This is a genomic window from Bacillus mexicanus, from assembly GCF_050445615.1.
GTDB classification, from domain to species: domain Bacteria; phylum Bacillota; class Bacilli; order Bacillales; family Bacillaceae; genus Bacillus; species Bacillus mexicanus.
Genome location: NZ_JBCEYV010000001.1, coordinates 1438591 through 1493083, shown reverse-complemented (window position 1 = coordinate 1493083; position 54493 = coordinate 1438591). Strand labels below are relative to the sequence as shown.

71 protein-coding genes, 1 tRNA gene and 6 pseudogenes (1 of these 78 cut by a window edge) are annotated in these 54493 nt (G+C 40.1%); 60 read left to right on the top strand and 18 right to left on the bottom strand.

All coding sequences use genetic code 11. From position 1 onward, the window contains the following. Positions 1-1102: the 3' portion of a cystathionine gamma-synthase/O-acetylhomoserine thiolyase gene (metI, locus tag AAGG74_RS08050; RefSeq protein ID WP_162102173.1), read on the top strand. Its footprint begins 20 nt before the window's first position; 1102 of the gene's 1122 nt are visible here — the last part of the coding sequence; its start codon lies off the left edge, out of view; the stop codon is at positions 1100-1102. Next, complete coding sequence (gene metC / locus AAGG74_RS08045; RefSeq protein WP_162101906.1) at positions 1095-2270, top strand: cystathionine beta-lyase; 1176 nt, start codon at positions 1095-1097, stop codon at positions 2268-2270. The genes metI and metC overlap by 8 nt, the downstream gene beginning before the upstream one ends. A 32-nt stretch (positions 2271-2302) precedes the next feature. On the opposite strand, the gene AAGG74_RS08040 is transcribed toward metC, so the two are convergent. Both AAGG74_RS08040 and AAGG74_RS08035 read right to left on the bottom strand, forming a co-directional pair. Further along, a complete protein-coding gene (locus tag AAGG74_RS08040) occupies positions 2303-2848 on the bottom strand; it encodes a GNAT family N-acetyltransferase (RefSeq protein WP_429675045.1) in 546 nt (181 codons plus the stop codon). Positions 2849-2916: 68 nt separating this feature from the next. After that, complete coding sequence (locus AAGG74_RS08035; protein WP_429675044.1) at positions 2917-4107, bottom strand: DUF819 family protein; 1191 nt, start codon at positions 4105-4107, stop codon at positions 2917-2919. 171 nt (positions 4108-4278) lie between these two features. Here AAGG74_RS08035 and AAGG74_RS08030 point away from each other — a divergent pair. Continuing rightward, positions 4279-4351: transfer RNA gene (locus AAGG74_RS08030), tRNA-Val, on the top strand. A gap of 128 nt (positions 4352-4479) precedes the next feature. Here the strand turns inward: AAGG74_RS08030 and AAGG74_RS08025 are convergent. The 5 genes and pseudogenes from AAGG74_RS08025 to AAGG74_RS08005 form a co-directional block, all read right to left on the bottom strand. Further along, positions 4480-5709, bottom strand: coding sequence for a tyrosine-type recombinase/integrase (locus AAGG74_RS08025; protein WP_429675043.1), 1230 nt, complete (start codon positions 5707-5709; stop codon positions 4480-4482). A gap of 20 nt (positions 5710-5729) precedes the next feature. Further along, a complete protein-coding gene (locus tag AAGG74_RS08020) occupies positions 5730-6233 on the bottom strand; it encodes an ImmA/IrrE family metallo-endopeptidase (protein ID WP_429675042.1) in 504 nt (167 codons plus the stop codon). A 123-nt stretch (positions 6234-6356) separates the two neighbouring features. Next, a pseudogene (locus AAGG74_RS08015) lies at positions 6357-6458 on the bottom strand (excalibur calcium-binding domain-containing protein); the annotation flags it as partial. A gap of 174 nt (positions 6459-6632) precedes the next feature. Further along, a pseudogene (locus tag AAGG74_RS08010) lies at positions 6633-7079 on the bottom strand (thermonuclease family protein); the annotation flags it as partial. Between the two features lie 513 nt (positions 7080-7592). Next, a complete protein-coding gene (locus AAGG74_RS08005) occupies positions 7593-7964 on the bottom strand; it encodes a helix-turn-helix domain-containing protein (protein ID WP_429675250.1) in 372 nt (123 codons plus the stop codon). Between the two features lie 128 nt (positions 7965-8092). Here AAGG74_RS08005 and AAGG74_RS08000 point away from each other — a divergent pair, with 128 nt between their 5' ends. The 17 genes from AAGG74_RS08000 (at position 8093) to AAGG74_RS07920 (ending at position 15511) form a co-directional block, all read left to right on the top strand. Next, positions 8093-8329, top strand: coding sequence for a helix-turn-helix transcriptional regulator (locus AAGG74_RS08000; RefSeq protein ID WP_429675041.1), 237 nt, complete (start codon positions 8093-8095; stop codon positions 8327-8329). Between the two features lie 12 nt (positions 8330-8341). Continuing rightward, positions 8342-8533 (top strand): helix-turn-helix domain-containing protein, encoded by a 192-nt coding sequence (locus AAGG74_RS07995; protein ID WP_429675040.1) that lies wholly within the window; start codon positions 8342-8344, stop codon positions 8531-8533. A 152-nt stretch (positions 8534-8685) separates the two neighbouring features. Beyond that, a complete protein-coding gene (locus AAGG74_RS07990) occupies positions 8686-9258 on the top strand; it encodes a helix-turn-helix domain-containing protein (RefSeq protein ID WP_429675038.1) in 573 nt (190 codons plus the stop codon). Next, entirely contained in the window at positions 9255-9512 is a 258-nt protein-coding gene (locus tag AAGG74_RS07985; protein WP_033884313.1) for a YqaH family protein, read from the top strand. The genes AAGG74_RS07990 and AAGG74_RS07985 overlap by 4 nt, the downstream gene beginning before the upstream one ends. After that, complete coding sequence (locus tag AAGG74_RS07980; RefSeq protein ID WP_429675037.1) at positions 9509-9712, top strand: YqaI family protein; 204 nt, start codon at positions 9509-9511, stop codon at positions 9710-9712. Before AAGG74_RS07985 ends, AAGG74_RS07980 begins: the two co-directional genes overlap by 4 nt. A gap of 102 nt (positions 9713-9814) precedes the next feature. Then, positions 9815-10006 (top strand): hypothetical protein, encoded by a 192-nt coding sequence (locus AAGG74_RS07975; RefSeq protein WP_429675036.1) that lies wholly within the window; start codon positions 9815-9817, stop codon positions 10004-10006. Beyond that, positions 10003-10920, top strand: coding sequence for a hypothetical protein (locus tag AAGG74_RS07970; protein ID WP_429675035.1), 918 nt, complete (start codon positions 10003-10005; stop codon positions 10918-10920). Before AAGG74_RS07975 ends, AAGG74_RS07970 begins: the two co-directional genes overlap by 4 nt. After that, complete coding sequence (locus AAGG74_RS07965) at positions 10880-11677, top strand: PD-(D/E)XK nuclease-like domain-containing protein (RefSeq protein WP_429675034.1); 798 nt, start codon at positions 10880-10882, stop codon at positions 11675-11677. Before AAGG74_RS07970 ends, AAGG74_RS07965 begins: the two co-directional genes overlap by 41 nt. 197 nt (positions 11678-11874) lie before the next feature. Further along, the gene (locus tag AAGG74_RS07960) at positions 11875-12567 is read left to right on the top strand and encodes a DnaD domain-containing protein (RefSeq protein WP_429675033.1); all 693 of its coding nucleotides are present in this window, start codon (positions 11875-11877) and stop codon (positions 12565-12567) included. Beyond that, positions 12452-13303 carry an ATP-binding protein gene (locus tag AAGG74_RS07955; protein ID WP_429675032.1) on the top strand — a complete coding sequence of 284 codons (852 nt, stop codon included), beginning with the start codon at positions 12452-12454 and terminating at the stop codon, positions 13301-13303. The genes AAGG74_RS07960 and AAGG74_RS07955 overlap by 116 nt, the downstream gene beginning before the upstream one ends. Continuing rightward, positions 13296-13439 (top strand): hypothetical protein, encoded by a 144-nt coding sequence (locus tag AAGG74_RS07950; RefSeq protein WP_429675031.1) that lies wholly within the window; start codon positions 13296-13298, stop codon positions 13437-13439. Before AAGG74_RS07955 ends, AAGG74_RS07950 begins: the two co-directional genes overlap by 8 nt. A 94-nt stretch (positions 13440-13533) precedes the next feature. Continuing rightward, complete coding sequence (locus AAGG74_RS07945; protein WP_429675030.1) at positions 13534-13962, top strand: RusA family crossover junction endodeoxyribonuclease; 429 nt, start codon at positions 13534-13536, stop codon at positions 13960-13962. Between the two features lie 85 nt (positions 13963-14047). Beyond that, a complete protein-coding gene (locus AAGG74_RS07940) occupies positions 14048-14251 on the top strand; it encodes an XtrA/YqaO family protein (RefSeq protein ID WP_429675029.1) in 204 nt (67 codons plus the stop codon). A gap of 35 nt (positions 14252-14286) precedes the next feature. Then, entirely contained in the window at positions 14287-14613 is a 327-nt protein-coding gene (locus AAGG74_RS07935) for a VWA domain-containing protein (RefSeq protein ID WP_429675028.1), read from the top strand. Next, positions 14610-14840, top strand: a complete 231-nt coding sequence (locus tag AAGG74_RS07930) for a hypothetical protein (protein ID WP_429675027.1) — start codon at positions 14610-14612, stop codon at positions 14838-14840. The genes AAGG74_RS07935 and AAGG74_RS07930 overlap by 4 nt, the downstream gene beginning before the upstream one ends. Further along, entirely contained in the window at positions 14837-15094 is a 258-nt protein-coding gene (locus tag AAGG74_RS07925) for a YrzE family protein (protein WP_429675026.1), read from the top strand. Before AAGG74_RS07930 ends, AAGG74_RS07925 begins: the two co-directional genes overlap by 4 nt. Before the next feature lie 3 nt (positions 15095-15097). Next, positions 15098-15511, top strand: coding sequence for a hypothetical protein (locus AAGG74_RS07920; protein WP_429675024.1), 414 nt, complete (start codon positions 15098-15100; stop codon positions 15509-15511). A gap of 86 nt (positions 15512-15597) precedes the next feature. Here AAGG74_RS07920 and AAGG74_RS07915 read toward each other — a convergent pair whose 3' ends face one another. After that, positions 15598-15867, bottom strand: a complete 270-nt coding sequence (locus tag AAGG74_RS07915) for an LCI fold-containing protein (protein WP_429675023.1) — start codon at positions 15865-15867, stop codon at positions 15598-15600. A 112-nt stretch (positions 15868-15979) separates the two neighbouring features. Here AAGG74_RS07915 and AAGG74_RS07910 point away from each other — a divergent pair, with 112 nt between their 5' ends. From AAGG74_RS07910 to AAGG74_RS07880, 7 genes and pseudogenes are all read left to right on the top strand, one after another. Continuing rightward, complete coding sequence (locus tag AAGG74_RS07910; protein WP_429675022.1) at positions 15980-16150, top strand: hypothetical protein; 171 nt, start codon at positions 15980-15982, stop codon at positions 16148-16150. Between the two features lie 129 nt (positions 16151-16279). Further along, on the top strand, positions 16280-17425 hold the full coding sequence (locus AAGG74_RS07905) for an MrcB family domain-containing protein (protein ID WP_429675021.1): 1146 nt from the start codon (positions 16280-16282) through the stop codon (positions 17423-17425). Beyond that, the gene (locus AAGG74_RS07900; RefSeq protein WP_429675020.1) at positions 17415-18098 is read left to right on the top strand and encodes a hypothetical protein; all 684 of its coding nucleotides are present in this window, start codon (positions 17415-17417) and stop codon (positions 18096-18098) included. Before AAGG74_RS07905 ends, AAGG74_RS07900 begins: the two co-directional genes overlap by 11 nt. 131 nt (positions 18099-18229) lie before the next feature. Next, a pseudogene (locus tag AAGG74_RS07895) lies at positions 18230-18358 on the top strand (hypothetical protein). A gap of 13 nt (positions 18359-18371) precedes the next feature. Further along, positions 18372-18887, top strand: coding sequence for a sigma-70 family RNA polymerase sigma factor (locus tag AAGG74_RS07890; RefSeq protein WP_429675018.1), 516 nt, complete (start codon positions 18372-18374; stop codon positions 18885-18887). 101 nt (positions 18888-18988) lie between these two features. Then, on the top strand, positions 18989-19126 hold the full coding sequence (locus tag AAGG74_RS07885) for a hypothetical protein (RefSeq protein WP_429675017.1): 138 nt from the start codon (positions 18989-18991) through the stop codon (positions 19124-19126). A gap of 298 nt (positions 19127-19424) precedes the next feature. Further along, positions 19425-19637 (top strand): helix-turn-helix domain-containing protein, encoded by a 213-nt coding sequence (locus AAGG74_RS07880; RefSeq protein WP_429675016.1) that lies wholly within the window; start codon positions 19425-19427, stop codon positions 19635-19637. 54 nt (positions 19638-19691) lie between these two features. On the opposite strand, the gene AAGG74_RS07875 is transcribed toward AAGG74_RS07880, so the two are convergent. Continuing rightward, complete coding sequence (locus tag AAGG74_RS07875) at positions 19692-20072, bottom strand: hypothetical protein (RefSeq protein WP_429675015.1); 381 nt, start codon at positions 20070-20072, stop codon at positions 19692-19694. A gap of 359 nt (positions 20073-20431) precedes the next feature. Between AAGG74_RS07875 and AAGG74_RS07870 the strand changes: the two genes are divergently transcribed. From AAGG74_RS07870 to AAGG74_RS07745, 26 genes are all read left to right on the top strand, one after another. Next, positions 20432-20563 carry a hypothetical protein gene (locus tag AAGG74_RS07870; RefSeq protein ID WP_429675014.1) on the top strand — a complete coding sequence of 44 codons (132 nt, stop codon included), beginning with the start codon at positions 20432-20434 and terminating at the stop codon, positions 20561-20563. A 231-nt stretch (positions 20564-20794) separates the two neighbouring features. After that, entirely contained in the window at positions 20795-21196 is a 402-nt protein-coding gene (locus AAGG74_RS07865) for a hypothetical protein (protein WP_429675013.1), read from the top strand. A gap of 80 nt (positions 21197-21276) precedes the next feature. Continuing rightward, positions 21277-21996 carry a phage terminase small subunit gene (terS, locus tag AAGG74_RS07860; protein WP_429675012.1) on the top strand — a complete coding sequence of 240 codons (720 nt, stop codon included), beginning with the start codon at positions 21277-21279 and terminating at the stop codon, positions 21994-21996. Continuing rightward, complete coding sequence (locus tag AAGG74_RS07855) at positions 21983-23191, top strand: PBSX family phage terminase large subunit (RefSeq protein WP_429675011.1); 1209 nt, start codon at positions 21983-21985, stop codon at positions 23189-23191. The genes terS and AAGG74_RS07855 overlap by 14 nt, the downstream gene beginning before the upstream one ends. A 5-nt stretch (positions 23192-23196) precedes the next feature. Further along, entirely contained in the window at positions 23197-24600 is a 1404-nt protein-coding gene (locus AAGG74_RS07850; protein WP_429675010.1) for a phage portal protein, read from the top strand. Continuing rightward, on the top strand, positions 24587-25510 hold the full coding sequence (locus AAGG74_RS07845; protein WP_429675009.1) for a phage minor head protein: 924 nt from the start codon (positions 24587-24589) through the stop codon (positions 25508-25510). Before AAGG74_RS07850 ends, AAGG74_RS07845 begins: the two co-directional genes overlap by 14 nt. A 95-nt stretch (positions 25511-25605) precedes the next feature. After that, positions 25606-26187, top strand: a complete 582-nt coding sequence (locus AAGG74_RS07840) for a DUF4355 domain-containing protein (RefSeq protein WP_429675008.1) — start codon at positions 25606-25608, stop codon at positions 26185-26187. A 14-nt stretch (positions 26188-26201) separates the two neighbouring features. Beyond that, positions 26202-27119: a phage major capsid protein gene (locus AAGG74_RS07835; protein WP_429675007.1), complete on the top strand. Its 918-nt coding sequence runs from the start codon at positions 26202-26204 to the stop codon at positions 27117-27119. Positions 27120-27123: 4 nt separating this feature from the next. Next, complete coding sequence (locus AAGG74_RS07830) at positions 27124-27459, top strand: hypothetical protein (protein WP_429675006.1); 336 nt, start codon at positions 27124-27126, stop codon at positions 27457-27459. A gap of 1 nt (position 27460) precedes the next feature. Then, entirely contained in the window at positions 27461-27712 is a 252-nt protein-coding gene (locus AAGG74_RS07825) for a hypothetical protein (RefSeq protein WP_162103256.1), read from the top strand. Between the two features lie 8 nt (positions 27713-27720). After that, positions 27721-28020 carry a phage head-tail connector protein gene (locus AAGG74_RS07820; RefSeq protein ID WP_162103257.1) on the top strand — a complete coding sequence of 100 codons (300 nt, stop codon included), beginning with the start codon at positions 27721-27723 and terminating at the stop codon, positions 28018-28020. Then, positions 28017-28361: a phage head closure protein gene (locus AAGG74_RS07815; RefSeq protein WP_429675004.1), complete on the top strand. Its 345-nt coding sequence runs from the start codon at positions 28017-28019 to the stop codon at positions 28359-28361. The genes AAGG74_RS07820 and AAGG74_RS07815 overlap by 4 nt, the downstream gene beginning before the upstream one ends. Continuing rightward, positions 28348-28764: an HK97 gp10 family phage protein gene (locus AAGG74_RS07810; protein ID WP_429675003.1), complete on the top strand. Its 417-nt coding sequence runs from the start codon at positions 28348-28350 to the stop codon at positions 28762-28764. The genes AAGG74_RS07815 and AAGG74_RS07810 overlap by 14 nt, the downstream gene beginning before the upstream one ends. Positions 28765-28782: 18 nt before the next feature. Further along, positions 28783-29181: a DUF3168 domain-containing protein gene (locus AAGG74_RS07805; RefSeq protein WP_429675002.1), complete on the top strand. Its 399-nt coding sequence runs from the start codon at positions 28783-28785 to the stop codon at positions 29179-29181. 13 nt (positions 29182-29194) lie between these two features. Then, positions 29195-29707 carry a phage major tail protein, TP901-1 family gene (locus tag AAGG74_RS07800; RefSeq protein ID WP_429675001.1) on the top strand — a complete coding sequence of 171 codons (513 nt, stop codon included), beginning with the start codon at positions 29195-29197 and terminating at the stop codon, positions 29705-29707. Then, a complete protein-coding gene (locus AAGG74_RS07795; protein WP_429675000.1) occupies positions 29649-29963 on the top strand; it encodes a fibronectin type III domain-containing protein in 315 nt (104 codons plus the stop codon). The genes AAGG74_RS07800 and AAGG74_RS07795 overlap by 59 nt, the downstream gene beginning before the upstream one ends. Before the next feature lie 85 nt (positions 29964-30048). Further along, positions 30049-30561, top strand: coding sequence for a tail assembly chaperone (locus AAGG74_RS07790; protein ID WP_162103263.1), 513 nt, complete (start codon positions 30049-30051; stop codon positions 30559-30561). A 360-nt stretch (positions 30562-30921) separates the two neighbouring features. Then, positions 30922-34569 (top strand): phage tail protein, encoded by a 3648-nt coding sequence (locus AAGG74_RS07785; RefSeq protein WP_429674999.1) that lies wholly within the window; start codon positions 30922-30924, stop codon positions 34567-34569. Continuing rightward, entirely contained in the window at positions 34566-35330 is a 765-nt protein-coding gene (locus AAGG74_RS07780) for a distal tail protein Dit (protein WP_429674998.1), read from the top strand. Before AAGG74_RS07785 ends, AAGG74_RS07780 begins: the two co-directional genes overlap by 4 nt. Before the next feature lie 12 nt (positions 35331-35342). Continuing rightward, positions 35343-38762 carry a phage tail spike protein gene (locus AAGG74_RS07775; protein ID WP_429674996.1) on the top strand — a complete coding sequence of 1140 codons (3420 nt, stop codon included), beginning with the start codon at positions 35343-35345 and terminating at the stop codon, positions 38760-38762. Positions 38763-38774: 12 nt separating this feature from the next. Further along, on the top strand, positions 38775-39167 hold the full coding sequence (locus AAGG74_RS07770; RefSeq protein WP_429674995.1) for a hypothetical protein: 393 nt from the start codon (positions 38775-38777) through the stop codon (positions 39165-39167). Next, positions 39164-39286, top strand: a complete 123-nt coding sequence (locus AAGG74_RS07765) for a hypothetical protein (protein ID WP_429674994.1) — start codon at positions 39164-39166, stop codon at positions 39284-39286. Before AAGG74_RS07770 ends, AAGG74_RS07765 begins: the two co-directional genes overlap by 4 nt. A gap of 16 nt (positions 39287-39302) precedes the next feature. Next, positions 39303-39473, top strand: a complete 171-nt coding sequence (locus AAGG74_RS07760; RefSeq protein ID WP_121591683.1) for an XkdX family protein — start codon at positions 39303-39305, stop codon at positions 39471-39473. A 10-nt stretch (positions 39474-39483) separates the two neighbouring features. Continuing rightward, positions 39484-39741, top strand: a complete 258-nt coding sequence (locus tag AAGG74_RS07755) for a hypothetical protein (RefSeq protein ID WP_429674993.1) — start codon at positions 39484-39486, stop codon at positions 39739-39741. Between the two features lie 52 nt (positions 39742-39793). Then, a complete protein-coding gene (locus AAGG74_RS07750; RefSeq protein ID WP_429674991.1) occupies positions 39794-40216 on the top strand; it encodes a phage holin family protein in 423 nt (140 codons plus the stop codon). 44 nt (positions 40217-40260) lie between these two features. Further along, complete coding sequence (locus AAGG74_RS07745) at positions 40261-41238, top strand: N-acetylmuramoyl-L-alanine amidase (RefSeq protein ID WP_429674990.1); 978 nt, start codon at positions 40261-40263, stop codon at positions 41236-41238. A 116-nt stretch (positions 41239-41354) separates the two neighbouring features. On the opposite strand, the gene AAGG74_RS07740 is transcribed toward AAGG74_RS07745, so the two are convergent. Both AAGG74_RS07740 and AAGG74_RS07735 read right to left on the bottom strand, forming a co-directional pair. After that, the gene (locus AAGG74_RS07740; RefSeq protein WP_326139137.1) at positions 41355-41738 is read right to left on the bottom strand and encodes an immunity 22 family protein; all 384 of its coding nucleotides are present in this window, start codon (positions 41736-41738) and stop codon (positions 41355-41357) included. Between the two features lie 6 nt (positions 41739-41744). Then, complete coding sequence (locus AAGG74_RS07735; protein WP_429674988.1) at positions 41745-43628, bottom strand: ribonuclease YeeF family protein; 1884 nt, start codon at positions 43626-43628, stop codon at positions 41745-41747. Between the two features lie 701 nt (positions 43629-44329). Between AAGG74_RS07735 and AAGG74_RS07730 the strand changes: the two genes are divergently transcribed. The 4 genes and pseudogenes from AAGG74_RS07730 to AAGG74_RS07715 form a co-directional block, all read left to right on the top strand. Continuing rightward, on the top strand, positions 44330-44575 hold the full coding sequence (locus AAGG74_RS07730) for a helix-turn-helix domain-containing protein (RefSeq protein ID WP_429674987.1): 246 nt from the start codon (positions 44330-44332) through the stop codon (positions 44573-44575). 76 nt (positions 44576-44651) lie between these two features. Next, positions 44652-45623, top strand: coding sequence for a macro domain-containing protein (locus AAGG74_RS07725; RefSeq protein WP_429674986.1), 972 nt, complete (start codon positions 44652-44654; stop codon positions 45621-45623). Further along, complete coding sequence (locus AAGG74_RS07720) at positions 45589-46611, top strand: DarT ssDNA thymidine ADP-ribosyltransferase family protein (RefSeq protein WP_429674985.1); 1023 nt, start codon at positions 45589-45591, stop codon at positions 46609-46611. Before AAGG74_RS07725 ends, AAGG74_RS07720 begins: the two co-directional genes overlap by 35 nt. A 334-nt stretch (positions 46612-46945) precedes the next feature. Beyond that, positions 46946-47128, top strand: a pseudogene (locus tag AAGG74_RS07715) (peptidoglycan-binding domain-containing protein); the annotation flags it as partial. Positions 47129-47171: 43 nt separating this feature from the next. Here AAGG74_RS07715 and AAGG74_RS07710 read toward each other — a convergent pair. From AAGG74_RS07710 to AAGG74_RS07700, 3 genes and pseudogenes are all read right to left on the bottom strand, one after another. Then, positions 47172-47327, bottom strand: a pseudogene (locus AAGG74_RS07710) (contact-dependent growth inhibition system immunity protein); the annotation flags it as partial. After that, a complete protein-coding gene (locus AAGG74_RS07705) occupies positions 47324-47791 on the bottom strand; it encodes a DUF6985 domain-containing protein (protein WP_162101902.1) in 468 nt (155 codons plus the stop codon). The pseudogene AAGG74_RS07710 and the gene AAGG74_RS07705, both read right to left, overlap by 4 nt. Positions 47792-47806: 15 nt before the next feature. Further along, a complete protein-coding gene (locus AAGG74_RS07700; protein ID WP_429674983.1) occupies positions 47807-49855 on the bottom strand; it encodes a T7SS effector LXG polymorphic toxin in 2049 nt (682 codons plus the stop codon). Between the two features lie 139 nt (positions 49856-49994). Between AAGG74_RS07700 and AAGG74_RS07695 the strand changes: the two are divergent. After that, positions 49995-50120 (top strand): annotated as a pseudogene (locus AAGG74_RS07695) (peptidoglycan-binding protein); the annotation flags it as partial. Here AAGG74_RS07695 and AAGG74_RS07690 read toward each other — a convergent pair. Beyond that, positions 50107-50523, bottom strand: coding sequence for a DUF5412 family protein (locus AAGG74_RS07690; protein WP_429674982.1), 417 nt, complete (start codon positions 50521-50523; stop codon positions 50107-50109). The pseudogene AAGG74_RS07695 and the gene AAGG74_RS07690 sit on opposite strands and share 14 nt — an antisense overlap. 389 nt (positions 50524-50912) lie before the next feature. Here AAGG74_RS07690 and AAGG74_RS07685 point away from each other — a divergent pair, with 389 nt between their 5' ends. Next, positions 50913-51116 (top strand): polymorphic toxin type 44 domain-containing protein, encoded by a 204-nt coding sequence (locus tag AAGG74_RS07685; protein ID WP_429675249.1) that lies wholly within the window; start codon positions 50913-50915, stop codon positions 51114-51116. Between the two features lie 278 nt (positions 51117-51394). Then, positions 51395-51631, top strand: a complete 237-nt coding sequence (locus AAGG74_RS07680) for a hypothetical protein (RefSeq protein ID WP_162101223.1) — start codon at positions 51395-51397, stop codon at positions 51629-51631. A gap of 493 nt (positions 51632-52124) precedes the next feature. Here AAGG74_RS07680 and AAGG74_RS07675 read toward each other — a convergent pair whose 3' ends face one another. The 3 genes from AAGG74_RS07675 to AAGG74_RS07665 all read right to left on the bottom strand — a co-directional run bounded on the left by AAGG74_RS07675 (position 52125) and on the right by AAGG74_RS07665 (position 53996). Then, complete coding sequence (locus AAGG74_RS07675; protein ID WP_202923583.1) at positions 52125-52277, bottom strand: hypothetical protein; 153 nt, start codon at positions 52275-52277, stop codon at positions 52125-52127. Then, complete coding sequence (locus AAGG74_RS07670; protein ID WP_429674981.1) at positions 52274-53389, bottom strand: response regulator aspartate phosphatase; 1116 nt, start codon at positions 53387-53389, stop codon at positions 52274-52276. Before AAGG74_RS07670 ends, AAGG74_RS07675 begins: the two co-directional genes overlap by 4 nt. Positions 53390-53633: 244 nt before the next feature. Further along, a complete protein-coding gene (locus tag AAGG74_RS07665) occupies positions 53634-53996 on the bottom strand; it encodes a DUF1433 domain-containing protein (RefSeq protein ID WP_429674980.1) in 363 nt (120 codons plus the stop codon). Between the last annotated feature and the right edge of the window lie 497 nt (positions 53997-54493).

Sequence of the window (54493 nt, the reverse complement as noted above, 5' to 3'; positions counted from 1 at the left end):
GAAATTAGCCCAAATCGGGAACCGAAGCGACGAAGTAACGGGAACAGTGAGTCCTCCTATTTATTTATCAACAGCATACCGCCACAGGGGGATCGGGGAATCGACTGGATTTGATTATGTCCGGACGAAAAACCCGACACGCCAGCTTGTCGAGGACGCAATCGCCAGTTTAGAAAACGGAGCGAGAGGGCTTGCCTTCAGTTCGGGAATGGCAGCCATCCAAACGATTATGGCACTGTTTAAAAGCGGAGATGAACTGATCGTTTCATCGGACTTATATGGCGGCACGTACCGTTTGTTTGAAAATGAATGGAAAAAATACGGATTGACCTTTCATTATGATGATTTTAGCGATGAGGACTGTTTACGCTCAAAGGTAACGCCGAATACCAAAGCGGTGTTTGTGGAAACACCGACAAATCCGCTCATGCAAGAGGCGGACATTGAAAAAATTGCTCGGATCACTCAAGAGCACGGTCTTCTGCTGATCGTAGATAATACATTTTATACACCGGTTTTGCAGCGTCCGCTTGAACTGGGGGCAGACATTGTGATTCACAGCGCAACCAAGTATTTAGGCGGGCATAACGACTTGCTTGCGGGACTTGTCGTTGTAAAGGATGAGAAGCTTGGAGAGGAAATGTTTCAGCATCAAAATGCAATCGGCGCCGTCCTGCCTCCGTTTGATTCGTGGCTTTTGATGAGAGGAATGAAGACGCTCAGTCTCAGAATGCGCCAGCATCAGGCAAACGCACAGGAGCTTGCGGCGTTTTTAGAAGATCGGGAAGAAATTGCGGATGTGCTGTATCCGGGTAAAGGCGGCATGTTGTCCTTCCGATTGCAAAACGAAGAGTGGATCAATCCATTTTTAAAAGCGCTGAAAACAATTTGTTTTGCAGAAAGCCTCGGCGGGGTGGAGAGCTTCATTACATATCCTGCCACACAGACACACATGGATATTCCTGAAGATATCCGTATCGCAAACGGGGTCTGCAATCGCCTGCTGCGTTTTTCGGTCGGAATAGAACATGCAGACGATTTAAAAGAGGATCTAAAACAAGCGCTATGTCAGGTTAAAGAGGGAGCTGTTTCATTTGAGTAATCATAATAATTGGACGCTGGAAACCCAGCTCGTGCACAATCCATTTAAAACAGACGGATCAACAGGGGCAGTCAGTGTACCGATCCAGCACGCATCGACTTTTCATCAATCTTCATTTGAAGAGTTTGGCTCATACGATTACAGCCGCTCAGGCACGCCGACAAGAACAGCTCTCGAAGAAACAATTGCCGCACTGGAAGGCGGAACGAGAGGATTTGCTTTTAGTTCAGGCATGGCTGCAATCTCAACAGCATTTTTACTTTTGTCACAGGGCGATCATGTTCTTGTGACGGAAGATGTATACGGCGGAACCTTCCGTATGGTGACAGAGGTGCTGACCCGGTTTGGCATTGAGCATACATTTGTCGACATGACGGATACGAATGAAGTAGCGCGGAAGATCAAGCCGAACACAAAGGTTATTTATATGGAGACACCGTCAAATCCGACACTGGGGATCACTGATATTAAAGCAGTTGTTCAGCTTGCAAAAGAAAACGGCTGTCTGACCTTTCTGGACAACACATTCATGACACCGGCACTGCAGCGTCCGCTTGATCTTGGCGTGGATATTGTGCTTCATAGTGCAACGAAATTCTTGAGCGGACACAGCGATGTGCTGTCAGGACTGGCTGCTGTCAAGGATGAAGAGCTTGGGAAGCAGCTGTATAAGCTGCAAAACGCGTTTGGCGCCGTCCTTGGCGTGCAAGATTGCTGGCTCGTGCTACGCGGCTTAAAAACATTACAGGTCCGTTTAGAAAAAGCGAGCCAAACAGCGCAGCGGCTTGCGGAGTTTTTCCAGAAGCATTCGGCGGTGAAACGCGTGTATTATCCAGGGCTGTCTGATCATCCGGGCGCTGAAACGCATAAAAGCCAGTCGGTGGGAGCGGGCGCCGTGCTATCCTTTGAGCTTGAAAGCAAAGAGGCTGTTAAGGCATTAGTAGAAAACGTATCACTTCCTGTCTTTGCTGTCAGCCTTGGTGCAGTAGAATCCATTTTGTCTTATCCGGCAACAATGTCTCACGCGGCAATGCCTAAGGAAGAGCGTGAAAAACGCGGTATTACAGACGGTCTGCTCCGTCTTAGTGTGGGTGTCGAACACGCAGACGATTTAGAACGTGATTTCGAACAAGCGCTGAAGCAAATTGCTCCCGTGCCAGTTCGTTAAAAAAGAAGCCGGGGATAACTCGGCTTCTTCTATTATATATTATCATTAGGATTCAAAATTGCGAGGATTTGATGATCCTCCCAGACGCCGTTAATTTTCACATTTTTTCTGGCAATGCCTTCTTTATGAAATCCCGCTTTTTCCAATACACGCATAGACCCGATGTTGCGGGGCATCACACCGGCTTCAATCCGATGCAATTTCAATTCGTGAAATGCAAAATCAACAATCAATCTGACTGCCTCTGTCATAAAACCCTTTCCATTATGGGCTTTGTCTAAAAAATATCCGATGAACGCAGTTTGCAGCGCCCCGCGGATGAGTTGGAAAAGCGAAACTGTCCCGATTAAGGAATCGTTTGATGCTATAAAAATGCCAAAATGATATTCTTCATCATCCTCCTGTCTTTGCCAATACTCGGTAATTTGTTTTCTTTGCCCATCAACCGTATAGTAATCGTCTGCACGAATCATGGAAAACTGTTCAAAAAAATCCCGGTTTTCGCTTTGCAGCCGCAGGTTTTCTTCTGCATCCTTTACATCTAAATGCTTTATATAAATGGTATTTCCTTTTAACATACATTGATCTCTCCGTCCTCTTGTCAGCATTACTCTTACATATTCTGAGGAAAGTGTAAAAACCCTTTTTATAAGAAAGAAGAAAACCAATTTCCCATAAAGGTGCCAACATAATTTCCAATGAAGTAACCGAGCGTACCGACAAGCATGATCGGCCCCACAAGATCATGCCAGCCCTTGGCGATTGCCATCGCAGCAGCGGTCGTTGGCCCCCCGACAGCAGCATTGACAGCGAGCAAAATTTCTTCAAGGTGCACGCGGACCAATTTCCCGATAGCTAAGGAAATCACTAAATTACTGATGGCAACAAGGAAGACAAATAACAGAATAAGAGGCGCATTGGTGACAATGAAGCGCAGATCTGCCGGAATGCCAATCACCACAAAAAATAAATAAATTAAAAAGGTTCCAAGCTCCTGTGATCCATTGAGCTTCTCGAAAAAATGCGGGAAGAGAAAGACGACCAGAATAGTTAAGGATGTAAGGATCAGATACTGATCGCCAAACGTTCCAGTCACCAGAGGATGAGAAAACATGCTTTTCACATAACCGGAAACCTTCACACTAACCGCCACAAGCGCAAAAGCAGCACCGGCATGAAAAGCGATATCCTTTAAAGAAATATCCTTTCGTTTCCAATAGCTTTCTGCACTCTTTCCGCTATCCCCCTCAGCTTTTGCTTTTTCTTCAAATGGCATAGCATAATGCTGTTGAAACCATTTTAGTGCCGGAATGCTGATTAAAATAAAAAATAGGAGCGCCATCATAAAATGATCAGCCACAACAGTAGCAGATACATATTCCCCCGGTGTTTCAAATTTCGCCGCTAACGCAGCAAAGTTGACCCCGCCGCCGATATAAGAAGCACTGATCATCCCGCCAATTTTATCGAGATAAGGAATATGCTGTTTGAAAATGAAAAAAGCGAGGATGCTCCCAAGGACAGTGCCAGCGGAGCTAATCAGAAACATAAACAGCAATCGCCTGCTTGCCTTAAAAATCTGCCGCACATTGATCTTGAACAGCAAAAGGGGAATTGCAAGCGGCACCACATAAGCCCATACGGTATCATATACAGGCGACTCAACAGGAAGCACCCCTATATTTGTAAACACCATTGCACCTGCAAGCGCAATGACAGCCCCAGACACAGCAGACGCCCACTTAAAGCGCTGCTCCAGTCCAATACTCACTGCCGCCCACACCGCAATAAACCCCCACAATCCCCATACATCATCAGAAGAAATTAAAGAATGCAAGCCACATCACCCTCTAATGTTAGAAAATTAAGACATATTATAATAGCCGACAAACAAAACAGCAAGTTTCAAAAAAGAGTTTCTGAAAAGTAGTTGACGAATAGAGGAGGAAGTTATATAATAGACCTTGTCAGAAAGACAACCACATACCCAGCAACACATACATATCATGATTCCGTAGCTCAGCTGGGAGAGCGCTACCTTGACAGGGTAGAGGTCGCTGGTTCGAGCCCAGTCGGAATCATAGCTTAAACCCTTGCGCAGCAAGGGTTTTTTACTTTGCTTATTTATTGATTTTGTCATCATTCATCTAGTTGGGGACGAATTGGGGACGAAATTATTTTTTTGAGCTGATTTTGAAGGGGAATTCCATCAACTCTGTTTTTGTGCTAGGTTTCTAGGATCGAACTGGTTAAAGTGTTTTACTGTGCTATTTTCGAGTTTCTCGGTAACGTGACCATAAATATCACTAGTTGTTCGAGCACTGGCATGCCCAGCTCTTCTTTGAATAGCACTGAGACTTTCGCCAGCTTCCATAAGGAGAGCCACCATAGTATGCCGCAAGTCATGAAGACGAACATCTTTTAGGCCGTACTTCTTTTTTATTTTAGTCCACTTCGCGGTAGGGGTTGTATAGTAGTAAGGTTTTCCTTTACCACTGTGAAATACATATTGATGTTCTCCGCCTTCCCAGGCATCACCGAGCATAAGTTTTTCTTTCTTCCATATGCGATAATATTTAGCCAACTCATCCATATAAAAATCAGGCATTTTAACGAATCGTTGAGAACTTTTTGACTTTGGACTTTTGACGTGAGGCTCTCCGTTAATTGTTTTAGAAATTGATCTATTTACGTATATTCCACCTTTGTCCCAATCTACATCCAAGTGCCATTCGCAAGCAAGAGCTTCTCCTCTACGAAGCCCGCCGATTAGAGCTGCAAGATAATATAAACGCCATTTAATATCTATTTCATACAACACTTTAATACATTCAGCTGCTTCTTCTGATTCAAGAAAGTTCATTTCCTTATTCTCAGCTTCAGGTGAACTCAATCCCTCCATAGGATCATCTTTTATCAATTTCCATTCCTCTGTTGCGGTTTTAAACAATGCTTGCAAAATTTTAAATATATCTTTGATTGTTTGATCTCCTAATCCGCCAGGCTTTCCATCTTTTCTAGCTCCATCTTTAGATAAATCATCAATAAAATCAACAATATGAAGGCTCTTTATTTTGTCTATTTTTTTATGGCCCAATGATGGGAGGATGTGATTGTTTAAGTGATTTGAATACTTAACAGAGGTTGTAAAAGAATAAGGTTTTCCGTTTTTATTAAAGAGTTTCTTTTCAACCCATTTCTCCGCAAATGATTCAAAAGTAGCTTTTTCAGGAGCAATATACTCGCCAGCCTCTACTTCAATTCTGAAACGGTGCAGCTGGTCTTCGAGATACTCCTGTAATTTCCGTTTAGACTTTAATATTTTTGGATCTTCGATACGAATCGATTTCTTTTTTCTATCTCTTTTACCGTTTGCGTCATAACCATTTTCGACTATTAACCTAAAAGATTTTTCACTGCGTCTTTCAATACTAGCCATGTGGCAACCTCCTTGTTCTATTAATTCATTTGATAGAGCTTTTGATGCCAGTGAATAGAGAACTGTTTTCTTTTGTACATTTCAAGCCGTTTAGCTGCGAAAGGGTATGTGACGTTAAAGGTATCCCCAATTAACTTTATGGCCTCCGATTGCATGCGCGGCAACGAAATCTTTTCAAGCATGAATGTCGGTACACAAAAGTGATACATGAAACTATTGGCCTGGTACTCTTGCAACTGGCGGAACATACGATTCATATTGAATTGGTTTCCGCAGTGTTTAATCACATGCCCGAGTTCGTGAACAAAGTCTTGCCATTGTTCTTGTGGAGAAGCTCGAATATCCAAAACCATGCTGTAAAAACCATTGATACAAAACATGCTGCTATTAGCTTTCTCATAATGAATCAATATCTTAAAAGCAGCGGCAATGCGTTCAAGATCTATGTTTTCAGGAGTAAGCATATTTAATTTTGTATAAATCTTTTTTACTTCTTCTTCAAGATGCGATAACTGGATTGTCATAATAAACACCGCCAAATGGGAATGTGTGTTCTGTTTTTAGTGTGAAAGAAAAGCCCTCGAGAGGGCCATTCTTATTTTTTTATTCTCTCATATAAAACCAAAGTATTAAATCCTCTTTTTCAATCATCTTTCACATGCAAAGTTGTCGTGATCGCGGTCCATTTTAGACTGGTATGCCGGATGAGAACTCGGGACACCATGAGGATATTTCTTTCTTAATTCTGTGCAGTTTGCAAATTGTTCTGTTCCACCAGTAGAGTTAGAAGAACTGCTTGCTGTTGAGCTACTTTCGTTAGAATTTGAACTGTTTGAGCTTGATTTATGTGAAGTAGTCGATTTATGCGTTGTAACAGATTTTTCAACAGGTTTAGAAGCAGTTACAGATTTTTTAGGTTTTGTTACACAACCATTAAATCCTTTATCAGTTGCATAGCCATTCTTACTCCAAATTTTTAAGTTCTTGTTTTTGGCAACTTCCTGATCTTTTTCATAAGTACCTAAATACTTCGTGCTTGGCTCATATACATAAGCAACTCGAGCTAATCCTTCTTTAAGTAATGTTTCTTGTACTGATTTTCCATCAACATAAACATAAGCTAGCATTCTTCCATACTTATCAGTACGGTCACCTTTATCAAATTCTAATTGTAGCTTACCACTGTTCACCAGCTGTTTATTTCGTGCTGAAGCATCCTCTCCATATGGTTGGACACAAGAATTTGGTTTTTTAGTTTCAGGAGTATCAACGAGCAAATACCGAACAGTTTTAACTTCGCCTTTATAATTGACTTTAATTGTATCTCCATCAACTGATTTGTTTAATGTTACATCCACCAGCTTTTTTTTATCAGGTGTCTCTTTAGCTGAGGATTTTTTTGACTCATCAGCACTTTTGTTATTTGATTGCTTTTCTGTTTTTTGATCCGTCTTTGTCTCTTGTTTATCTTTGTCTTCTTGTTGTGTAGTCTTCTTGCTTTCCGAATCTGTTTTATCAGTTGAAGTTGAATCAGACCCGCACGCTGCTAAAGAAAAACTCAAAGATAAAGCACCGATACATAACAACCATTTTTTCAAAATAATTTCCCCTTTTTATTGAAATGTCTTCTAGGTATATTATCGGTTAGTTATTTTTGGTTTTTAATCAAATTTTTTCAAGTTTTTATTCTGAAGAGAATTCGGTTTCAGTTCGGAAGAGAATCCAGATGAGATTAAATGCTGAAACTCTTGTTTTATAAGGGGGGAAAGGCTTGTAAATATTACCTTTCCAGAAGGGATTCAGGACTAATCCGGAAGAGAATCCAGATCTTATTAGTAAACAGAAATTAAACATAATAAACAAAGAGTTATTTAAGCGATAGATTAACCTTTTCGACCTTTTGCTTTTTCTTTCTCTTTTAGGTAGTTGATAAAATCTATAGTTTGTCTACGTGCTTCTTCTGAAAAGTCAGATGCATCTTTAAAAGCTATTTGTAAATCTGGATCGCTGATGTTGTAAGAGGCCTCTGTTTCTTTGACACCTGAACCACCTCTAGTATTGCCTAAAAGGAAGTCCAAAGAAACCTCAAAAAAATCAGCGATTTTTAGAAGCGTTTCATAATCAGGTTGTCTTTTACCCTGTTCATACATGCCAATCGTACTCTCGGCTAAACCTAATTTATTTCCTAATTCCTTTTGGGAGAGGTTTTTTTCTCGCCTCAATTTTTTTAGAGTCTCATCAAATTTCACAGTCATCACCTGAATTGATAATACCACACGAAACGTGTTTTTTATAAAAACACCACGAAAAGTGTTGACACCACGAATCGCGTGGTTTAATATAATAATCAAGAACACCACAAATTGTGTAGGAGGTGACTTGATTGGACAAAAAGCTTATTGGTCAAAGGCTTCTTAAGTTAAGAGCTGAAAAGTCCCGTAGCGAGGTAGCCAAAGCAATTAAAATAAGTGTAAGTGCATTGCAAATGTATGAAACTGGGCAGCGTATTCCACGGGATGAAATAAAAATCAAATTGGCTGATTATTATCAAAAAACAGTTCAACAAATTTTTTTTGATAATCAACACCACGAAATGCAGGGTGAAAAAATTACAGCATAGGAGGCTTAAATAATGACTCGCAACACAATGACTGTTCAAGAAGCAGCTGAATATCTTGGTGTTCACCACGACACGATTTACACAATGGTACGCGAAAAAGAAATTCCACACTTCCGGGTACGCACACGCATTTTCTTCACTAAGCACAACATAGATGCGTGGATCGAAGCTCAAGAACAAGCAATCATGAAAGAGGCTCTATAGAGCAAATATTTGTTTTTATTGTGGCCCAAAAGCGAAATTTGAAGCCCTATGCGGTTGAATATTCGAAAAAACAAAAGCCAATACAATAAAACATCTTTTGAACCTAATTAAATTTTAACAGCAAACAGCTGAATATATCAGGAGGCGAACATATGGAGAACAATCCATACAACTTACGGAATTTACCGAAGATCATGCGCTGTGTTCGTAAAGCGGCCGGATTTACACAATATCAGATTGGCAGTTTGATAGGCGGGAAGGATCAACGTTACGTTTCCGATGTTGAAAATGGTTTTAGTAAGCTTACCCCCGAATTATGCATCAGATGGTTTGAGGCGTGCGAGGCCTATGAACATATTGATCTCGTACATTACCTTTTTCGGCTGCACCCGACAACGGCGGCTCCAATAGACCCAGCTCTTAACGAGAGCGCAAGCACAGCGGTTATCAACATGATTCACCAGCTTGAAGAAGCATTGCAAGCCACAAAGCATTTAGCGCGCTGGCTGGCAAATGATAGACCGAACGGACAGGCAGAAGAACTGCCAATGGCCGATATTAAACAGATTTTTGATCTGATCCCAGCAAATAAAACGCTGATATATTCGCTGGCCCGCAGTCATGGTTTGAATATGAAAGAGCTGGCCGAAAGATGGACCCGTAAAGCGCTAGTGAATCAGGTTGCGATGGCAAAAACAGAAGAAAGGAAGGCGATTTTTGCATGAAAACCAATCAGTTTTTGAAGTCAGATGTAGATGCAGCAAAAAGAAAAATCGAATCAGCGGAAGAGCTCTCTATCATGCTTTCGGAGGCATTACGTGATGGTGATTATGAAGAGGCAATCAGCCTTGCTGGAAGTATCAAAGTACTTACAGAGGATATCAGCCGATTGGCGAATAAAGGACGGTTGTATGAAACAGCTATGAAAATGCAACAACGAGGTATCAATTTGGCAGTGATAAGTAGGTGTCTCGGATGAACATCGAAAACCCATTAATTCTAAACAACTGGCACGACAGGCTGGCTGAGCCGGAAACGCAAAAGGATTTTTTCGGGGATGAAGTTACGCCAGTTGATGATTACGTGATAGATAGCGCTGAAGGTGAAGTCATTCTGAGAGAAAACCTTGAGCGGTACCTAAAGGAGCATCTTGGTTTTGAATTTAAAAATGAGCAATAAAAAAAGCCCACTTGGCAGAGTGGACTTCAAAAGGTATTTTGGTAAAGATTAGTTCCTTTATTATACCAACTTACCTCATAAAAGACAATGGAGGTTTTATACATGGCTAAAGCAATAAAAGTGGCATTCAGCGAGCGTGCGGAGGATCAGCAACGTTTGAGACAGGTCGGCGGTTCAATTGTATTCGCCAAAAACGGTAAAGCACAGTTTAGTTTCCCTTCTATGGATCACTACCGGGAATGGCAGCGGCTTGGAACTGAAGATTATAAAAGAAAGGTGGCAGAAGCACAATGAATGGATTATCACAGGTAGATTACTCAGATTACATGCCGGCCTCTCAGCAGGCATCCAGCGTGACTACAGAAGCACTGGTAAGCCGGCAAGCGCAAGAAGTACAGGCGGCTATGGTTATTGCAAAGAAATTCCCTCGTGATGTTTATGCGGCGTTTGAACGCATCAGAAAAGCTTGTGAAAGACGATTGTTAGCTGAAAATGCAGTCTATGAATATCCACGCGGCGGAAGTAAAGTGTCAGGACCTTCAATTAGGTTGGCGGAAGCACTGGCACAGAATTGGGGCAACATCGATTACGGAATCATGGAGCTTGAGCAGAAAGCTGGGGAATCCTCTGTTATGGCCTACGCTTGGGACCTTGAAACAAACACAAGACAAACCAAGATTTTCACTGTGAAACATGAAAGAAAAGCAAAGGGAAAGATCACAAAACTAGATGATCCACGCGATATTTACGAAATGGTTGCCAACCAAGGAGCTCGACGTGTCCGTGCTTGTATTCTCGGGGTCATACCTGGTGACATTGTCGATGCTGCGGTTGATATGTGTCAAAAAACTTTGATCAGCGGCTATAAGGAGCCTCTGGAAGATCGTCTCAGAAGCGCTTTGTCTCTCTTTAAAAAAGAGTTTGGTGTTACTAAGGAAATGATTCAGGAGTACATCGGTAGCAATTTAGATGCTTTCACAGAGCAAGACTTTCTCAAAATAGGCCGCATTTATACAGCACTTCGTGACGGTATGGCAAAGAAGGAAGATTACTTCAATACCAAGGCTACAGGTGCAACAAAATCAAAGGCTGAGGAAGAGTTCAAAAAGCAAAAAGAGCAAGCCGACAAGCCTGCTGATAGCAAAGAAAAGGCGGGTGATCCTGCTAATGCGGATACCGGCGCTAAACAAGGAGAACTACTATTCTAACGTGATTGATAGATACTACATGTCGAACTCTCAATATAAAAGCTTTCTTCAATGTGAGGCAGCAACGATGGCAAAGATTAACGGAGAATGGACGCCCCCAACATCGGAGGCCCTTCTCTTCGGTCAATACGTTCATGCCTGGCTTGAAGGTGAACAGGCTTTTGATGAATTTAAGAAGAACACACCTTCACTATTTACTCAGAAAGGCCAACTGTACAAGCAGTATCAGTTAGCTGATTTGATGATTGAGGCAATTCAACATGATGATCTCTGTATGTTTGTTCTTCAAGGAGAAAAGGAAGTCATCGTAACTGCTGAATTGTTCGGGGTTTTGTGGAAAGGAAAGCTGGACGTATACAACCCAGCAGGCGGTCGTTTCTCCGATCTGAAAACAGCGAGGTCATTGCGGGAGAGAGTCTGGGACCCGGAAATAGGATATTGCTCATTTGTTGAGGCAAATGGCTATATTGCTCAAATGGCACTGTATGCAGAGCTTGAAAAAAGAATGACTGGACGGAGCGAATGGCTTGAGCCCCTGATCGTAGGGGTTTCAAAAGAAGATCCACCTGATAAAGCTGTCATCAATATTGATGAAGGCAGGATGGAAGTAGAGCTTGAAGAGATTGAGCAGCACATGGATCGGATTTTGCAAGTGAAACACGGCGGAGAGAAGCCGGAGCGGTGCGAAAAATGCAAGTATTGCCGGGCCACTAATCAACTGAACAGCATTATCCATTTTTCGGAGTTGGTGAGCTGATGGAAAGGGAGCTGATCAGGATTCCTATCCCGCATTGTTATCTCTGGATGGTCAAAACGGTTCAGCGCGACATGAGAAAGGACTTGTATACCCGGTACACGACTGACTACTTAAAGACAAATGAGCCGTCTCTGAGATTAGTAGAAATAGATTTCAAGGCTCTGACAGCACTGTGTGAAAGAAAGTAGGTGATCGGCATGGATATGCAAGGTTTAGGGTATGTGGTCCTGCCTCGGCTGCCATTTAAAGATTCACGCGATGAGACAATATACGATTATTTATTCAAACGTGCCGAGTACAGGGCAGATCAAGAACTAAAGCCCGGCCAAACAATTATCAAACTGGTGGATTTGGCTAAACGCTTTAACTGGTCAGCTGATCAAATCAAGTATTCATTGGATCGAATGGTAAAGCAAGAATATTTGAAGTTGGACCGGCTGCCACAAAAGCGTGGTTTTATTGTGACAGTTCTTCATTACGCTGAGTACATACAACTAGGAAATTACAACAAGAAAAAAGACTTGGCACCAGCACAAGAAGAGCGGCAGGAGGATGAGAAGAAAATGAAGAGTAACGCATTTGCTTTTTTTGAAGACGAGGGATTCGGCCTTCTATCATCGTTCATGGCTGAGAAGCTTAATAGCTTGATAGATGATTATGGTAAAGATAAGGTGCTGGAGGCAATGAAAGAGGCAGTAACGCGGAACGCTCGCAATTTAGCCTACGTTCAGCGCATTCTCCAGTCAAACAAGAACAAAAGTAAGGAGTGGCAACATGGAAACACACAAAACGCAAAGTACGGACGCGGCAATGGCAGCAATACTGAAAAAGCTTCAGGAAAGGTCAGCCCATTTTTCGGCGGGGTCGGCCGGGTCAGAAGAAAAGGCTGAATATGAATGTCCGAAATGCAAAGATCAACTTGGCTACATCGAGAACAAGGACGGATATGAAGTTTGGGTCCGGTGCAACTGCATAGAACGCCGGCGCACCCGGAAACTGATGAACTCTAGTGACATAACTGCTGAATTTGAGAAGTTGAAGTTCAAGAATTTTATAACCGAAGGAAAGCCAGCTGTCGTGAAAGACACTTACGATACTGCGGTGGAATACTACAAAGACTTTGACAGCATTCGCGGCACCCGAAGCAACAGCATTGCTTTACTGGGGCAGCCAGGCTCAGGGAAAACACACTTGTTAACAGCTATTTCAAACAAGCTGATCAAATCAAAGAACATCGCAGTTCAGTATTTTCCTTACGTGGAAGGCTTCAACGATCTGAAAGATGACTTCGACAAGCTGGAAGAAAAACTTAATCGTATGAAAGAGGTTGAAGTGCTGTTCATAGATGATCTGTTCAAGCCTGTGTACACAAACACCAAAGAAGGACGGATTAAGAAACCACGGGCAACCGATTGGCAGGTGGAGCAGACATACTCTGTCATCAATTATCGGTATCTGAATCATAAACCGGTTCTTATCTCAAGTGAATTAGACATCGAAGAGCTAGTGGATATTGACGAAGCGCTTGGCACCCGCATTTATGAAATGTGTGCGGACTACTGCGTGATTATCAAGGGCGACAGAATGCAATTAAATCATAGATTGGCAGGGTTGCGGAATGGATGAAAAAACGAATGTTAATGGATCCATGGGAATGTATTTGTTCGGGCCTTCTGAACAAAAGGGCGGCAAGGACCTCACACCGGCTATCCGGGTGCTTGAGGAAAAGATCAAACAAATGGAGCTGATGCACAGTGCTTAAAGCGGTGATCCTGCTGCCGGCCATCATACTGACGGCGCCAGCAAAAGAAAAGCAGATTCAGCATTGGGAACAGATTGACGGGAGGTAATGACGAGTGAGTCTTATTCAGTTTATAGTTTACGGCGAACCGGTTGCCCAGGGGCGGCCCCGGGGATCAGTTCGAAATGGCAAGGTTAGAATGCATGATCCTACAAAATCAAAGGATTTCAAACAGTATGTTGCATTAGTTGCATCACAGTATCGACCAGAGAAGGTTATTACCGGTCCTGTCGCAATGGATGTCAGAGTATTCAGGCCGATGCCGAAAAAAGTTTCTAACTCGAAAAAGAAAAAGGAGAGTGCAGAGAAGGGGCTTCTTCGCCCAACCACAAAGCCGGACGTTGACAACTATGTGAAGGGTGTCAAAGACGCTTTAAACCATCTGATTTACAAGGATGATAGTCAAGTTGTGGATTTGAAAGTCAGTAAGTTTTATAGCGAAGAGCCAAGAGTGGAAGTGGTCATTACAGAGATTGCACTGTAAAACAAAAAAGCACCGAAGCGTATGCCCCGATGCTCTGATATGAACTGGTACTTCTATCATAGCACATGCACAGGGGGCGCGCTAGGTGAACAAACCACAAGAAATTAAATTAAGCAAAGATACAACAATTGAACAAGCAATTGAGCCGGGCAAAATACAGATTCTTATTCTAGATGGGAACGAGGGCACTGCACATGTCCTTGATACCCCAGAACACGGTGAAACTATCATCCAAACAATTAAGGGCGGTCTGTCTCGTTTAGATTATAGGATCGGCCACAAATTCTAAAAGCAGGGGCTTTCCCCTGCGGGGGAGGAACGGACATGGATAAATTGCAGGAAATTAAAGCACGCATTTCAGAACTAAAAGGCTATGAAAATGCAAAGCCGATTGATCAATACTGGATGACTAAAGAGCATATTGAATTTCTGATTGATCGAACTGAACTGTCTGTGAAGCAGCAGGAAATCATCGAGGAAAACAAACGTCAGCAGGAAATAACGGTTCATCAGTTCCGGCAGGCTCAAAAGGACATTCAGAATCTAAGTGGGGAAAGCAGACGATACAAAAAGGCATTAGAGAAGATTATTACCAATCTCACTTTCGCGATAACAGTTGCCCAAAACGAATTGGAGGGTGATGCGAAATGAACGCAAAAAAAGTAACTATTCCCGCCCGCAATTCCAATGGTTTCATGATCGGGTTCAAAGAAGTGAACGCACTTTGGAAATGCCCTACTTGCGGCGGGAAAATGGGGAATCCTCAGCTCACGCAGCATGCCGAGGACGGATTCTTTGGAGCAATACATATTTGGGAAAATCCCTGCGGACATGTAGCTCATTATAAGAATCTACAGATTGTAGGTGATACAAAATGATCCCTTTACAAGTTGAGCTTCAGCGGGCAGTCAAATCCACAAAAGACGAAGCGATGACCATTTACGAGGCGGCCGAACATTTAAAGGTTAATGTCGAGGAAGTGCCTATGATCGTTGCTCAGGCTGATGATCTAAGAATGATCGGCAATGACGCAATTATTGCAAAAAGAGACAAGACAAATGGCTGGCTCATTGGAGCGATGGTTGCGGTTTTATTCTTCGCGATTACAGCTCTGCCAGGGATAGGGGGGTAAGGCATGGCGGCAACTGAGCAAATAAAACGCATGAACGATATAAAAGACTTGATTAAGCTTATCGCAAGCATAGACAGACGTACTTTCTACTGTAAGTCAAAGAACCGAATAGCGTATTTCAGATTTAAGAAAAAATTGTTCTTTGTTGATGATTACACGGGAGATGATGTTTACCCGTATGAATTGGGATACGGAAGTTCAAACGGCTTTTCACATGGAGGCAACATGTGGCAACTGGTCAACAGCTTTCGAAAGTTCATAATGACAGGGAAATACGGCGAGCTGAGGGATTATAAAGAAATATGGGCATACAGCTATGAAAGATGTATGAAGATCCGTCAGAAGGCGAAGGAGATCGGTTTCATTGAAAGCGTTGATTACGCCTATAGTTTTGATGAATGGGCTGATAGTAAATGATCGAATACAGCTGCCCTGAATGTGATTACGCTCAATACAACGTAATTAAAAAAGATAGGGATGAAAGTCCCTATCTTTTGAAAAGATTAAACCCAACCTTGATAATGACCAGTCCAAGATCCGTCACTATTCTGCCATGCATCTTTTAAATAAAAATTAGTACCGAGAACGGGAATTACATTTTTCAGTTCTGCTCTAGACTTAGCCCCCTGATAATAATCTTGTAAAACTGCTTGGGGTGATACTGATTCGTGATTTGTACTATGGTTTGAAGGACTAGCAGCAAAAGCAGGGGCAGCAGAAACAAGTAAAGCTAGGGACAATGCGGAACCAGTTAAAACTCTTTTCAATTTCATTTTAAACACTCCCTTTGTTTTTAATACAACTGTATTATTACACAGTATACAAAAATATCCAAGTCAATTTTTGTTAATGTTTTGTGAACGCGAATTTAGTTAGGGGGATTGGATGGCACTCAGAATATTGTTTCTGCTGATGGGATGCGGATTCTGGATATATTTCCAACACGATTACAGGCCGGACATGAAAGCGAACCTTGCTTTGATCGGGGCAATCATTTCATTCACGGCCGCGGCTTATTTTAATGATATTGATAAATTTAGAGAGAAGCAGGATTGAATAGGCTGTTTTGCTCAAAAATGATGATATGGACGGAAAGAAATGAAAATTTGGAAAGGAAATCATAAAATGGTTTAGAAATATATGGTATGATAGGCTCGTTGAGTTCTGGTTAAAGGAGATTTTATTATGATGCAAACTACACCTAGCCTATTTGATGTAAAACGTTTTTGGAAAGGTTTTAATGAGTATAAAAATTACAAAGTTGATAATAAACAACATGATTTTTTTAAACTGTTTCGTAACGAAATTCCTGTAGCATTTGAGAAGGTATTAAAAGAAAAGCAGTTCAAGAATCAAGATTATATAAGCATCAAAGCTTCCACAGGTAATGGGAGGATTTCTGATTCATTCTGGATTGCTTTTCTTGATAATCGATTGACTACCAAAGGGAAAAGAGTATCGACTCAAGTTGGTATTTATATTGTTTTATTGTTTTCAGAAAGCGGAGACAATTTTTATTTAAGTATAGCAACTGGCACTGAAAACTTTAACTTAACTGAAATTAGGGAGCAAGCTAAAGCAGGTAAACAATTCTTTTCTAGACAGATTCAATCAAATGAAAAGTTGCTAGGATTTAATACGGATGAATTTTATTTGGGTACGTCCGACAGGCCAAAAAAGTATGCTGCCAGCGCCCTTATCAACAAGAAATTTAATCTATTTACGTTTGATGAAGAGCAATTGCTTAACGATTTATTCATATTAAATGAACTCTTCTATGATTATGTCTATGAACATTATTTAGAAGAAAATAAAGGTGAAACTGAACAAGAGAATTTAATAAAGAAAAAACCGATTAGAAGAAAAGTAATAAATGTTGAAAAGTACAGGTTGCTTCGCAAAGAAAAAGAGATTGCTAATGAATTAACTGGAAAGGCGGCAGAAGAGTTTGTCTTTCATAAAGAAAAAGATTATTTAATAAAAGAAGGCAGAAATGAATTGGCTCAAAAAATTGATTGGATCTCTAATAGGGAAGACGGTCATGGATATGATATAAAATCTTATTTTCCAGATGGTTCTGATAAGTTTATTGAGGTAAAAGGTACCAAGTTTAAAAACAATGATTATCAGTTTTATTTATCTGAACGTGAAAGAGTTGTTGCTGAAGAAAAGGGAAAAGAATATGTTTTAACATTGGTTGAGAATGTGGGGAATTTTAGGCTTATAAAAATCATAAAAGAGGTTAGGGATCCGGTTCATAAAATGTGTTTAAAGCCGCTAAATTATAGTGGAAAACTGAAACCAGAGGGATGCCAAGACAATGACGAATGAAATATTAAAAGATCTAAAATCAATATCAATTACATTCCTAAAATTTCTTTGTGTTTTAGCAGTACTTACGATTATAGCAATTATTTCTTGGCATTTGAAAGCATATGAAGTTATTTATTACATAATGGTAATAAGTGCTTACCTAATTATTTGGTTTTTAATATATTGTTGTTTAATAAGGCCGCAAAGAGTAAGAAGAGATAATTTGTACCTTTGGTTAGATCAACCGAATTTCACAGACAAAGAGTTTATTCATGATTTATCGGAGGTTCCTGTTAAGGACTTGTTAGAAAATTTAGAGACAATTTATAAAAAATTATTGATTTATGCAAAACTTGATATAATTAAACTAAAATTATTAAAGGCATACTTCAAGACAAAAAATTCAGGAAATATTATTGAGATGCTTTTTCGCTCTTTAGTGGCAATAATTTCAGGGCCTTTGCTATTATTTGTGATAAACAATAGACAATTATTTGTATTCCTAAAGCCCAAAGACTTCGCTGAGATTAATCCAACGTTTCTAACCGTGGCAAACATTTTAACTATAGTCTTGTTTTTCTTAAGTGTTCTTATGTTTTTGATATCTGATTCAGTAACAAATAAAAAAAGAAACCTTATAATTGAGGAAATACTTGACGTATGTATTAGCGAATGTAGTAACAAAAAATAAGTCCAAGACGGAAAGCCTGCGGACACTGATCACTGTACAGAGAAATCTGTGCTTTGGTTGGTGTCCGTTTTTTATTTCGCAACTATCTGGATGTCTATCGCGATTACTTTTGATGAGAGGGGTGATGAGACATGAAACAGTCCAAAAAGAAATCTTCACAAAAGTAACAAGAGCGCTCAGATCGCTTTTGGCAACAAATGATGAACACGAACATGCAAACCCTAATAAGAGGCAAAGGCGGCGCTTTTAAGCGTAAATAAGAGGAGGATAAACATGCAGGATTTAATCATTGAATACAAAAGAGCGTTAAAAGAAGCAAGAAAGATGTACCGGGCATTTTCGGAAACACTAGAAATTGAAATGACAGCAGAACAAAAGAATGATAAGAAGATCATCGGCAGTATGATCAGCGATATTGAATTCACTCTCGAATGGCTGCAGAACGGAAGACAACCAGGAGCACGCCGGGGAGCTGACAGAAGGGACGTTTACCAAAGAATGATTCTTGCTGATCCACGTATCATTGATGCAATGCCAGAAGAATATGCGATCAATCAGGAGCCAGAAGGAGAGGTAAGCGACTGGGACAAAGAAAGAATTGCTGATGCCCTTTCTGTCCTTACTGAAAGAGAAAAGGACATTTTCATCATGCACACTGTGCAAAACATGTCTTTTGAAGAGATCGCCCAGCTGCTGGACATTAAAAAAGGAACGGTTCAAAAGAATATTGAACGTTCCCGTTTAAAAATGAAAAATAGAGCAGAACATAGCCTATTCTGTTTAGCATGAATAGGTTGTGATTTTATAAGAAAACAAGAAAATATTCTCTAATTTAATTGACGTGAGTAAAGTTATCGTGTATAATTAAATTATAGAAAGGAGGGAAGAAAGTGGCTGAAATAGCATTAATACTAGGGATTATTCTTACAGCTCTCACGGCTTTTGAGAAAATCCTCATCATCATAGAAAGGCTTAAAATAAAAAAGCCCAAAATCAACAGACGCCGTCGACCAAGAAAGCGTAGATGATTTTGAGCCAAGGGAGAAGCTCTACCTTCTCCCTTGCTCTCAAGTATAACATAAGTGATACAAATAATTATATAACCATGAAAACAGCCACTTTCAAACAATGGAAAAACTCAGAACGTCAACTGATATTTTTGTCCTTCTTGCTTTGGGATACATGTTATTTGTTCGGCAGCATGTCGCGGCCAGTCCATTTAAGACAACTTTAGATATTTGCATAATTGTTTTGTTTGCTGTTTCAATTGTGGAAAAGTCAATTTCCCTTTATCAAAAATATCGAGAAAAAAGAGGGTGATGCCTGGTGTACAGTCTTAAAGAGCGTGATGCAATTAAAAAGTTTCTGAATGAGGAGATCGTTAACACAAGTGAAGCGATTGAAATATTGGACTTTACTCGTCAATATCTCAATCAGCTAATTAAAACCGGTCAACTTGAACCGGTTAAAGAAATGCCGAGGGACAGGCTTTTTATTAAAGAGGATATATTGGAATTCCAAAAGCATAGGAAGAAATGAGCATCCAGATTTAATTTTCTGGATGCTTTCTTTAATGAACTAAGAATTACATACTTACGTTTTAGCAATTAAATAAAGAGATAAATGTCTGGTTGATCCTGTAGGATTATGAACGGTAACTACCCACTGATTCCTTCTTCTTGGAAAGCTTTCCATCGCATACATAGGAGCGTAATCACCTGGAGCAAATCCACCATTAATTACATTGATGTTCTGTCCTTCGAGAAAACACCCAAGGTATTCATTAGGATTGATCATCACTATATCTGCCCATTGATAAGAATAAAACCCGTTTCCAAGATCAGTGCTAGATGCGCCTCTAATGTCTAATGTAATATCCCTTCTTCTCTGTCTAGATAAGTCTGTACTTCTTTCAATGTTATCTGTTGGGGTTAAATTAGGTATTGCTATAGGGATGTAATAACAGTTATACAAAATAAACACTCCTTAGTTTAAAATCAGTAAAATTGTATGTTGGTATATATTGGTAGGTGCGTGTTTTGTTTGATGTTCACTAAGGATGAATCTAAAGGATTAGTGGACTATCTGAACTTGCTTTTTTGTCTTACGACTGCCACCTATTTATGAATAGTGCTTTCGTTCGACAAATTTTGCAAATAGTTCCTTTATCACACTCCTTATCCGATAATAAGGTGCGAGGTGAGAAAATCAGAAAGGTTGACAAATTCGTAATTGAAAATCAATATATGCTTCAAATAAATGATTATAACGGGTCGCCACAAAGTATTTGGCAATGGGATGTTTCAACAGCTAGCAATAGCGAGGATGTTTATATGGTAAAAGCATTCGAATCAAATAAAAACATTCTTATACCTTGGACATTGATGTCTAAAGAATCCCAGAGAGAGACTTTAGATGATGATGTTCCGCAACTTATTTTAAAAAAAATGAAAGAAACTATTTAGCATCCTGCGGGGTGCTTTTTTTGTTTCCTGTAAACTGCTTCCGGTAAGTCTCAGGATAGACAATTGGCGGTTAAAGGCTTGAGCACGGTGGTGGTTTAGAGGGAATATGAACCAATGATATTTATGGTTCATTTGTTATTTATTTGAGAATGTTTAAGAGTAGTATAATCGTGATTCTTATCATCAAAATAAGTGGGTGTGTTACACACAAACAAAAAAGGAGTGATTTAAATGGGTTACGGTCCAGATAATAGCAAAGAATTAATTGCAAATCAGATTGGATGGGTAAGGGTTCCTTGTGGGCATAGAGCAGAATTCCATTTCGCCAGTGAAGCACATTACGAAAATGCAATCTGTATTTATCCACAACATTCAGATCATAAGTTAGCAGAAAGAGGAAATTACAACAGAAGTTTGAATGATTTTTCAACTCCTGAAAACAATTCTAATCAAGATGTATGGTATCGAGTTACAGGCTGGCATAAAAATTCACCGCCACACGGATCATATCCCTGGGTTGTAAGCTCGATAAAAAATGATTCACCAGCATCAAATCTTTATGAGTTTGGTTTTGAAGATGCAGGTGGAGAAGACTACGACGATATGAAATGTACAGTTAACATTGTGCAGTAAATTAAAAGGATAGCCTTAACGGTTATCCTCTTTTAATTTCCAAAACAACTCAATTCAAAAGGGGGCGGCGGTGAATGTAGATGGCTGAGAAGCATATTCAGGCGCAGAAAGATTACGTCAAAGGTATGAAATACAAGGACCTTGCCGAGAAATACGGGGTGTCAGTGAACACCATAAAATCGTGGAAACAGCGGCATGGTTGGGAAAGAAAAAAGGGTGCACCCACTGAAAAAAGTGTGCACACAAAAAAGGCAGGCGCACCACCCGGCAATAAGAATGCATTAGGGAACAACGGCGGCGCACCACAGAGGAATCAAAACGCTGTGACTCACGGCTTTTTCTCTAAATTCCTGCCAGAAGAAACGCTTGAGATCATGGAAGAGATTCAGGAGCGTTCGCCTGCCGATATGATATGGGATCAAATTCAGATTCAATATGCAGCTATTCTCCGGGCGCAGCGCATTATGTTCGTGCAGGATAAGGACGACATGACTAAGGTTTTGAAAAAAGAGAAGCCGGGTGCATTTGGCGATGAGCAAGAATGGGAGTTTCAATTCGCATGGGATAAGCAGGCAACCTTCCTGAATGCTCAATCTCGGGCAATGGGTGAGCTCCGTAGTCTGATCAAGCAGTTCGACCAGCTGGCGCATGAGCAAGATGAGCGGCGCCTTAAATTGGAACAAATGCGCTTAAATATCGAGAAGACGAAGAAGGCTGTTAACGGCGGCGAAGGAAACACCCAAGAAAATGATATTGCCGCAATGTTGAGGAAAATGGTGAATGCCGATGGAACTGAATAAAAAGCAAAAGGAAGTTTGGGACAGCTTTATAAAGGAGCAACCCAAAATTCTAATTTGTAGCGGCGCAAAGAGGGCAGGGAAAACATTCGTGCTCCTTTTGACGTTCCTCGGGCACATAAGCAAGTATCAAAACATGGGGCTTTCTTTTATCATCGGCGGGGCAACTCAGGCTTCTATAAAGCGGAATATCTTGAACGATATGGAATTGATTCTGGGTAAAGAATTGAGGCTCGACAAGTCGAATGCCGTTGAGATATTCGGCAACCGTGTTTATTGCTTTGACGGCGCAAATGCAGACTCATGGAAAAAGGCGCGGGGTTTTACATCAGCTGGCGCATTCTTAAACGAAGCGACGGCTCTACATGACTCATTCGTGAAGGAAGTCATTTCTCGTTGTTCCTATAAAGGCGCAATGGTCATGATGGATACAAACCCTGAAAACCCGATGCACACCGTCAAAACGGACTATATCGACAAAGACGGGCAGCGGCTGAAAAACGGCAGGCTGAATATCCGTTCTTTTCACTTCTCATTGTTTGATAACAACTTTCTTGATCCTGAGTATGTCGAAAGTATTGTTGCTTCAACACCGAGCGGCATGTTTACAGACCGGGACATTTACGGCTATTGGGTTGCTCCAGAAGGCGTAATATATAAGGATTTCAACAAAGACAAGCACTATATCAGTTCAGACCAGTTAAAAGAGAAACAGGGCAGGTTTACAAAATACTTTGCTGGCGTTGACTGGGGATATGAGCACCCGGGTTCTATTGTCATAATCGGACAGGATGACCAAGGGTGTTTTTATTTGCTCGAAGAACATTCCCAGCAGCACAAAGAGATCGATTACTGGGTGAAGGTAGCAAAGGACATCAAAGAACGATACGGCAATATTAATTTCTACTGTGATACGGCACGGCCAGAACATGTTGTTCGTTTCCGACGAGAAAAACTTCGGGCTATCAATGCTGATAAAGCTGTCGTATCCGGCATAGAAGAAGTGGCGCGGCTGTTCAAACAAGAAAAGCTTTTTGTCGTTGAAGACAAAGTTGACCGATTTAAAAAAGAAATCTTTATGTATGTCTGGAATCAGAAGACAGGCGAACCGGTTAAGGAATGGGACGATGTTCTGGACTCCATACGTTATGCCCTTTATACGAACAACAAACCAATGAGACGAAAAGGGAAGGGGTGATCATTGTGAATCATTTGATGGATAAGATCAGGGATTCAGGCATTACACCTGAATTGATTGCAGAAATCATCGAAGCACATAAAAACGATCATGATAGAATGAAAAACTTGTATGAGCGATACAAGGCAGAGGTTCAGGGCGTGCCGATCTTAACCAGAGAAGCCATTGAGTATGAGGATTTCGAGACCGGCCATGTTAAGCGGATAGATCATAAGGTCAATAACAAGCTTAATAACTCATTTGATTCAGACATTGTTGATACGAAGGTGGGCTATCTCTTCGGGCACCCGATCACTTATGAATTTGACGATAAGCGAGATGCGGGCACTACTTCTGCCGGAAAGCAGATGATTGATGACTTCAACACTCTGAATAATATTCCTGACGAAGATAGTGAATGGGGAAAGATGGCGACAATTTGCGGTTATGGAGCTCGGCTTGCATATATCGACCGGAATGGTAATGAAAGAGTCAAAAACATTGAACCATGGGAAGCGGTGTTCCTTAGCGATGGGAATATTCATGAGCCAGATTTCGGATTAAGGTATTTTACGGTTTATGGCGGACAAATAAAAGCTGAATTCTATGATGATAAATATGTGTACTATTTCAGCACTAAAGACAGCTCTGCATTTACGCTGGATAAAAAAGAATTGCATTTGTTTGATGGCTGCCCTTTATTCGGGCTGGCAAACAATAAAGAGCTCAAAGGCGATGCCGAGAAGGTATTGTCTCTTATTGATGCCTATGATCGGACACTGTCAGACGCCTCAAACGAAATTGAACAGTACAGACTGGCGTACTTGATCCTAAAGGGATTGGGAGCAGATGAGGACACACTTCAACAGCTTAAAAAGACTGGGATTCTTGAACTCTATGATGAAAAAGACGATGTCAGCTATCTGACAAAAGATATAAATGACGCAATCATTGAAAATCATTTGAACCGTCTGGAAGAAAACATTCTCCGTTTTGCAAAGTCGGTCAATTTCTCTGATGAATCATTTGGCGGCAATGTCACTGGTGTTGCAATGAAATTTAAATTGATGGCGCTTGAGAATAAGTGCATCACGATGGAACGGAAAATGACTGCTGCGCTCCGTTACCAATACAAGTTGATCTTTTCGGCTTGGGCAACGAAAAATAAAGCCAAAGCAGAAGATTATTTGAAAGTATGGTTCGGATTCAAGCGTAACCTTCCAGCCAATGTTCTTGAAGAGGCGCAGACAACATCGCAACTTAAAGGATTAATCAGCGAAGAAACACGTCTTTCTCTCTTGTCCTTTGTCGATGATGTTCAGTATGAGCTTCATAAGATGAAAGAGGAGGAAGAGGAGTACAGGAACAGCATGCCACCGTTAACTGATATCGAAACAGATACGGGCGGTGATGAAGATGAACCAGAATGATATTGATAGGTACCTGGATGACATGATCACAGAGGACGCGAAAAAGATTGATGTCGTTTTTGCTCAACGGCTCAAAGAAATCAATCAACAAATCGCGGCCCTTTATGCGAAATACAGCAGAGATGGTCAGCTATCCATGGCTGATATGAATAAATACAACAGGTTTAAAAAAGAAATGGAGCGCATGACTGAGGAATCGGGTAAGGCATTCAAAACTATCCTCACAATCGTTGAAGCTTTGGCTGCTAAGCAATTCCTTGAGAGTTACATGCGCTCTGCTTATTTGTACGAGATGGAAGCTGCAGTTGATTTAGGCTTCAGCATTCCTACTGTTGAAGTAATCAAGCAGGCTATATTAAACCCGATAGCTGAATTGACTCTCTCAGTTTTATATAAGCGCCACAGGGATGACTACGTCCGGCAAATACAGATTTCAATTGCTCAAGGCATTCAAGCTGGTGAAGATTACTCGAAGATTGCCCGGCGTATTGAGCAAACGACCGAATTTGCCCGCAGAAAGGCTCGTGACGTGGCGAGAACAGAGACTCATAGGGTACAAGTCTCGGCGAGGATGAAAAGCGCTGAGCAGGCTTCTAAAAAGAGCAAACTCGAAAAGATGTGGAATGCTACCCTTGATCTTAAAACACGAGCCGGGCACAGGAAGCTGGACGGGAAGACAATAGAACGAAACGGGCTATTCAAATCAATATATGGCGGCGTCGGACCGGCTCCGGGGCACATGAATAATGCCAAGGATGATATTAACTGCCGTTGTACTATAGCTTTCAAAGTAAACGGCGTGCTGCCAGATACAAGAAGAGCTCGTAAGCGAGGCAATGGCACTGGGGAGACTATCCCCTACCAAACCTACGAGGAATGGTACAAATCCATTGAGGAAAAGAGCAAATAAATTTTTATCCTGTCCTGAGCATGACATTAAAAGGCTTATTTTTCATGCACTCATAACAGGCGCGCACTGTAGAGGGCGAAGGAGGAAGAACTGTAATGCCAACATTAGACGAAGTGAAAAAATTTCTCGAAGAAAATAAAGAGAACGAAGAAGTAAAAGCGTTTGTAGGAGAACTTTCGGCCGTATCAGCAGATAAGGTGGAAGGGTTCCTTGAAACAGACGAAGGAAAGCGTCTCATTCAGCCTCGATTGGATTCCCATTTTACGAAAGGCCTTGAGACATGGAAGGCGAACAACCTCGATGCTCTGGTTGATGCAAAAGTAAAAGAGCTTTATCCGGAAGAAACAGAGGAACAAAAGCGTATCAGGAAGCTGGAAAAAGAGCTGGATGATCAGAAGACAGCAGCACAACGTGAAAAGCTTTTAAACAAAGCTGTCTCTTATGCTTCTGAAAAGCAACTGCCGGCAGATGTAGTGGAATTCTTTATCGGTGAGGATGAAGAATCAACGATGAAGAACCTCGGAGCATTCGAAGAGAAATACAATGCTGCACTTCAAAAGGCGATTGAATCCAAGTTCCAAGAGAATGGCCGTGATGTTCAGTCCGGCAGCAATGAACCGACAAATCAAAGTTTTGATATTAGCTCGCTTGCAGCTGAAGCAAGTATTAGAAAATAAGGAGGGCTATCTTTATGCCAACATTTGATCCAAACAATGCATTGATGCAAGACGCAGTAAACGGAAAGGTCCCAACTGAACAAGGTACTCTAGTTTTAAAAGAGTTTATGACTCAATCTGCTGTTACAAAACTCGCAAAATATGAAGAAATGACTAAGCCGGAGAAAGAATTCACATACTTGGCTTCTGGACCAGGGGCTTACTGGGTTGGAGAAGGCGAGAGAATCAAAACTTCTAAGGCCCAATGGTTAACAGCAAAAATGATTTCAAAGAAATTGGGTGTCATCATCCCTGTTTCTAAAGAATTCTTGCGTTATACCATCGCTGATTTCTTCACACAAATGCGCCCGGCTATCGCTGAAGCCTTTGCTATTAAATTCGATCAGGCTGCGTTATTCGGTGTCGATTCACCATTTGGTCAAGGTGTTTCTGTATTTGAAAAAATCAAGGAATCTGGTAACACTGTTGCTTTAAACTCACTTGGCAACCTATATGACGAGCTTAATGGAGTAATGGCGTTAGTTGAGGATGCGGATAAGGATGTAAATGGCTTTACAACAACACGCCGATTCCGTCAAAAACTTCGTGGTACTAAAGACGGTAACGGGCTTCCAATCTTCAACGATGCAACAGATGGCGCAACACAACAGGCTCTTGGTCTTCCGATCGGATATGTTGATTCTAAGTCATGGGATTACGAAAAAGCGGCATTACTTGCGGCTGACTGGAATTATACGCGCTACGGCATCCCACAAGGTATGGAATATAAAGTCTCTGAGGATGCAACACTGACAACAATTGTTGATGCTGACGGCAACCCAATCAACTTGTATGAGCGTGACATGGTTGCTCTTCGTGTGACTCAGCAAGTCGGTTTCATGACATTGACTGATGATGCGTTTGCAGCTATTGCTCCAGCAACGGAGGCGTAAGCGTATGGGATACACATCTAAAAACTATAAGACAAATAACGGCGACAAATTGGTGATCGGCGGCGAATTAGAAATTAAATCAGGCGCAAAAGTGACCGGCTTTCCCGGTTCGACGCCTGCTGCTAAAAGTATTACTTCTGAGATGATCGGCGATGGAGAAGTGAAAAACATCAATATCGGTGACGGATCTGTTCAGAACCGAAACATTGGAACTGGCAGTGTGCAAAATGCCAATATTGGTGCAAAGGCTGTTACGTTAGCCAAACTTGGTGATGATGTAACTGCCAAACTCACTGATATTGAAAACCGTCTGAAAGCACTGGAAGGAGGAAGCGCGTGATATGAAAGCATCTAACGGTTCCAAAACAATAGAATGCACTGAAAAGGCTTTTGAGGTGGTTTATTCTCATATTGGCTTTAAGAGAGTGGATGAGGTCAAGAAGCCAGCTGCCGATCTTCTTGATATGACAGAGGCCCAGCTGCAGAAAGTAAACAAAGATGAGATTATTGCTTTTCTGAAAGAGAATGAATACGAGTTTGATCCCAAAGCGCCTAAAGACGAACTGATCAGGATTGTCTTGGGGGAAGAGTAGGTGATTCAGTGGACATCGGACAAGTAAAGCGAATGACAGGGATTAAGACAGATAGACATGACGAATATTTGTCTGAAATAGTCCCTAACTTGATTGAGTATGCCAGTGACTTTTGTAATAACAGTTTCGATCCGGAGGCTTTGCCAGCTGGCGTGAAGCTTTTTGTTGCGAAGGCTGCAGAATATAATATGACTCCTTCTGGACTCTCGGGAAGAAACATGGGGGATGTGTCGTATTCGTACAATACAGAATTTCCTCGGTACATCACAAAACACCTTACGCCATATCGAAGGCTGAGAGTTAAATGATTTATGAGGAATTCCCCCACGAAATCACGTTTCAGCGGATGGGCAAGGTGCCAGACGGCGGCGGAGGTTATGAAGAAGGTTACGTTGACTACATCACAACAGAAGCTTTAGTCAGTGGCGTCAGTTCCCGAGAATATTATCAGGCTCAGCAGCTGCAAAACCCGGTTGAATGCAATGTGTATTTCCCTTATCGGACTAATATCGAGAAGACAATGAGGATCATTTATGAAAACAAAATCCTTATTCTCAAATCAGAGCCAATTGATCAAGGTGGCATGCATGAAGTCTTGAATCTTAAATGCCAGGTATCGGGGGTGCTGGAGTCTGATGGCAAGAGTTAGCGGCAGATGGATCCGGCAAATGCGCAGAGCGACTGAAGAGTTCAGGAACAATGTGATTGAAGAAGCCAAACGGATTGTAACTGACACGGCCGAGCTGATTTATAGCAACGCCGTTTTAAATGCTCCAACTGCTATGATAGACGGCGGGAACTTGAAAAATTCAATAGAAGTTGACTATCGTGACGGCGGCTTAACGGCCGTTATTTCTGTTGGTGCTGATTATGCAATTTATGTCGAATACGGTACCGGAATCTATGCGGAGGACGGAGGCGGTCGGCAGACTCCTTGGATCTATTATGACACCAAGCTTAACCAATGGGTTATGACGCGGGGGATGCGGGCCCAGCCGTTTTGGAATCCGTCTATTGAGGAAGGTATGCGGTATTTCGCCAGTCAAATGTGATAGAAAGGGGCTGTCATTATGCGGTCAGCCATGTGGCTGTTGCAAACGGCTATATTTCAAAGGCTATCAACTGATAAAGAGCTGAATGCACGCGTCACTGGTGTGCTTGATGCAGTCTCAAAAGATCAGAAAAAGCCATATGTAACAACTGGCGATGATGACGTTTCGCCATTTGAAACAAAAACGTCTAAAGGTGAGATCATCAATGTTATTCTCCATTGCTGGAGCGATTATAACGGCAAAAAAGAAGCGATGCAGATCCTTGATTTGATGCTGCAAGCCATAACCAGAGAGCCCCTAGAAATAGAGGGCTTTTCTTTATGCCGTTCTGAGATGCGCGGCATGCAGGTGATCACAGACATTGATGGTTACACGCGGCATGGCATTCTCAGGATGCGATACACAATAAACAATTGAGAGGATGAAGAAAATGTCACAATTATTGAATGGTAAAGATGAGATTTATTTCGTTCAGCCGATGGATGCACAAGGCACAGAAGGGCTGTTCATTGCCTTCCAAACAGAAGGTTCACATACAAAAGAACAGGACACGTTGGATGAATCCACAAAGTCAGGCCGTATTGTCGGTTACGGAACAAAAAACGAATCTTTTGAGCTGACTTATTATGCTGCTGTTTCAGACCCGGGACAGGAAGCAATTGAGACAGCTTACGACAATGAAAAGGCAATTAAGGTCTGGAAGGTCAATAAAAACAAAAATAAAAATGATAAACACAATGCTGTCTATGGTCATGCAATTATTGAAAGTTTGGAATTCAGTCAGCCGCAAGATGGGTTTGTTGAAGTTTCGATAACTCTTCCTGTACTCGGAAAAACATTTAAAGGTGAATTGCCCCCTCTGCCGGACGAAGTGTTAGCAGCAATTGAATCATCCGCCGGCGCGACTAAATTTGAGGACTTCGGCAACACAACTACACCCTAAGGCGCCCCAAAATCTATCGTTCACGGCTACGACTGACAGTGTGACCGTGAAATGGGATGCGGTAGATGGGGCATCTTCATATAAGGTATACAGGGGAGCGAGCAAGCAACTGGACGCAACTGTCACAGATACATCCCACACCTTGAAAGATATTACAGCTGATACGAAACTGACGATCAATGTCTCTGCTGTGAACATCGCGGGCGAATCCTCGATGACTGAAATTGTTACGCAAACACAAGCGGTTACATCTTAAAGTACCCCCGCACAAATAAAGAAACATAGGAGCTCGGCTGTTGCTAGGGCTCTTTTTAATACGAAAATTTGGAGGTTTTATTTAAATGGCTCACTTAACAATTGACGGAAAAGATTATGCTGCGCGCTGTGATTTTGCATTCGATAGAACAGCAAACGAGAAATATGCGAAAGAAGATAAAAACGGTGACAAATCAGGCGGCACATTAACGATTTACAACAGCTTACTTAATGATGATGCTGTTTATCTTTCTGCTTTTTGGGATTGCGCACTTGCTCACTTGAAAAAAGGCAAACCGTCTGTTGAACAGATCGAGGATGCTATTGCAAAGATCATTGAAGAAGATGAAACTGGAAACGCCGTTGATGAGATGGTGAAAGAAGCTTTTAACACACTGGATTCAGCAGGTTTTTTCAAAGGAAAGATCCGTCAGCAATGGAAGATGATGAGCAAACTGTCGAAACCGAAGAAGGTCAGCCCGAACGAGACTCCGGAAATGGAAGCGAAGCGTCTAGAGGAAGACGAAATGAACAAGGGCATGCTGAAGACGATGGAGGAAGCCTACAAAGAGAAGACGGGATCGACTATCTCCAAGTAATTGAAAATGCAGCTCGTTGGATGGGTGTCTATGACAACGATGTCATTATGTCATGGACTCCAAACGAGTATAAACGGAAGCTAAAAGCAGCCAAGCTGCGTGAAATTGACGAAATAGAGTTGTTGGCGAGAAATGCTATGTTTCATCGCTATGCATTAAACGAAAAGAGACCAAAAGAATCAAAGATGTTTGACGCTAGAAAAGCGCGTAGAGAGCTTGAGCGGTCTCTGACAAGCGAGGAAAACAAATGGCGTGAATCAGACGTAAACAAGCTTGGTCCGAGAGCGAAAGGCGTACAGATGTTAAATGACGCTGTGCGGTCTTATTTCGGAAAACAAACCAAAGAAAAGAGGTGAGGACATGATCGAGAGGCTTACTGCTGTTATAGAAGCTCAGACGCAGAGGTTCAACAGAAGTATGGACCGAGTCAATGACATGATGCGGCGCATGGCTGATACTCATACTGTTGAAGTCGAAGCGGAAATTGCAAGCTTCCAAGCGCGAGTTAGACAAGCTGAGCAGCAGATCGATAACTTTATTCATCGGCACGAAAGAACCCGAGTCGATTTAGACGCAGACTCTGACGACGTACAAAGGGCCGTATCAGCCGCACGAGCAGAACTTGCATCATTGCCCAACCGGGTAACAACCAATATTAACGGGAATACATCAGATTTAACTCGTGCAGTCGCTACTGCACAAACTGAGACGAGATCCTTACCGAATAGAGTATGGATCTTCATTGAAGCCCGTACGGATCGATTCGAAAACTCAATGAATCGTCTTGCGAAAATCACTAACTCTGTTTCAACTGTCATAGGTCATTCGCTTGCTGGGGCTTTTACATCTGCATTGCCTGCAATTTCTCCGGTTCTTGCCAGCATAACTGGGGCAATTGGTGCCTTGGGCCCTATGCTCGGAGTGGCAGCCGGCGGAGTTATGGGGTTAACCAGTGCATTTGCAACAGCGGGAACAGGTGCGGTGGCTTTTGGAGCCCTTGCTGTGACTTCCATAGGAGATGTATTTAAAGCATCTGAAGACCTTTCAAAGCTGCAAGAGAAGCTGGATAATGCTACAAATGCAAAAGAGCGCGCTAAAATCATGGAGCAGATCAATAATCTGCAAAAATCTCTTGGAAAAGAAGAGAAAAAAGCGCTGGACACATTGGAGGACTTCAAAAGCAACTGGCATGATATTGCTCAATCTGTACAGAAACCGATTTTAAAAACGTTCACGAGCTCGCTGACGACGTTTAAGGGCGTTCTGAATAGTTTGAGACCTATGTTCAAAAGCGTGGCAAATAGCGGCGTTACATTAGCAAAAAGCATGAATGCGGCGTTTAAAGACACCGACATGCGACGCTTTATAGATTACATGAACAAAAACGCTGGTCAGGCCTTCGTTACGTTTGGGAAAATAGCCGGCAACGTCCTCAGAACAGTTATGAATCTGATTGTTGCTTTTGGACCTCTTGGAAATGACATGTCGGCCAGTCTGGAAAAGGCCACAGCTTCATGGGTGAAGTGGTCAGCCAATTTAGGTTCTTCGAAGAAGTTCCAAACGTTTATTGAATATGTCAAAACAAACGGTCCTAAATTATTGCAGATCATTAGAAACTTTTCGGGCGGTCTTACAAAGCTGTTTACTGGATTCGCCCCTATGTCTCAGGACATGATGACATCCCTTGTCAACATGACTAAAAGGTTTAATGAATGGGCCGGCAGCGTCACGAAAACGAAAGAATTTCAGTCGTTTATTGACTATATTAAAACGAACGGTCCGACTGTTTGGAGTACGATTGGTGAAATCGCCAAAACAATCATCAATTTGCTTGTTGGTATGGCGCCGTTAGGGCAATCCATCTTACAAACGGTAAATGGATTTTTAAAATTCACAAACGCAGCAATGCAAGCTAACCCTGCTATCGGGCAATTCATTGCGGTTGGCATTTCATTGCTGGGTGCATTAAGAGCGATAGTTCCTGCGATTGCCGCAGTTAGTGCAGTAACAAATGGATTTAAAGATTTTAAAGACGCTGCTCAATACTTGCGTGGGTTCAAAGATACAGCTGCCGGCATTAAGTTGGCCGGGTTGATAACTCAATTAAAAGGAGCCACTGCAGCTATCGGTCGATTCATCGCAAAATACACGGTCATGGCTGCTCAAGCCACAGCAAATGCAGTTAAAATGGCAGCATCTTGGACAGCGATGAAAATCTCTGCTCTTGTATCTTCCCTAAAGAGCGGCATAGTTCAAATGGGTTTGTGGATCAAGAATATGACTGTTATGGCGGCGCAGTCGATTGCACAGGCAACACGAACGGCAACAGCATGGACAATCATGAAAATAAGCTCTTTTGTAACTTCCCTTAGAGCTGGGATAGTGCAGATGGGACTTTGGATCAAACAGATGGTTGTCATGGCTGCTCAGTCTGTGGCACAAGCGGCACGTATGGCAGCGGCGTGGACGGCAGCACAAATCAGCTCATTTTCATCTATGTTGGCAGCTGGAATCAAACAGATGATTGCTTTCGGAGCGCGTCTGGTTGTCTTAGCGGCTCAGGCGGCTGCAAACGCGGCGAGAATGGCAGCATCTTGGGTCATTGCTATGGGTCCTATTGGATGGATCACAGCGGCTGTAGTAGCTTTGGTTGTCCTGATCATTGCGAACTGGGATAAGATCAAGGCTTATACAATCAAAGTCTGGGGCGTTGTTTCTAAATGGCTTTCATCTGCTTGGACAGGGATTAAGAATGCGGCTTCGAAAGTATGGTCAGCTCTTGTCACGCTTATAAAGGCAAATTTCGAGTTGCAAAAAAAGATCGTCATGACCGTCTGGAATGCCGTAAAATCATTTGCTTCAAAAGTTTGGAACGGAATCAAAAACACCGTCACAAACATCTGGAATGGTTTGAAAAATGCAGCGTCAACAGTGTTTCTCTATATGAAAAACCAGATTGCAAACAGAATTCTAGCAACTAGAGAAAAGATACTCAGTGTCTGGAATGCCATAAAGAGCAAAGTGTCTGCGATATGGAATGCACTAAAATCTGCAGCATCAAACGCTTTTTTGTACATGAAGAACCAAATAGCAAACCGGATTTTGGCGACACGTGAAAAAATACTTAGCACTTGGAATGCAATTAAGAGTAAGGTTCAATCCATCTGGAACGGGATAAAATCAGCGGCGTCAAATGCGTTCCTCTACATGAAAAATCAGATCGCAAATCGCATAATTGCCACCCGGGAAAAGATAGTGAGTATTTGGAACGGCGTGATGAAGTTTTTCAAAGGAATCAACCTGAAAACCATTGGCCGCAATATTATCCAAGGCCTGATAAATGGTATCAGTGGCATGGCGGGGGCATTAGCTAGAAAAATTAAATCAATGGCAAATGCGATTCCTAATGGCATGAAAAAACTTCTAGGAATTCACTCGCCATCAAGAGTTATGCGCGATAAGGTCGGTTATCACGTCGGCACCGGTATGGCAGCTGGTATTGATAAATCGCAGGCCAAAGTGAAATCGGCTGCAGCCAGTACGGCTAAGATTGCACAGAGAGCGGCTGCGGTGGAAGTGAACAATAAAGTAAGCAGTACAATGATTAGTTTTGAAGCCCAAAACACTGCTGTAGATACTTACAGCAAGATGCTTCAGACGATAGAAAAGAAGACAACTCTTCAAAGCTTCGATATAGGCAATACGGTTTCTACTAATATTGCAGCGGGGATTCAGTATGGGATCAATGCAGTTCAGAATGCAATAAGTACAATCGGTAATGCGATGTATATCGAAAAGAAAGATATGAATCTTGCTTACGATACATCCATATCTAGAAGTGAACTTGGCGTTGTTAGAAAAGAGTTGAGTGCAGATGTCAAAAACCTTGAACTGCCCGAAAGAACTATCGTTATTGAAATGGACAGCAAGAAAGTCGGGCAGGGCGTAGAGAAGCCTGTAACAGACGCGCAAAGAAGATCAAACAAAAGGAGGGTGAGATTTAATTGATCAACTATCAGGAGCTTTTGCCTAACCAATGGAAAATCACATTCAATGGGATCGATATTTCACCCTTCTTTTATGTGAAATCAACCACTGGGCGGGGAGTAATGAGCCGAGAGGTAAATACAGCCACGATCGGGAACCGTCCGGGCGGTTTCTATCGTGGCACTAGACTACCAATTAGAACGATAACGATAGATGTCCTTTTTGCTTTCAGCAGTGAAGAGGAATTGAAGAAGAAACAAGAGGAACTGACTTATATTCTGCATGCAGAGGAGCCGAAGCCACTCATTTTCCATGATGAGCCTGACAGAACCTATTATGCAATTTTTGAGAGTGTTTCTGAAGGCGAAGAAAAGGATGGCTTTCAACAGGCTACATTGACCTTTATCTGTCCTGATCCAAAAAAGTATGGAGCGGCTTCGGAATCAGAACTGAATGCCGGGGTGCAGGTTTTCACAAACCCGGGGTATGCGGAGATTGAACCAAAAATCGTATGCGTTTTTAAAGAGGGGGCCTCTTCATATGAGGTGGCTCTTTTAAATGGTGATGAATCTGTTTCTAAGACAATAAAAGTCGTGTACAACTTCATTGCCGACGATACCCTCATTATTGATTCAGCAAAGAGAAAAGTGACATGCAGCGGTAAATTGATCATGACTGCTCTGCAAATACAATCTGAGTGGTTCACGTTGCCACCAAAAGTACCAACAAAATTGAAGTTAAGCCACGCAAGCAGCATCAAATTCGATGAGGCTTATTTGTAAGGAGGTCCGTTAATGGCTGACATGTATATTCTTTCACCAGATGATCAAGTCCTGACAGTGCTGTCCAGCGACGGACAAGAAGCGTGCAGATTTTGGGATGCCAAATACAAAGAAGAGCTGAATAAAGGCTCTTCTTTTTCTTTTGTAGCAGATGCTTCCCATCCTGATGCGCGCTATTTGTTTGAAGAGAATCAGCTTGTTTTTAGGGATAAAGACGGCATTCTCCGATTGTTTGTGATTAAGGAACTTGATGATACAGACGAAAACTCAGAGGTTAATACACTCGTAACATGTGAAGCTGCCATGATGGAGTTGGCGGAAACGTTTGTGAAAGACTTCCGGCCAACTGACAAAACAGCACAATTTGTTTTAGACAACGTGCTTGCTCGTTCTCGTTGGGTGGCGGAGGTAAGCGCTGAACTTGGTAAGAACTCTACTACGTTTTATAAGAAAACAGCTTTAGAGTGTATTGCTGAAGTGATAAACATCTGGGGCGGCGAGCTTCAAGATTCTATCGAATTTGATGGAAACAAGATCACAAAGAGAATTATCAAGATATTGCCACGACGAGGAAAAGACAGCGGGAAACGCTTTGAGATAGATAAAGATACAGAGAATATTAAAAGAACAGTCATCAGCTACCCATTGACAGCTCTTTGGGGATATGGTGCCTCTATCGCCTCAACAGACGAAGACGGAGAGGAAACGGGCGGTTATTCGCGGTTTATCGACTTCTCGGAAGTAGAGTGGAAGAAATCAAAAGGTGATCCTGTTGATAAACCACTGGGGCAGGAATGGGTTGGCGATCCGGATTTATTAAAAAGGCTTGGACGCCTTAAAAATGGTGAATTGATCCACAGAGAAGGACAATATAACAATGAAGATATAACTGATCCAGCGGAGCTTTTAAAAGCCACATACAATCATCTCATTACGACAGCATCCAAAACTGAGGTGAATTATGAGCTGTCAGTTCAATTGCTTCAGAATGTACCAGGTTACGAGCATGAGCATGTTGAGCTGGGCGATACAACAATTGCCATTGACCGAAACTTTGCTATTCCGATAGAAACGTCGCAGCGCATCATATCAATGGAATATGACATCACAGATCCAGACAATACCTGCGTTGTAGAAATAGGGCAGTTTTTATCGGTGCTCCAAGGTGATGATCGGATTGATCAGATAGAAAATGTACTCGACAAGAATCGTGGTACTTGGGAGAGGAAGCCAGACGCCGGCGAAGTCACTGACGGCAGTTTCCCGGATAAAAAACCACCAGTACCTAAAAATGTTGAAGTAAAGTCAATGTTTCAAAATATCACCTTAACATGGGACTATGATCCATCGAGTTATATTGCTGCCTATGAAATTTATGCTTCTCAGATCAAGGGGTTCACACCTCTAACAGAAAACAGGATTTTTCGTGGGAAAACAAGCGGATATGAGCATTTTACAGGCGTGAATGAAGTTTGGTATTACCGCCTTCGAGCAATCAATACAAGAGGCACAGCAAGCGATTTTACAGATGAGTTCTCGGCCACTACCCAGCGAATACTGACTGATGATATTTTATTTGGTGCAGTAACAGCAGACCGATTGGCAGACTTGGCGGTCACGGCTGATAAACTGGCACGCAACTTTGACCAAGGCAATATTTTCCCGGGCTCTCTTTTAAAGGCGAAATGGTTTTACGATTACTCATATACCTCTCATACAGTAGAGGAAAAAGAATTTAACGAAATGACGGTTTCTCAGACTCAATTGACTGATCAATTATTTTTTGGTGTTTGCGGGCTAAGGATAGCGCCGAATAATATTCAAAGAATGAAACTTGAGGAAGGTAAAACATACACTCTTTCTTTTGAAGTGAAAAGAAATAACACAACTGATCTGAACTATATTCATCTTAAAGAAACGAATTCATGGTACAGGATAAGCGGCACAGATTTATCGGACATTTCTTCCTATCCTTCTGATCAGTTTGTCAGGGTTAATATTAAATTCACAGCTCCTACGACAAGCTCTGTATATACAATAGGCATCGGCGGTCTTAACCAGAACGACAATACAGAGTTATGCTCGTTCGTCATTCGAAAATTGCAAGTTCGCGAAGGCGATACGATAAAGGAGTATGGGTACAGTCCTTATGACACACAACTAACCGACAGCGTTATTGACGGTGATTACATCCAAGCCCTTTCTATCGGATCTGCTCATATACAAGAGGCAGCTATAGGAACAGCACACATCCAAAAAGCTGCCATTACAAGTGCGCAAATTGCTGAGGCGGCAATAGGAACAGCAGCAATTCAAAACGCTGCTATTGCAAAAGCTCATCTGAAAACAGCGATAATTGATACAGTCCATATCATTGACGGAGCCATTACAAATGCCAAGATCGGGAGCCTGTCAGCTGACAAAATAAATTCTGGCACGATTAATTCTATTAATATCACAGGTTCACTAATTAAAGGCGGCAAATTCCAAGCGTTGAACACAAATAACAACTTCGATTCTTATTTTGATGGAGACAAGCTTTATCAATATAAGAGATCAACAGCTAGCGGAACATATGCAGAATACACCGCGACGGAAATAAATTCCTCCCTTTTTTATCAAGAATCCGGTGTAGATTATCAAGACGGGAGCGGGAAAGACGTATATCGAAGTGTTTCAATTAGCGATGGCAAAGTTTCTGTTAAGGGTGCAGGAGAATATAATAACGTGAATGATTTGGCGGTTGTTGAAATGTACGGAGATTTCACGAAATATGGTTATGGAGCGGGTAAAATTGTCATAACGAATACTACGACAGCAAACGTTCCAAAAGACATTTTTACGTTAGAGGGGTACCGAAAAGGTATAGATGTCAATGATCAGTACAACGCTAATTTCACGAACAGAGCCGTTATTTCTGGAAGTTCTACGTTATTAAGTTTACAACCTCTAAACTTTGAAACGGTTGTTGGCGGAGGAATCCGCATGAGATCCAAAAAACGAACTGTATTCGAGGGCGCGCCAGTAGAGTTGCCTAAAAAATCGACAGTTGTAGCAGGTGACGACAAATCTGCGACGCCTATAAAAATTATGGGCGGTAATGTTTCGAAACTTGTTACGGATACACATGGTGCGTTACAAAACGGGTTGTGTTTGTGTGTCACAGAAACAAGTATAGTTCTATCACAAAGTACCGGAGCGCATTCGTATGGTTCTAGATATGTTGATTTCATTGAAGGTGACTATAACAACGTAGAAAATATATTCGGCGTATTTGCACAACCGTATGGCCCAAAAACAAGTAACGTAACCGCGGGGGTTGAAAACCAAACATCTAAAGGGTTTACAGTCTACGTGAGGGGAACAGGTGCAGCTGATGTGGCTGGGTTAAATGTTACAGTTAGGTTGCTTGTACTTTATGAACGAGTATAGGAGATTTTTTATATGATAAACGTTTTTGATATGCACCCACACGCTTATTCATACATTGAGGGATTGGAAGTGACAGAGCGGGGAGACAGTTTCGCTCTTTCTGCTTGCGCCAATTACGAGAATGGCTTTGATGAACCTTTTCAAATGAAGGATATTGAATTCGATGTGGTACCTGACACAGAGAGGCCTGTGGTCTATGGACTGCACATTGTCCTTATAAAAGAGACACAAAAAATGGAATATAAACTCTTTCGGAGGATCGCGGATGAAGATGGATATAATTACGATTATATTGATAGCACAGAATACCGTTTAATGAAAAATATTCTAAGTGTTACCGTTTACCCGAACGGAGAAACGGCAGGAACATTCTTCAAACATCAGAAAAAGGAGTTGGAACAATGAAACTGGAGCCAATCGACATCCCCCATCAAAATGATGAGAAGACTACTGAAGAACAGATGAAAGAGCAAATACTAGATTTACAAAGAATGTGTAATGTTTTAATGGTGAATCAGTCCTAATTTCGGAGGGAGGACAATGGAAGGACGGAGTGCATTTTACAACTTTTTTGAAGATTGCTGGAAAAATGGAACTGTTTTAACAATTGAGCTAAAAACACACGTTCAAACAGGACGAATTACACAAGCTGAATTTGAAGAAATAACAGCCCTTGAGCGCGGAAACGCTTATCCTGATCAAACAGAATAGGAGAATCAATATGGAAGAAAAGAGACCAAACGAAATGGATTTAGAAACGAAAGCGGAGCTATTCGAAAGAAAAGCGGCAGGCTATCGCCAAAACTGGATGAATGCTGAAGATATTCTCATGACATATCAGTATATGTCAGAAAAAGATAAGCAGCTTTTAGTGGAAAAAGAGCAAGAAATCCAGCATCTGAAGGAGCATATTGAGAAGTTAGAAAAGAACCTCAACAACTTGAAAGGTCCAGTAAAACTAAATCATCAGAAAAAATAAGCGGCAGAGAAGCGGCTTTTTTATTTTGCCTCTAAGGAGGTGATAACAAGAAATGGAGGAAACGACTGTGTTTATTAATTTTGAAACATTAGATTTAGCGAGAGTGTATTTGTTTGGAGGTGTGAAATATCTTGATTTACTCCTTGTTCTCAGCATTCTTGACGTAATAACAGGCGTCATCAAGGCTTGGAAATTTAAGAAGCTGCGGAGCCGGAGCGCATGGTTTGGTTATGTCCGGAAAATGCTTAGTTTTTCGGTGGTCATTGTGGCAAATATCATAGATACAATCCTCAATCTGAACGGCGTCCTAACATTTGGAACCGTTCTTTTTTATATCGCCAATGAGGGCCTTTCCATTACGGAGAATCTGGCGCAGATCGGCGTTAAGATTCCGGCAGCCATCACTGACCGACTTCACGTAATCGAAAAGGACAACGAACAAACAAAAGAAAAGGATGAACAGGCTGCTGGATAAAACCAGCGGCTTTTTCTATATCAAAAATAAAGGGGAGAATACTTATGACAATCACAGTGAAAAAGAATCTTGTATCAAAAGCTAAATACGGTTTGAAATGTTCGAACCCAATGAAGGCGGAATACATCACTATTCACAATACGGCAAACGACGCATCAGCTGCCAATGAGATTAGTTACATGATCAACAATACAAATTCAACAAGCTTTCATTTTGCAGTCGATGACAAAGAGGTACGGCAGGGAATCCCTACAAATCGTAACGCATGGCATACAGGAGACGGAACAAACGGTACAGGAAACCGTAAATCTATCGGCGTTGAAATCTGCTACAGCAAGTCAGGAGGGCCTAAATACTATGCTGCTGAAAAGTTGGCTATCAAGTTTGTGGCGCAGCTTCTTAAAGAACGCGGCTGGGGTATTGATCGTGTCCGCAAGCACCAAGACTGGAACGGCAAGTATTGCCCGCACCGTATTTTGTCAGAGGGAAGATGGGATGAGGTTAAGGCCGCCATTGAAAAAGAATTGAAAGCGCTGTGCGGGAAAACATCTTCTAAACCGTCATCATCTGCGCTTAAAGTTTCTGGGGGCACTTACACAGTCAAAAAAGGTGATGCTCTTTCTGTCATTGCACAGAAAACAGGCGTAAGTATGGCAACCTTGCAAAGCTTAAACGGTATCAAAAATCCGAACTTGATCAAGGTCGGCCAAGTATTAAAGCTCAAAGGCTCAAGCACTTCAAGTCCTAAACCAAGTAGCAAAAAAACGTCATATGCGCTGCCTTCCGGAGTTATTAAAGTGACAAGTCCGATGACGAAAGGCACGAAAGTAAGACAGGTGCAAAATGCTCTGGCGGCTCTTTATTTCTACCCAGACAAAGGGGCGAATAATAAAGGTATTGACGGTGTGTATGGTCCGAAAACAGCAGATGCAGTAGAAAGATTCCAAAAGATGAACGGATTGACGCCTGACGGAATCTATGGGCCGAAAACAAAGGCGAAAATTAAAGCGAAATTGAAGTAATATAAAAAGGCCCTCTAAAAATGGGGGCCCAACTAGCTATCTTACACAAAAGTATACAAAAAGCACCAGTTGTTTTAACAATAAGGTGCCTTATAGTATCAAGAAGGAATTTTAATCTAGTCTACATATTCAGCTGTACCTATAAAATTAAGTTCGTATTCATTATTGCTTACTGAATTTATAGCTCTACCGTCTTTAACATAATTGTAGTTGTAAATCAAAATAATGGTATTGTACTTAGAACTTAGTTTAACATCCTTAAACTGCTTTATCAGCTGATCATCATATGAAAAATCTATTAGAAGCTCTTCTATATCATCTTCAGTATCTGGTATCCAATCCTTCTCTATTAAATCTCTATCATAGTAGCCTAATTTAAATTCCTTTTCAAAAGTTGAAGGAATACTATCTCCATCTTCATCATATTTTACTTCAGTATATTTTTCTAGCTCATCAAAGTTTTGAAAGTTTCCTAACCACAAAGAAACATCATTTTTCATAACCTATTACCTCCTTAAGCCTTCTGGTAAATCCATAACACCATTCTTCATTCTGTTGCTAGCCCATTCATTTAGTCTTTTAACAAAACTATCATAGTCAGGAGCAGTATCGATTATTTTTAAAATTTCATTATGAGCCTTTGTAGATCCTCGCCTTCCATGACGGCCAGGGGGATTTACAAATTCAACATCTTTAGTTAAAGACCTCATTTCTTTTATATCGTCCATACTGACGCCCCATTGTTTAAATTTTGGTGTTCTAGCAACTAGATGCCACTCATGATAACCTCCAGGACGCCTAATCCTATCTTCTATTTTACTTCTCAATTGAGGGACACTCCACATTTCCTCGAATTCATCAACAGATAAGTTATCAAACCATTTATTAAATTCATTATTTCTCACTGAAGGAATCTGTACATCTTTAACCGTATCCCTATTGTTAGAACGTTCAGATCTTCTGAGAACACTCTCTTTTTTATCTTCAATCATACTTTTTAATAGAGGAGTATTTTTTGCGTTATACGTATTCTCGATGTCTTGTGCAATCCCCACAAGTGCAAGATCATTCTTATTTTTAACGAAAGAATGGAGATAAGCTTTGCCTTTGTTTATCCCTTTGTTCACATGAGTAGCGGCTGTTCCACCTTCAACCACTTTACCTACTTTAGAAAGCTTGGAAGTGGTCTGCACCGCGGCACCCGCACCTTTCGGGCCAACGATATTACCGACTGCATAGCTGATATAATGCCCTTTTTCGTATGCATCACCATTTACCATTTTATCATTCCATGAGTCGACAAGGTTTGTCCAGATGATTTTTGAATAAGAAGGTACGCTTAAAACGGTTGTAATTGTTTTTGTCAATTTCAGTTCGGCAGGGAGCTGTGAATATTCCCATGCGCCCACAGCCAAGTCTTTGAGGCCATAAAAGGTATCGTCAATCACATCGTCAATACCATCATCAACTCCTTCAACGAAATCTATTACTGTCTTGCCGGCATTGATGATACTTTCACCGACGTCCTTCAGCTGTTGTGCTTGTTCAAGCTGCACTGCGTATTGGAGCTGTGCTGGTGTGAGATTCTCATAGCCGACCTTCTTGGCGATGTCTAAGTATTCATCGGGATCCGTCACTCCGTCAACTAGCTTTTTTTTCAGCTCTTTGATTTCTCGCTCTTTCGCTTCATCTTTCTTAATCTTCAAATAGGCTTCAGTCTGTTTCGAGATGTCGCCTTTTTTCTTATGTATGTCACTTTCTCGATAAGCTTTAGCATTGTAGTGAATGGGCGTAGCGTTTTTTCCTTTGCCTGTGGATTCCTCAAGCTTTTGAAAGTCCTTCTTGATGAATTGCTCGTTTGGCTCTGACTGAGCATATTCAGAAACAAGTGCTTCGTCAACGCTGCCTACTTTATTGACTGTTTTTTTGCGTTGGTTCTCCGCATCGGCGAGTTCGTCTTTGAAGTTTTCTGTCGAGAACAAATCAAGCGGAAGGATATCGTCTATATCAATTAAAATATCTTTCATCGCTTTCTTTTGTTCAGACATAATCGCTTTTGATTTTGTGTAAGCATTAGCCAGCTCGTGTTCTAAGAAGGATTCTTCTATATATGCATCAGATAAGCTGGCGTCCTCTAAAGTGCCTGAAATGCTCGTCAAGAAAGCAATTTTCATATCAAGTAAGTCAATCCAATTGTCAGCTACACCTGCGTGGTCTTGATAAAATGCTTTAATGTTGTCGGCGCCTTTGCCGGAAAACTCACTGTCATCTAAATCAGCTACAGCTTTGAAAGCCTTTTTTAGATTGACCATCTGACTTCTTAATTCCTTGTATTCTTTTGCACGTTTGTCTGCTTCAGAAAGCAGTGATTTGGCTTCAAATACTTTCATGTTCATATCCTTTCATCTAAAAAAACTTTAACAAGATTTTACCATGGAAAAATGAAGAAAGATGTTGATTATTGGTTCAAAAGGTAAAAATGAATAATTAGATCTGTGACATTTTCCCTATTTTCGTTTTTCTTTGTATAGTGAATTATTTTTAAGTAGAGTGGAGTTATAATACTGAAAGTAAACTTTTAAATTACATTTAAAAATTCAAAAACCAAAATAATTTCGAGAATATAGAATGAATAATCCCGTGGTACCATTCAAGCACGGTAAAGTAGAGATCGCATATGGTTAGATCTTAACTGTGGGTGAATAATTTTAAGACCAGAAAGTTTAACCAGAACAATAAGAACAAATGTTGGCGGAAAAAGGGTCTCTCTAAGCTCTGGATAAAGAAAAGTATTATTGAACCTTTTTTGTTGAGATTAATTAATAGTTGAAGAAGATTTTAGATATTGTCAATCTAATAGTTGATTTATTTTTCGGAAATGTATAGACCTTGGTCTATACATTAACTATAATGAAATCATGTTACAAGATATAAGCCTAGTGTTAAGGAAAGTGAATTTAAATTCTTGTTTCTTCGATATGACTTAGAAACTTAATATAATTATCCTCAAAATAGGAAAAGGTCAATTTAAATATATATACCTTATTGAATGTACTGCATAAAGAATATGCAAATTGGAATGGGGGAAAATATGGAGTACCATTTAAAGTGTCGTCAGGACATTGAAGATTTTGTAAAAAACGAAATCTTGAGTTCCTCTGAAGCGGCAAAGATTTTAGATGTCAATAAGCAGCGAATGAGTAAACTAATTAAAGATGGAAGAATTGTAAAGGTCAAAAAAGTTGGTATGTCAAGTTTATTTTTAAGACAAGATGTTGAAAATTTAAAAAAAGAACTTGAAGCTAATAAGAAATTTCGTCCGCTTGAGACTAAATAAATGTTATAAGTTTGAGGTCTAAAAATCTTTATAATGAATAGGCTATATATAGTTTCCACTAAAGGTGTGTTGTGAATTGATTACTTATGTAAAGCAAAATATTTTTGAAAGCCCAGCCCAAGTCCTTGTTAACACAGTAAATACTGTTGGGGTAATGGGAAAAGGAATAGCTAAACAATTTAAACAAATTTACCCCGAAATGTTTGAACAATATCAAATTTTTTGCGAAAATAAAGACCTAGATATAGGTAAACTTTGGATATATAAATCTGATCATAAATGGATATTAAATTTTCCAACAAAAAAACATTGGCGTTCGCCATCAAAACTTGAGTATATAGAAGCTGGATTAAAAAAGTTTGTTGCTACTTATGAAGAAAAGGGTATAACATCAATTTCATTTCCGTTGTTAGGGTGTGGTAATGGAGGTCTTGATTGGGAAACACAAGTTCAACCACTTATGGAGCTTTACTTAAGACCTTTACCAATAGAGGTATATATTCACCTTACAGACAGTAAAAAATCAAAACCAGAGCATAAGGAAATATTAGCTACAAAAAACTGGTTGAAGGGTATGCCGAAATTTTTAAGTTTCAATGAAGTTTGGGAAGACTTACAATACAGTATTAATTTTGAACCCAATATTACAGTTAAAGGTGAGAACTGGCTAGTTTATCTTGATGAAATTGATATGGTTGATGAATTTGATCAATTAGAGAAATCACCATGTATTATTTTTGCAAATGATGATTATAGGTATTTTCTATCTCTTTACCAACTTAAAGAACTATGGAGATTACTTAGAAAAGTTGGTTTTTGTACAAAAAAAGATTTACCTGAAGGTTTACATGGATACGGTGGCTTAGTTTTAAATTTATTGAATAGATTGGACTATATAGAGCCAGTTGAAATAGCATATAAATTTAATGACGATGACGACTTTGTAAATGGAATAAGGGTTGTACCTTACAAAATGAATATTGGTTTTCAAAATAAAGAGGGGGAAACCACAGTTGAACCAAGGGACGAACCAAGGGACAAAAGATAAAAATGAATTTAAACAAGTAATAGATGATTTAACTACAGGTAAATTAGAAACTGGTTTACCACCTCTGAAAATGACACGTTTTCCAAAGTACGTTTATCATTTCACAGATTTATTGAATGCAAAGAACATTCTTACAGAAGGTTATATTTATTGCCGAAATGAAGCTTTAGAAAAAGGGATAATGAAAGTTGATAATGCAAGTAAGACAGTAATAGAACATACATGGCAAGACCGTAAGAATTACGTTAGGTTTTATTTTAGGCCTAAGACACCAACACAGTATCGCAATGAAGGGATACGTTCACTCAGTCAAATAAATCCCGACCTAAAAGCACATTGTCCAGTGCCAGTTTTTTTTCTTTTTGATAGTCTATCAATGCTTACTATGGAGAATTCTAGTTTTACATACGGGAATTTAGCTGCTGACTCAACTACAATTTATAACGATGCGGAATCTTTTAGAAAAATGCCATTTGAATTTGTGTATCATGAGGGTTACTATGATCCTATTAATGAATCTTATATTAAATATCACAGGCATGCAGAATTGATAATACCTAACAAGTGTGATCTTAAGTTTTTAAAGAAAATTGTGTGTAGGAGCCAGGCTGAGAGAGAAACTTTTATTAACCTTTTAGATGAACCTACTAAACAGAATTTTAGAGATATAATAATAGTTGATCCTAAAAACTGGTTTTTTTATTCAGCGTGGACTTTCGTAGAATCAGTAAATCTTACTAAAGAAAAAGTGACTTTTTCATTTAATGTTAATAAACAAGAGCCCACATTTAATGCTAAACTGATTATGAAAGATCTTACAGCAAGCGGAATATATGAAACATGGAATAATCAGAAGTATCAATGTCCCAATGTAGACCAAACTATTACATATTCAAAACCTTACAATCATTATACTATCTCGTTTTATCTAGATGAACATTTAGTATATAAGGGAACATATAACTCAATGGATTCAGTACCTTTTTAATGCATTATAATATTGGGACAAAAATGGGGACGAATTGGGGACCAACTTGTTCATTTTTAGTCAAAACAGAAGATTTTTTATCAGAAACACTTGTCAGCAAACCCTATAAAATAAGGTTTCTAAATAAAACATCAGTTCGTGTCAGAACATAATCGCTACCTTGACAGGGTAGAGGTCGCTGGTTCGAGCCCAGTCGGAATCATAGCTTAAACCCTTGCGCAGCAAGGGTTTTTTACTTTGCTTTAATAAAATCAAATTCGAGAGTTGTTGGCGAACTTGACTTTTGACTCTTTTTAGGGTCAAAATTGTTGAATAGCTCAGCTAGTGATGCTGCCAAGCAGCACTGTCGCGCATTGATTTCTACCCAGATAAGAAAGCCGAAAACTTCGGTATCGATAGCTGTTATGGTCCGAAAATAGCAAATGCAGTCAGACGGTTCCAGAGTATGTGCGGGCTGTCCGCAGATGGTATTTATGATCCGAAGACTAAGGTGAAAATTGAAGCGGAATTGAAGTAATATAAAAAGGCCGCTCATAAAAGGGGGCCTTTCAGTGTTTCTTTTAAATAGCTTCTTTTAGTTTTTCTATTACGCTTTTCAACCATTCTATAGGTGATAATCCAATTGTCGGGAAGTATATTTCTGCATTACACTTTATAATGTCTTCCTTTTCTTCTTTAGTTAGATCGCTATTTAGAAAATCTTCGCAGTACTTTAAATCGCAACATCCTGATAACCTACCTCTTCTACTTCTTCATTTATGAGACGAACTCCTAAACCATTTTCTTCATCCCAAGTACAATCAAACGATAATCCAATATCACGTCCTTCACGAAGAAAATCATAAGGAACAGAAATACCGACTAATGTAATATGTTCAATTAATTGATCTATTGTTTCAATTAATGGATAGTCTTCGTTCACTGAAACATCATAACCGAGTTCCTGTCTTTTTTGTTTATAATAATCAAGAATCGGTCGTAATATATTATGTTGGACTTGCTCCCAATTATCCATTAGTGAATTATATGCTACATATTGACCTTCATCAAATTCTCCATCTTCTTCCCCGCCTATTAATAACGTTATCTCTGTGTCTTTCTCTAAAAAATTTATATTTCTGTATCCTACCCATTGATACTGATAATCAAGTTCTCCAAATACTTTATCATTTAATGTCATTTTCAAATCTCCTTATTAATTATTGGCAAATCCTCCAGGTTTAAAAGCTCCTGCGTTTATCTCACCAACTCCACCAACATGACCAAACTTAGCATTTATTTCTGTTGGCACAAGTTGCATAGTAACTCCATCATTTAGTTCATGCCATGTTAAGTTATTTTTCACTCGGAATTTTTCTATGTCTTTTGCTCTGATTGCACCAGATTCCATTCCAAATTTGTGAGCCATTTCTGGCGAATTATTAAGTTGTTCTGCTAATTTTACATTTGCTTGGTTAAAATTATAACCTCTAGCTGCATTTCCTTTAGGTCCTTTCCCACCTAACATATAATCAACCTCAACTTGGCCTTTTGCTACAGGTGAGAAATCAGGCACTCCATTTCTATACTCAATCCCATTAATTCCAGCTTCATTTAAAATTTGCTGTAACTTGGGGTCTGGTGGTGGTTTTAGAGTACATAAAGACTCTCCTCTTTTCCCTTCAAAAACGACTTTTGCATTCATTTCTGCAGGAGTTTGTTTCAGTCTGGATTCATATGTACTGGCAAATTTCTCTTGTTTAAAGGCGGGAGGAATATCCGTATTCCGATTAACTAAACCCACATCACCCTTATTGTTAGAACGTTCAGATCTTCTGAGAATACTCTCTTTTTTATCTTCAATCATACTTTTTAGGAGAGGAGTATTTTTGGCGTTAAACGTATTATCGATGTCTTGTGCAATCCCCACAAGTGCAAGATCATTCTTATTTTTAACGAAAGAATTTAGATAAGCTTTGCCTTTGTTTATCCCTTTATTGATATGAGCAGCGGCTGTTCCACCTTCAACCACTTTACCTACTTTAGAAAGCTTGGAAGTGGTCTGCACCGCGGCACCCGCACCTTTCGGGCCAACGATATTACCGACTGCATAGCTGATATAATGCCCTTTTTCGTATGCATCACCATTTACCATTTTATCATTCCATGAGTCGACGAGGTTTGTCCAGATGATTTTTGAATAAGAGGGCACGCTCAAAACTGTTGAAATTGTTTTTGTGAGCTTTAGTTCGGTAGGGAGCTGTGAATATTCCCATGCGCCCACAGCCAAGTCTTTGAGGCCATAAAAGGTATCGTCAATCACATCGTCAATACCATCATCAACTCCTTCAACGAAATCTATTACTGTCTTGCCGGCATTGATGATACTTTCACCGACGGCCTTCAGCTGTTGTGCTTGTTCAAGCTGCACTGCGTACTGGAGCTGTTCAGGGGTAAGGTTCTCATAGCCGACCTTCTTGGCAATGTCTAAGTATTCATCGGGATCCGTCACCCCGTCAGCTAGCTTCTTTTTCAGCTCTTTGATTTCTCGTTCTTTCGCTTCATCTTTCTTGATCTTCAAATAGGCTTCAGTCTGTTTCGAGATATCGCCTTTTTTCTTATGTATGTCACTTTCTCGATACGCTTTGGCATTGTAGTGGATAGGGGAAGCATTTTTGCCTTTGCCTGTGGATTCCTCAAGCTTTTGAAAGTCCTTCTTGATGAATTGCTCGTTTGGCTCTGACTGGGCATATTCAGAAACAAGTGCTTCGTCAACACTGCCTACTTTATTGACTGTTTTTTTGCGTTGGTTCTCCGCATCGGCGAGTTCGTCTTTGAAGGTTTCTGTCGAGAATAAATCAAGCGGAAGAATATCGTCGATATCATGTAAGATATCTTTCATCGCTTTCTTTTGTTCAGACATAATGGATTTTGATTTTGTGTAGGCGTTGGCCAACTCATGTTCTAAGAAGGATTCTTCTATATATGCATCAGACAAGCTGGCGTCCTCTAAAGTGCCTGAAATGCTTGTTAAGAAAGCAATTTTCATATCAAGTAAGTCAATCCAATTGTCAGCTACACCTGCGTGGTCTTGGTAAAATGCTTTGATATTGTCAGCGCCTTTTCCGGAAAACTCACTGTCATCTAAATTAGCTACAGCTTTAAAGGCTTTCTGTAGATTGACCATTTGACTTCTTAATTCTTTGTATTCCTTTGCGCGTTTATCTGCTTCCGAAAGCAGTGTTTTGGCTTCAAATACTTTCATGATCATATCCTTTCGTTTGAATAGCTCCAACAAGATTTTACCATGGGAAAATGAAGAAATAGACAGCTATGTGATTCAAAAGTGCGGAATGAATCATTTGATCTGTGTCAATTTCCCTATCCGGCTTATTTGTTTGGGAACTGATGACGCAGTCAGACGGTTCCAGCTGATGAATGGATTAAAGGCTGATGGCGTTTATGGGCCGAAAACGAAAGCTAAGTTTAAAAAAGCCTTCCTAATAAGTAAGGCTTTTATTCTCTTCTAAAATCGTAAGTATCTATATTAATATCTAAAACTTTTTTATTAATAGATACATGATCCTCGTCTATCCATGTAACTTTTGCATTCTCTTGATCATTTTCCCAATAAATATTTTTCTTCTTGCCATTCTCGGTATTTTCCAGTTCGCCTTTTACAGCGTAGTCAGTAGTAGCACCGCCGTTTGCTCTGTAAATATTGATTTTGTAGTCATTGTTTGGTGATGAATAAGATTCAAGATATTCACCTTTAGGCAGGCTGTTCATTGAAAAAAAGTGGTTGTATATAAAATATGAAAGAGCAAGGATAATCAACAACAATACAGATGAAAAGCCAATAATAACTCTATTTCGAGTTTTCTTTTTTAAAATTTCTAATTCCTTATCAACAAACTGTTCTTTGTTATGCACTATATAGGCCTCCTATTTTTTGAGGAATTCCTCTAATAATAATAAATGATGTGAGAGTTTAATAGTTGGAATTTCCCTTAAAATAACCTTAAAGATGCCAAGTGAAATGGAATAATATTCATATTTATAGTTATATGGGAGTCTCGGCAATAACTGAAGGAGAGTTAATGTTGAAGATCATTGAGTACTATTATTTATATGTGTTATAGGAGTGATTCTAGAAAAATATTACAACTGATTTTTCTACAAAAATTAAGTAAAACACAATTATAATTGCTTATTATGAAATGAATGACAGTACTTATCCGATAGGGACAGGAAGAGAATCCGCCAGTAAGATAAAAACAGGTGATCCATGGGATTAAAAACTAAAATTCGGTCCCAAGAAAATATATATTTTTAACACAAAAGGTGGTTGTTACAACCCTACAGGGGAAGATTTAGGTAACATTCACTATGGGTATGTCGGTAGAGCTGCAGGTTTCTCTGATTCATTCTTAAGAACAGCTGCTGGTGCTTACCAAATTTATAGTGGTACAAGTAGAGTAAATGGTATAAATCTTATTTTGATGATCCACAAGATCAAAAGATGATTGATTTAGGATTACGAATTTACAAAAATAACTGTCTAATCACGAATTGGAATAAAGCAAGTATATCGTCCAAAAGCATAGATACATTTACTGTCCGGTCTGTTTCGCCTTAATCTATTACTAATTTATATAAACAGTTAGATGCTTTAAGTGTTAAGGAGAAAAGAGATTAGAGAAAGAGGAGGGCATTGCTTTTGTAAATTTGTTGCAATACATGAATCAAATTAATAAAATGAGAATTTATAAATTCAATTTAATGGAGGAATAGGAGGAGGGAAATGAGGAAATATTTTGGGATAGTGTCGCTTATCATCCTGTTATTCACATTGTGTTTTCTGCCTCATATTCATTGGGCGCTTGGAATGCTAGGAATTGTCGTTGGGAGTATTTTAGCAATCAAATCGCCTAAAGGAATTGCTAAGTATATTTCTTTTGTTATCCTAGCACTTTGTATTCTTTTCCTCTTATTTTTAATTGTGATGGGCGTTTTGATGGCAGGTCTAGTGGGAAATTAACGTTAATTTATAATGCGAATTGGGGAGCAGCTTGCTCATTTTCAGTCAAAATAAATGGGTTTTTATAAGAAATGCGTGTTAGCGAATCCTTTAAAATTTTAAAAAAAGACTTCTATTCGTGTCGGAATATAATCACTGCCTTAACAGGGGGAAGGTCGCTGGTTCGACTTTAATCGGAATTTACTGGCGGTTAGAGGCGCAATATCAATGATCCTAACAAGTTAAGGGATTAAACTCAACTCACTCTTGAACTCATAGAAAAAACACCTCCAAGTCTAATGTCGAATAACAATCATCCGTTTCAAACTTGAAGGTGTTTTTTGTTTGTCTTATTTTATGGGGCAACCCTTGCTCTTTAGAGATAAGCTTACTTACACTGACGGGGTTTGATAATAAGATACAATTCCTATTATTGTTAACACGATGAATATGGCTAGGATGCTCCACAATGTTATTTTTACGCCTTTTGTCATGTTATACCCCTCACTTTTTATTAAGTGCCAACTGGTCTCTCTGCTATTTGCATATCAGTTCCAACTGGTTTTTCGCTAAAATGGAAGTCTGACTGAGCAAACAAACCAGCGCCTGCAGCTAACCCGCTTACGATAATAGCTGTAACAGACACACGAAGTATTAATCTTTTCATCCCATTCCCTCCAACTGCCTCATTTTCTTTTCGGCTAAAATAGCTCTCTTGGAAAATTCAAGCCCATCCTTATAGCATTCTTTCGCCTCGCAGTATTGAGAGATAATCAAGGATAGATCATGCACACTGTCTAAGTCATTCTTTTCTTGAAGGAAATGAATATAACGCCAGCATTTCTCAATCGTTTCGTTTTGATTATCTTGAAGAAGTGCATAAATGATGTTTATTTTAGCCTCATACAATTTATTCTCTTTTTGCGTTAGATTTTCCTGTCCTTTTTTGTAATAATAGACAGCTTTATCTTTTTCACCCATGAGAAATAACTCTTTGGTAATCATATAGAGAGAGTTAATGTAATAGACTGATTGCCGCCATTCTTTATTTCTGATGGCTTTTCTCAGCGCGTTGAGACAGTTTTGGGATTTTTTTGCTGATGAGTATGTAATACTTAAATTATGATGGATTTGTGCTTCGAAAAATTGATCATCAAGAGTTTTTGACATCCTAATGGCCTGAAAATAAGCTTCTTCAGCTTTATCAAATTGGCCGAGATCTGTATAGTTAGTTCCTACAACCATTAGTGCGGTTGCATATTTCCTTTTGTAAAGTTCATTGCCTTTATAAATGGTGAGTGCGTTGTTAATATAATTTAATGAAACAATACTCTGGCGGAGCATCATGTACATAGATGCCACTTTAGAATAAAATTCAGCAGCTTCCATTTCATCAGGAATATTGGATAATTTTTTCTCAGCAATTTTAAATAGGCTGATGGCATTCTCGAAGTTTCGATTGTAGGATTCGTATAATGCTTCAAACAAAAAGAAATAATACTCTATCATGTTATCTGTTTTTTGAATGTCTCTTGCGTGTTCTTTGTTGAAGTAGGAATGCTTTGGGAAATCTGTTCCTTTCACTTGATACAGCATCATTTTATGTCTTTCTTTCAGCAGAGAGTGATACATCAATATTTCTTGATTTTCATCCAAGTCATCAAATAGAGAGCTGACCTTTTCTAAACATTTTTCAGCAGCCTCAACATTCTGCTGTTTAATAGCCATGTACCATTCATTTAAGGAATTAGCGATACACTCAGGAGCAAGTTTACTCATAATAAACCCCTCTTTCTGACAAAATACTCGATCAAATGTTAACACAACTCTAGCATGAAATATAATATATTGAAAAAATTTTCGGCATAACGCAATTTTTTAAGGAGACAATGTAATCGTTTTTAATAAGTGAGATAGTTATCACTGTGTCTAGCGTATTTTTTAGAAAGTGACTTAGCTCTCAAGTTTAACTAGATAAAGGAGAATACATGAAAACCCTTCACATTCTGTGAAGGGTTGGTTATTAATACTCACATACTTTGTCTTCGCACTCGGGCTTTTCGGTTGCATCCACAGTGAAAGATATAACTTCATCATTACCTTTATCATAGATACCCGAGATTTCTTTTTTCTTATTTCCATTGAGGTAACCATTAATTTCAATACCGCCCATTGGATTAATGTCAAAATCATCTGTGTAATCGACTCGTTTAATATCTTTATAGTTTGTTCCGATAAAATCATTCATTCTTTTTTTAGCCAAGGAATAAAATTCTTCTTTTTTCGCTTCTTGCGCTTCAATTTTTTTGTCGTGTTGTTCCTTCATGAAAAGCCCTATAAATGTTATAAGAGCCAGAGTAGTAAGTGTAATTATGGCTTTCTTCATAAAACCATCCTTTCCGCCTTTATTTTACAATAGGATGGGGGGCTGTGTATATGAGTGATGCATATGACTATCTACGAGTTTGACAGGCGGTTGCAATAAAATGAAGAACTGAAAAAACTGTTGGGTACGAGTCTGAAAACTCATTGCCAGAACCTAAAAGAAGACACAAAAAGCGCATCAGACTTTTCTTCAGCTCAACAAGTGATTGCAGAGATCTATGTTGCGTTATTTTTCTCCATTTGAAGGAAAGGCTAGCATTGGTGCAAAGGTTTAATGAAAATGCGGCTATGCTGACAACTGCCACAGAGAACAGAAGTTTTATTGTGAAGCTCATAAAGAAAAGACAAATTATTAAACGCTGACAATTACATAAAATTAAAAAAAGCAGGCGCCTATATAAAAAAGGTATAGGGCTGCTTTTTTGTTAAGTTTAAAGTTTTTGAAATTGTAATATAAAGCCAGCATATAAAGTCTTTTGATTGGTGTACAAATGGAGA

Coding starts and splice junctions, on each gene's coding strand:
- AAGG74_RS08040 (WP_429675045.1), bottom strand. CDS start 2,848: ATGTTAAAAGGAAATACCATTTATATAAAGCATTTAGATGTAAAGGAT.
- AAGG74_RS08025 (WP_429675043.1), bottom strand. CDS start 5,709: ATGGCTAGTATTGAAAGACGCAGTGAAAAATCTTTTAGGTTAATAGTC.
- AAGG74_RS08020 (WP_429675042.1), bottom strand. CDS start 6,233: ATGACAATCCAGTTATCGCATCTTGAAGAAGAAGTAAAAAAGATTTAT.
- AAGG74_RS08005 (WP_429675250.1), bottom strand. CDS start 7,964: ATGACTGTGAAATTTGATGAGACTCTAAAAAAATTGAGGCGAGAAAAA.
- AAGG74_RS07995 (WP_429675040.1), top strand. CDS start 8,342: ATGACTCGCAACACAATGACTGTTCAAGAAGCAGCTGAATATCTTGGT.
- AAGG74_RS07990 (WP_429675038.1), top strand. CDS start 8,686: ATGGAGAACAATCCATACAACTTACGGAATTTACCGAAGATCATGCGC.
- AAGG74_RS07985 (WP_033884313.1), top strand. CDS start 9,255: ATGAAAACCAATCAGTTTTTGAAGTCAGATGTAGATGCAGCAAAAAGA.
- AAGG74_RS07980 (WP_429675037.1), top strand. CDS start 9,509: ATGAACATCGAAAACCCATTAATTCTAAACAACTGGCACGACAGGCTG.
- AAGG74_RS07975 (WP_429675036.1), top strand. CDS start 9,815: ATGGCTAAAGCAATAAAAGTGGCATTCAGCGAGCGTGCGGAGGATCAG.
- AAGG74_RS07970 (WP_429675035.1), top strand. CDS start 10,003: ATGAATGGATTATCACAGGTAGATTACTCAGATTACATGCCGGCCTCT.
- AAGG74_RS07965 (WP_429675034.1), top strand. CDS start 10,880: ATGCGGATACCGGCGCTAAACAAGGAGAACTACTATTCTAACGTGATT.
- AAGG74_RS07960 (WP_429675033.1), top strand. CDS start 11,875: ATGGATATGCAAGGTTTAGGGTATGTGGTCCTGCCTCGGCTGCCATTT.
- AAGG74_RS07955 (WP_429675032.1), top strand. CDS start 12,452: ATGGAAACACACAAAACGCAAAGTACGGACGCGGCAATGGCAGCAATA.
- AAGG74_RS07950 (WP_429675031.1), top strand. CDS start 13,296: ATGGATGAAAAAACGAATGTTAATGGATCCATGGGAATGTATTTGTTC.
- AAGG74_RS07935 (WP_429675028.1), top strand. CDS start 14,287: ATGGATAAATTGCAGGAAATTAAAGCACGCATTTCAGAACTAAAAGGC.
- AAGG74_RS07930 (WP_429675027.1), top strand. CDS start 14,610: ATGAACGCAAAAAAAGTAACTATTCCCGCCCGCAATTCCAATGGTTTC.
- AAGG74_RS07925 (WP_429675026.1), top strand. CDS start 14,837: ATGATCCCTTTACAAGTTGAGCTTCAGCGGGCAGTCAAATCCACAAAA.
- AAGG74_RS07920 (WP_429675024.1), top strand. CDS start 15,098: ATGGCGGCAACTGAGCAAATAAAACGCATGAACGATATAAAAGACTTG.
- AAGG74_RS07915 (WP_429675023.1), bottom strand. CDS start 15,867: ATGAAATTGAAAAGAGTTTTAACTGGTTCCGCATTGTCCCTAGCTTTA.
- AAGG74_RS07910 (WP_429675022.1), top strand. CDS start 15,980: ATGGCACTCAGAATATTGTTTCTGCTGATGGGATGCGGATTCTGGATA.
- AAGG74_RS07905 (WP_429675021.1), top strand. CDS start 16,280: ATGATGCAAACTACACCTAGCCTATTTGATGTAAAACGTTTTTGGAAA.
- AAGG74_RS07900 (WP_429675020.1), top strand. CDS start 17,415: ATGACGAATGAAATATTAAAAGATCTAAAATCAATATCAATTACATTC.
- AAGG74_RS07890 (WP_429675018.1), top strand. CDS start 18,372: ATGCAGGATTTAATCATTGAATACAAAAGAGCGTTAAAAGAAGCAAGA.
- AAGG74_RS07870 (WP_429675014.1), top strand. CDS start 20,432: ATGGTAAAAGCATTCGAATCAAATAAAAACATTCTTATACCTTGGACA.
- AAGG74_RS07865 (WP_429675013.1), top strand. CDS start 20,795: ATGGGTTACGGTCCAGATAATAGCAAAGAATTAATTGCAAATCAGATT.
- terS (WP_429675012.1), top strand. CDS start 21,277: ATGGCTGAGAAGCATATTCAGGCGCAGAAAGATTACGTCAAAGGTATG.
- AAGG74_RS07855 (WP_429675011.1), top strand. CDS start 21,983: ATGGAACTGAATAAAAAGCAAAAGGAAGTTTGGGACAGCTTTATAAAG.
- AAGG74_RS07845 (WP_429675009.1), top strand. CDS start 24,587: ATGAACCAGAATGATATTGATAGGTACCTGGATGACATGATCACAGAG.
- AAGG74_RS07840 (WP_429675008.1), top strand. CDS start 25,606: ATGCCAACATTAGACGAAGTGAAAAAATTTCTCGAAGAAAATAAAGAG.
- AAGG74_RS07835 (WP_429675007.1), top strand. CDS start 26,202: ATGCCAACATTTGATCCAAACAATGCATTGATGCAAGACGCAGTAAAC.
- AAGG74_RS07830 (WP_429675006.1), top strand. CDS start 27,124: ATGGGATACACATCTAAAAACTATAAGACAAATAACGGCGACAAATTG.
- AAGG74_RS07825 (WP_162103256.1), top strand. CDS start 27,461: ATGAAAGCATCTAACGGTTCCAAAACAATAGAATGCACTGAAAAGGCT.
- AAGG74_RS07815 (WP_429675004.1), top strand. CDS start 28,017: ATGATTTATGAGGAATTCCCCCACGAAATCACGTTTCAGCGGATGGGC.
- AAGG74_RS07810 (WP_429675003.1), top strand. CDS start 28,348: ATGGCAAGAGTTAGCGGCAGATGGATCCGGCAAATGCGCAGAGCGACT.
- AAGG74_RS07805 (WP_429675002.1), top strand. CDS start 28,783: ATGCGGTCAGCCATGTGGCTGTTGCAAACGGCTATATTTCAAAGGCTA.
- AAGG74_RS07800 (WP_429675001.1), top strand. CDS start 29,195: ATGTCACAATTATTGAATGGTAAAGATGAGATTTATTTCGTTCAGCCG.
- AAGG74_RS07790 (WP_162103263.1), top strand. CDS start 30,049: ATGGCTCACTTAACAATTGACGGAAAAGATTATGCTGCGCGCTGTGAT.
- AAGG74_RS07785 (WP_429674999.1), top strand. CDS start 30,922: ATGATCGAGAGGCTTACTGCTGTTATAGAAGCTCAGACGCAGAGGTTC.
- AAGG74_RS07775 (WP_429674996.1), top strand. CDS start 35,343: ATGGCTGACATGTATATTCTTTCACCAGATGATCAAGTCCTGACAGTG.
- AAGG74_RS07770 (WP_429674995.1), top strand. CDS start 38,775: ATGATAAACGTTTTTGATATGCACCCACACGCTTATTCATACATTGAG.
- AAGG74_RS07765 (WP_429674994.1), top strand. CDS start 39,164: ATGAAACTGGAGCCAATCGACATCCCCCATCAAAATGATGAGAAGACT.
- AAGG74_RS07760 (WP_121591683.1), top strand. CDS start 39,303: ATGGAAGGACGGAGTGCATTTTACAACTTTTTTGAAGATTGCTGGAAA.
- AAGG74_RS07755 (WP_429674993.1), top strand. CDS start 39,484: ATGGAAGAAAAGAGACCAAACGAAATGGATTTAGAAACGAAAGCGGAG.
- AAGG74_RS07750 (WP_429674991.1), top strand. CDS start 39,794: ATGGAGGAAACGACTGTGTTTATTAATTTTGAAACATTAGATTTAGCG.
- AAGG74_RS07745 (WP_429674990.1), top strand. CDS start 40,261: ATGACAATCACAGTGAAAAAGAATCTTGTATCAAAAGCTAAATACGGT.
- AAGG74_RS07740 (WP_326139137.1), bottom strand. CDS start 41,738: ATGAAAAATGATGTTTCTTTGTGGTTAGGAAACTTTCAAAACTTTGAT.
- AAGG74_RS07735 (WP_429674988.1), bottom strand. CDS start 43,628: ATGAAAGTATTTGAAGCCAAATCACTGCTTTCTGAAGCAGACAAACGT.
- AAGG74_RS07730 (WP_429674987.1), top strand. CDS start 44,330: ATGGAGTACCATTTAAAGTGTCGTCAGGACATTGAAGATTTTGTAAAA.
- AAGG74_RS07705 (WP_162101902.1), bottom strand. CDS start 47,791: ATGACATTAAATGATAAAGTATTTGGAGAACTTGATTATCAGTATCAA.
- AAGG74_RS07700 (WP_429674983.1), bottom strand. CDS start 49,855: ATGAAAGTATTTGAAGCCAAAACACTGCTTTCGGAAGCAGATAAACGC.
- AAGG74_RS07680 (WP_162101223.1), top strand. CDS start 51,395: ATGAGGAAATATTTTGGGATAGTGTCGCTTATCATCCTGTTATTCACA.
- AAGG74_RS07675 (WP_202923583.1), bottom strand. CDS start 52,277: ATGAAAAGATTAATACTTCGTGTGTCTGTTACAGCTATTATCGTAAGC.
- AAGG74_RS07670 (WP_429674981.1), bottom strand. CDS start 53,389: ATGAGTAAACTTGCTCCTGAGTGTATCGCTAATTCCTTAAATGAATGG.
- AAGG74_RS07665 (WP_429674980.1), bottom strand. CDS start 53,996: ATGAAGAAAGCCATAATTACACTTACTACTCTGGCTCTTATAACATTT.